We start from the raw sequence: 57,671 nt of genomic DNA, 5'->3' as shown, positions 1-57,671 counted from the left end.
AGCCCGAGTATCTCGCCGTCTCACTCGTCTTCCTCCTCATCAACGTAGCCGGCATCATCGTCCCGTTCTTCGCAAGCTCGCTCAACACCAGCCGGCTCTACCACATCACCCTGATCTTCCTTGCCCCGTTCGCGGTCATCGGCGGCATAGCGCTCTACGAGGCAGTAGTCCAAAGGATCCATGCGGTAAGGACCTTCCCATTCATGGGAACGGCTTACCAGGCGTTATCGGTATTCTTCGTCGTGTTCCTCCTCTTCAACACCGGCCTCATCTACCAGATTGTGGATGACAGTCCGACATCGATGGCGCTCGAAACCGCCGGGGATAAGCCGGTCTTCAACGGCAAAGAGGTGCAAGGAGCAAAATGGCTCTTTTCTGAAGCGAGCGGACGCCCCATCTACGTTGACGGCACACGCTGGTGGCTCCTGCTGGGGTTCGACCCGGACCATCAGCGGTACCTCCCGGCAAATGCGTCACTGGTGGAGCCGAACTCCTACCTCTACTTCGGTACATACAACGTCGTAAAAGAGAGTGTCCGGATCGAGGTGCAGGAGCATGCGGTCACTGCGGCGGCCTACACCGATGCCGGACGATTCATCCGGGACCAGAATAGGATCTACGATAATGCCGGTTCCGTCGTCTACTACCGGTGAAGAGCCCGCGGGAAATTCCCACCCGGATAGGTAGGGGAAGGCTGACTCCTGTGAACAGGAGCCATTCCGACAACAGAGAGGAGACTTGTCCGGGCCAGCACCGGTGAGCCAGTTGAGTTATATCCATCCTTTCCTCTTCAGGATCACGCCAACGAGGAGTGTGCCCGCCACATACGTGCCGAGCCACGCATACCCCATACCGATGAGGCCAAACCGGTGCATCAGGGTGTAGCCGAACCCGAGCAGGGCGACACTGACGAATCCGCTGAGGATCATAAGGCTCCGAATGTCGTTCCTGACCTTTGCAATGGATATGAAGGTCTGGCAGACGGAGACGAATATGGCGGATAGCGCGAGCACCTGGAGCAGGGCTATCCCTTCGACGTAGTCTTTGCCGATCAGGTTGAGGATCTGCTCCCCGAAGAGAGAGAGCCCGATGATTGCGGGTATGAGCAGGGCGAACATGCTCGCGAGCGTCCGGAGCACGCTCTTCTTCATCTCCCCCCCGTGGCTTCCCTCGACAAAGAGTGAGGTCGTGAACGCGTATGGGATCATGAAGAGTATCGAGACGATCGCGTAGGTGATGTAGTAGTTGGCGGTACTCTCGGCCCCGAGCACGTGGAGCACCATGATCGGGATGACCATGTTCGGAGCGGACATCAGTATCCCGGCGATGTATGCGCCGGCGGAGAACTGCCATGCTTCCCGCAGGAAGACGCGGTCCACACCCAGTGCAGGCCGTACCGAACATCGGGCAAGCAGGACGAGGGCGAGGATGAGACCGAGGACGAACGAGAGACCGAAGGCACTGAAGATGCCCATCGCTCCAAGGAAGACCAGGGGGACGAGGAAAAGGATCCTCGACCCGTAGAGCAGGTTCAGGATGAAATAGTGCTCCGACTTCCGCATGGCGTTGAACGCACCCTCGATGACCCAGGTGACGGAGTAGGCTCCGAGGAAGATGAGATAGAGCGGCGCGACCGTTCTGACGATCGTGAGCTCGGGGGATACGACATCGACCACGGCGATGAAGACCAGCCCCGCACCGAGCGCCACTGCTGTCGGCACGAGGATGGCAGTTCCAAGCACCCTGTTCTTGTCGCGCAGGGGAAAGAACCGGATCACCGATTGGTCCAGGCCGAGCCGGGAGATGAGGATGAGGAGCCCCATGGACGACATCAGAGCGGTTGCGATGCCCACGTCTGCCTGCGAATAGAACCGGGCTGCAATCATCCAGAAGAAGAATCCAAACCCCGCTGCGGCGAACGATGACGCCATGATGAAGAACGAGTTCCTGATAAGCGGCTCCTGTAAGTGCTGCCTGACCTCGCTGAAGTTTTTGGGGAGTGCTACTGCCATCGGCCGCCACTATCTGGTGACACCTATATAGATGTATCCACCGCTCCGGCCCCTCCGGGGTTGCAGGGCTAGCGGGAGAAACTCTTCCGGGCCGTGCTGCCCGGCACGGCCTCAGGCGGTGTTCACCAAAACAGGAGAGAATTTTCAGGTAGAAGATCTCCACGGGCCGCACCGGCGGAATGTGAGGTGGCGGCCGTGGTAAAGAAAGGTGGGAAGGGGTTATCCCCGTGCTCCCGGTACAGACGTTAGAGAGAAGAAGTTCTGCCGAAGAAGAAGTCGGCAAGCAGAGCAACATCCTTCCAGTCCACGGTGCCGTTTCCATCGAAATCAGCAACGGCATTGGATTTAGTAGTTCCCTGCGCCATCTCGGCAACGATCGTCACGTCGGCCCAGTCAACGCTGCCATCTCCGTTGAGGTCTCCCCTGACGGGAGCCGGCCGGGTTCCGACGACGATCTCCTTACTCATAACGTTGTTGTTCTCATCGCTCTCTGCAATCCGGTTGACATCGTCCACGTTGGCCTTCACGGTGTGGGTGCCCTCAATTGCCTTCCAGGTTGCACCGGCCGAGCCGCCGCTCGCGGTCAGGGTGACCGATGCACCCGCGGCGATAGCCGCGGTGTGGGTGTCGGACCAGACACCGGGACCGGCGGCGCCGTCATCGAACGTGAAGAGGACGCCGTGCTTCACGCCAGCAGGCGTGGGAGCAGTACCCTGGTTCTTGATGGTGGCCCGGAGCGTCACCGCACTCCCGGGAGCCGGGGTTGCCGGGTCCCAGGAGATGTCGGTCACCACAAGATCCGGTTTCCCGGAGGGAGCCGGTGTTGTGGGGGTGGGCGTCGGGGTCGGCGCCGGAGTGGACACAGCCTTCGAGACCGTGATCTGCTCACTCTTGACGTTGTTTGCCTCGTCGCTCTCGGCGATCCGGTTGAGATCGTCCACGTTGGCCTTCACGGTGTGGGTGCCCTCAATCGCCTTCCAGGTTGCACCGGTCGAGCCGCCGTTCGCGGTCAGCGTAACCCATGCACCCGGAGCGATGGACGCTGTATGGGTGTCGGACCAGACACCGGGACCGGCGGCACCGTCATCGAACGTGAAGAGGACGCCGTGCCTCACACCCGCAGGCGTGGGGGCATCCCCCTGGTTCTTGATCGTGGCCCGGAGCGTCACCGCACTCCCGGGAGCCGGGCTTGCCGGGTCCCAGGAGATGTCGGTCACCACAAGGTCCGGCTTTCCGGAGGGAGCCGGCGTTGTGGGGGTCGGAACGGGAGCCGGAACGGTCGGGGTCGGCACCGGCGAGCCGGTGGAGACCACCTTCACGTTCTGGAGAGTCGCCTGACCGGCCGGAACCGTGCCCACGATGGTCACACCGGCGGAACCGGCAGGAAGTGTGCTGGAGACGATCTCCATATCCTTCACAAGGACATTCTTGGTTCTGTAGCCCTCAACAACGAACGGCTTTGCGGCATCGGAGACGATCTGTCCGGAGAAGACGGTGTTCACGTTCTCCTTCGCCCATACGAGCGTCTCCACGCGGTTGCCCGATGCATAGATGCTCACCTCGGAGTTGTCAAACTGGCCGTTCGTGCCGCCGAGGCTGGAACCCTTACCCTTGTACCCGACCGGGTCGATCAGGTGGAAGTTCCGGATCTTCACGTTGTTCGCGAGATCGACCTGGAGGCCGTAGGCGCGCGAGGTGATGCTCGTGCAGTTCTCCATCACTGTGGAGGGGTTGACCGAGCGGGTCGGGACGCTGTAGTAGCCGGCCGGCACCCGATAGGAGAAATCGGTCCTCCCGATGCCGGTGTCCTTCTCGACGCAGTTGTAGAGTTTGCCGCCGTTCGTCGTGTAGAACCCGTTCATGGAGTTCCCTTCTGCCGTGCAGTTGATGAACGTCACGTCAGCGTTCGGGGCGTAGTAGCCGCACCCGAAGTAGTGCGTCGACATGTCGTTCGGGTTGTAGGCCCTTGCCGGGAAGGCTTTCTGCCCGTTGTTCCGGCTCACGCAGTTCTCAAGGACGGCGTTCGTCACTTTGGGATCGAACTCGAAGTGGAACCCGGACTCCAGGGTGCCTTCAGCAAGGCAGTTCTTCACGCGGAGGCCATCCATGTCGTTCAACTCCGCAAAGTCAAACCCGGTGATCCAGGGGTTGAACGCCCCGTACTTGCCGCAGTTGATCGCCGCACAGTTCTCATAGCGAACGTCCTTGATCACCTTGTTCGTCGTTCCCCAGGCGTTGTGGAGGAATCCATACGTCCCGGTATCCACGGCCCTGCAGTTGATGAACTCGATACCCTGGAGCGTCGGCGCATAGACGGTCGGATCATGGACCAGGAGGTAGACCGCCTGAATGCTTGCATCCGCGGTTCCCGTGATGTTATGGAGCTTCGCATGGCTTGCCCGGATGGTCATCACACCGAGCCACTTGACGCCGCTGCTGTAGCCGCTCCCCTGGACGTGGAACCCGTCCAGCGTGATGTACTCGCGGTCGACGTTGATGCGTCCATCGCGGGTGAATTTCAGGAATGTCTCCGATTCACCTTCCCCCTTGAGAGTCGAGCCTGCTTTGGGAGCAATGATCCCTGCACAGTTGTATGTGCCGCTGGTCAGGAGGACAACACCGCCGGATGATGGCAGGGCATTCAGTGCTGCCTGAATCTCCACATGATCATTGACCCCGTCACAGACGTAGGCAGCCGCTGCTTTATCGGCCGCACTACTGTCGCTTGCCGCGACAATCGTGGTGGGGGTCGTCTCGAGTGCCCCGACGATCGGGACGAGCCCGACGATCAGGAACACTGCGATTAGAAGCTTCGTTGTCCGTTTATCTCGCATTATCTCACCTCTCGGGAGATACTGCATTATCTGAAACCTATAATTTAAAATGTTTTGCAAATAGATTGGACAACGCAATTATTTGGAAATAGTAAAATAATAAGTATTAATGCCCAAAATCATTAATTTTTGCTATTTATGAAATCAAAATTAAAATAGAACAACATATATAATATGGCCAATTTTAGCGCATAAACCTCAGGAAATACTTGCTCTGACCAGTGCTCCCAGGATATATTCCAGGCAAGTGAACAGTGACCGAATACGGAATTTCATCCAGTTATTTTTATAAAACTCGCTGGAATTCAACGGTATCCACGCCTGATCGGCCAGGACGGCAGCCACCCCCTGCCGCACCCGGGGGAGGAACGCCTGCGGTACTGCACCATGTGACACCCCGACCGCAACAGATCCGCCAGCAGATAACCTCGACCACCGGTATTTTGCCGAACCCCGGCGCCGGTATCCGGCAGAATGCTAGTGCAACGATTCCCAATTACCGGCACTCTCACCGGAGGAGTGTATTGACCTTTTTTCACACTATCCGGAGGGTTGCCTCCCGGGAGACGGCTTGTCCCCGGTATCCCCACGTACTGCCCCACCCCCCATGGCGATAGCCACCACGGTCCAGTGCACGGGGAGATCCCGGAGAAGAACCGGATTGGGGCCCACTCTCCCCTTCTCCCGGGAAACCGGCTTCGACACCGCTCCCGGGGCACGGCTTCCCACGGGATATCGCCATGACTGCCCTCGCCCCCGGGAGGGGGTTGCCGGAGAGGAACTGTTGGGTGACATTTTGCCCGGGAAGAGGGGTTCCCCCTCCCTGGTCCCCGCCCCCCGTGGCGATATTCCCACGGTCCACTCCAGGGGGAGATTCCGGAGAAGAACCAGACGCGGCTCATCCCCGAATATCAGCCCGGGCACTGCCCCCGCCCCTACCAGAGTAGGGGGACGGAGGGGAGCGCTCCGTGGGGGAGGGGACGATGGCCAGATATGGTCTGTTATTTTGGAATCGATGTACTAGGACCCGCACGAGGAGAAGAGACCGTGCTTCACGCCCGCGGGCGCGAGGCCCCCGATAGACCCACGGAGTATCACCACACTCCCGATGTGACTGCCACATTCTCAAACGTCACTGCTCCGGCAGGTACCGTATTCGTGAGGACCACGCCGTTGGTGAATGGAGCAAGGTTTGCGGAGACGATCTCCATATCCTTGATCCGAACCTTTTTGGTGCGGTCGCCCTCAATCACAAACGGCTTTGCGGTGTTTGAGACAATCTGGCCCGAGTACTCGACGTTCTCGTTATTCCGGGCCCATATCAGCGTTTCAGCCCGGTCACCCGACGCATAGATGTTAACTACTGAATTGGCCAGCGGTCCTCCCTGCGACCCCCCAAGATTTGTCGCCTTCCCGTCGATCCCGGCCGGGTTCTCCAGGTGGAAGTTCTTAATCCAGACATCGCTTGCGAGGTCGATATGGAGACCGTAGCCGTTTGAATCGATGCTCGAACAGTTTTCAAGCACCAGGGACGGAGTTATCGAACGGGTCGGGGCAGCGTAGAACGATGCCGGCTGGATGATCCGGTAATCAGTCTTCCCGGCGCCGACGCTTTCGTCGACACAACTGTAGAGCTTGCCGCCGTTGGTGGCGTAGAACCCGTGCCGGCTGTTCCCCCCGGAGTAGCAACTGATGAAGGTGATGTCACCCCGGGGGGCGTAGTAACCACACCCGAAGTAGTGCGTGGACATATCGTCCTCCCGGTAGGGCTTCGTCGGGTAGGGCTTCTGTCCGTTATCCGTGCTGATACAATTCTCGAGTATGCAATCCCGCTTCTCGGGGTCCCACTCGAAGTGGAACCCGGACTCCAGGTTGCCGTCAGCGAGACAGTTCTTCACGCGGAGGCCCTCGATGTCGTTTAACTCCGCAAAATCGAACCCGGTCACCCAGGGGTTGAACGCGCCGTACCTGCCGCAGTTGATCGCCTGACAATTCTCGTAGCGGACGTCCCGGATCACCCTGTTCGTCGTCCCCCAGGCGTTGTGGAGGAAGCCATAGGTCCCGGTGTCTACAGCCTTGCAGTTGATGAACTCGACGTCCTGGAGCGTTGGCGCATAGACCTCCGGGTCGTGGAGCAGGAGGAAGACCGCCTGAGTGCTCGCATCGGCGGTCCCTTCGACGGCCAGAACCTTCGTGTGGCTCGCGTAGATGGTGATCACGCCGAGCCAGCGATCGTTCCCGACATCTGGATAGCCGGTGCCCCTGATGTGAAAGTTGTAGAGCGTGACAGTTTCCCGGGAGATGATGAGCCGTCCATTCTTGCTGAATTCAAGAAACGTCGCATCCGGCCCCTCCCCACAAAGCATGGTGTTTACGCGCGGGTAGATGCTCCCGGCACAATTGAACGTGCCCTCCGTCAGAGCGACCGTACCCCCCGACGACAGAGCATCAAATGCGGCCTGGATGTCACGCTGGTCGTCGATGCCGTCGCACCGGATATCGGCCCGGGCTTTCGACGCGGGACTGCTGTCGCTTGCCGCGATGACGATCGTCGAACCGGGCACTATCGGGGGCACTACCGGCGTTGTGGGCAGCGGGGCGATAGGAGGGGGGGGAGGAGGCGGAGGCACCGGCACCGGCAGATAGAAGTGCAGGACCAGTGCAGCGGCACCGAGCACGGCAATTAAGATTGCGATGGCAATGAGGAGGCGTCTGCCTCTGGCTCCCAGGTGTGGTCTCGCTGACATGGGACAATGACCTGCCCGTTACTTCCTTCGTGCTGTCGTGACATCCTACAATACCGCCCCTGGCGATCCTGCTGGAGATCTCCCCATTCGCCATCCCGGGTTGAATCGTACCGCCCGGGAACGGCCGCCCGGATTGGGGATCGCAATAACCCATGGGCCCTTCCGCCCGGTTAACACCCCTATAATGCAGAGGTACCATTTAAGGATTTAGTCGGCCCGCTCCTGCTGAAGGGTTGGGCTCAGAGGTCCGGGGGGCTAACAGCAGTATTTCCAGTCCCGGAGAGGTTGAAAGCGCCAGACGAGATGCTCCCCGGGGCAGGGCACCGGGGACTACCTCTGATCCCGATGCAGCCGTCCTGAATCCTATGTCGTGTTGTTGACCGGCAGCACCTCGAGGCCCGACAGGTCTACGTCCCCCGCCATGGTCCCCTCAATCAGAACCGGCTGAGCGGCATCGGAGAAGATCCTGCCGGAATACGTGACATTCCTGTTATTCACGATATAGACCAACGTCTGTGGTCGGTCTCCTGATGCAGCAAGATCAATGACCGAGTTGGAGATGCCCACCTTGATCGTCGAGTTCACCGGGAGTTCCCCCTCGGGGCACCCCAGCACCGCTCCAATACCGTCTATGCCTGCGGGATCGGTCATGGTGAAGTTCCTGATGAGCACATTCGCTGCGCCGCAGACGAAGAGGCCCCACCCGTTCGCGTCAAGACTGCTACAGTGGTCCATGACGACAGAAGGGTTTGTCGAGACCGGCATCGACTGGAGTATGCAGTAGGCGATGGGTCGTGCTGAGGGCTCGATGGTCGGGACACGCCCGGTTTCGCTCTCGGTACAGTTGTACAGGAGCATCCCGTCCGGGTTGATGATAAAGAACCCGAACGCACTGTTCCCCTCGGCCCGGCAGTTTATCAGGGATATCCGCCCCCCGGGGAGATAGAAACCGGACCCGAAGTAGTCCGGGTCACCCACCAGGTAGGTATCGGGACAGGGCTTCTGTCCGTTGTTCCGGCTCGAACAGTTGATGAAGACGCAGTCCCGCTTTCCGGGGTCCCACTCGAAGTGGAACCCAGATTCAAGGCTCCCCTCGGCAGAAGAGTTGCTTACCCGGAGGCCCTCGATGTCGTTTAACTCCGCAAAGTCAAACCCGGTCACCCAGGGGTTGAACGCGCCGTACCTGCCGCAGTTGAGTGCAGCGCAGTTCTCATAACGGACGTCGCGAATTGTTGTATTCTCCGATCCCCAGGCGTTATGGAGGAACCCATAGGTCCCGGTATCCACGGCTCTGCAGTTTGTGAACTCAACATCTTCGAGGATGGGGGCATAGACGTTTGGGTTGTGGAGCAGGAGGAAGACCGCCTGGGTGCTCGCATCGGCGGTGCCCGTGACGTTGTGGACCTTCGCGTGGCTCGCGTAGATAGTGAGGACGCCAAGCCACCGGCCAAGGTCGAGAGTCGTGTTCGTGCTCATGTTTGTATAGTCGGCCCCAGCGATGTGAAACCCGGCCAGGGTGACACGCTCTTCCGAGACGTTGAGCCTCCCGTTCTGGCTGAACTCAAGAAACGTTGCATCAGGGCCCTGGCCGAGGAGCGTCGTGCCCGCTGCCGGGGCAATGCTCCCGGAGCAGTTGAACGTGCCCCGGGAGAGGGCGACCGTACCGCCGTCCGGCAATGCGGCGAGCGCCGCCTGGATCTCCACCTGGTCGTCGAGGCCGTCACAGACGTAGTTTGCCTGCGTCCTCGCTACAGGGCTGCTGTCGCCTGCCGACACAATGAGCGGCGCCACCGGTGCTGCAGCAACACCCTGGACGAGCAGGAGGCCGATAAGCCCGCCGACCAGAAAAACGATCGACCGGCATGGGCTGGCGGGATGCATCCCGGGGCGGTCTGTCAGCCATTTAAGCAGGCGGATCGTCATAACACTCCTCGGATTATCGTACAGGCTGCTCAGCACACCGCATCGAGAACTTCACCAGCCCATCACGGAACTACCGGTTCAGCCACCCCCGGTCCATCGGAAGCCCGGTCCAGGCACCCCCATGACGCCGACCTCACCGCCAAACGGGACGGCCCCCCGGCAGACCCGGGTATCGCCCCGGCATCGAGAACGGCACGGCACGACAGGGCGCGGCCTATTATAATCTTAAAGTTATAAAAATTGATGGGTGAGGGAACAGCCATACCACCCCCGAAATTCGGGTTTCAGGCCGCACGGGAGAACTACCCAACATGGGGTTTGCCTGCACGCCGGACTTTCGAGGCAGTGATGGGCCCGGATGCCGGGGAGAACCCCCAGTTCCTGCAGATTGATGATCTGCGGCCCGGATCGTTGCCGGATGCAGGAGGCGGAGGAGAGGGGCCGGACTGACCGAGTAGCGCGGTGATGCGGGTCGCCGGTGGAATTGTATATATTGGAATACAATATTTATTAGCATATGTCCGGAAAGAAGGAAGTCACCATCGGGATCACCATCAACCTCGAGAACTACGAAAACCTCCGCCTCGAGGTCGAGGGCGACGTAGAGACCCGTGAGGATGTAGACGACCTTATCACGTTCCTCGACGGGATGCTTGCCCGGCTCGGGCGCGGTGATCCGGCGACTGCCGAGCGGGTGGATGCATACCGCCGGCGCGTCCTGAAAGCCAGGCCTGCAGGGCCGCAGGCACCGGCCGCGAGACCGGTACCGGAGGCGGAAATTGCCGTCCCGGCAGCTGCACCGGCGACCCCGGGGACAGAACCGGCACACGGAGGGGAGGAGAGAACCTGCCCCCCTCCCAGCATCATCGAGACGGCAATCCCACCGGCACCGGAGCACCCAAAGCCGCCCCGGGTTCCCGAACCTCCCGCAAAACCGGAGGAGAAGGCCCCGGTGCAGCCGGAGGCGGCCCCGGAACAGGCACCGCCCGTGCAGGTGCAGCCACAACAGGAACCAGTCGCAGCAAAGCCACTCGCAGCTCCGGCAGAGGATGTCTGCGAGATGTGCGGAGCAGAAGTGACGAAATCGCAGGCAAAACTCTCACAGCTCTTCATGAGTAAGAAACTCTGCAAGAAGTGCATGGAACAGCCGTAAGGCCTGCTAGGCCCGCGCGATGAGGAAATAGCAACCTGGAGGTTATATATACTACAATCCCCGAGGATAGTATAATGAAGAAGAACCTGCTCATGTGGGACGAGACGCTTTTTCGGGATCCCGAGGTCTTCGAGATCGATTACGTCCCTGAGCAGTTCAATCATCGTGATGCCCAGATCCAGGAACTCGCTTTCCAGGTCCGGCCGGGCCTGCGGGGTGTCCGGCCCCAGAACACCATCTGCCGAGGCCTCCCGGGGACCGGGAAGACGACAAGCGTCAAGAAAGTCTTCGCTGAGATCGAGGAGACCACAAAGAAACTGGTCCCCGTCTACATCAACTGCCAGATCGACAACACCAAGTTCGCCGTCTTCTCACAGATCTACCGGCGGGTCACCAGACGCCCGCCGCCGGCGTCAGGCACATCATTCAAACAGGTCTTTGACGCCATAGCCCGGGCCCTCCTGCGGGAGGAGCAGGTGCTCCTGGTGGCGCTGGACGACGCAAACTACCTCCTCTATGAGAACGAGATTAACCAGGTGCTCTATCCTCTGCTCCGCTCTCACGAGGCCTATCCGGGTGTCCGAATCGGTGTCGTCGCTATCGTCAGCGATATGTCCGTCAGCCTGCAGACCGAGGTGGACGCCCGGGTGGCATCGGTCTTCCGGCCCACCGAGATATACTTCCCCCCCTACTCGGGAGAGGAGATCCACGGCATCCTCGAGGAGCGGATCCTGCAAGGGCTCTACCCAAACGTCCTCCGACCCGAGATGCTGGATCTCGTGGTGGAGCAGACGATGAAGAGCGGCGACCTCCGCGTCGGCATCGACCTTCTCAAGCGGGCGACCCTGAATGCCGAGAAAGCAGCCCGCCGCTCGGTCGAGCGGGAGGACATCTGCAAGGCCTACGAGGTTTCCCGGTACCTGCACCTTGCATTCTCGCTCAGAGCGCTCAGGGCCGAGGAACGAGAGGTGCTCGGCAGAATCGCGGAGATGTCGGTTCGTGATGACCGGGAGATGAACGCCGGCGATGTCTACCGTTTTGTCAAAGAGAGAGTGAAGGTCAGTTACACCAAGTATTACGAGATGCTCCAAAAGTTCGACGCGATGCGGCTCTTAAACCTCCAGTACCGCCAGGGAAGAGGTCAGGGGAGGGGACGGACCCGGCTGATCGGTCTCCGTTACGATCCCAGACGTGTATTGGAGCACCTGGGGCAGGAGCAATCGTTTTCATAATCCTTATCTATTTCCCCACCGTTTGTACTCTGATGAGGTTTTCCACATGCTCAGCGTAAACGAATTGGCACTGGATATTTTTGAGGAACTCTTCGAATACGCCGAGGAGTTCCATGCCGTCCCGCACGAGCTCGACAACGGAGCACGCATCGTTGACTGCGGCGTCAGCACCACCGGCGGGTATCTGGCAGGAAGACGGTTTACCGAGATCTGCATGGGCGGGCTCGGTGAGGTCGACGTCACGATGGGCCGGATCAGGGATATCCCGATACCGTTCATCGAGGTCAGCACCGACTTCCCGGCCATCGCGTGCCTCGGCGCCCAGAAGGCAGGCTGGACGGTCAACGTCAACAAGTACTTCGCCATGGGCAGCGGCCCCGCACGGGCGCTCTCCCTGAAGCCCAAGCACACCTACGAGGTCATCGACTACGAAGATGAGTTTGACTACGCAGTCATCTGCCTCGAGAGCGACCACCTCCCGAACGCTGGCGTGATGGAGAATATCGCCGACGCCTGCAACGTTGATGTCGCCAACACCTGCGCGGTCGTCGCCCCCACGGCATCGATCGTCGGCTCGGTCCAGGTCGCCGGCCGCTGCGTCGAGACCGCGGTCTACAAGTTGAACGAGCTCGGCTTTGACACGAAGAAGATCACCGCCGGTATCGGCCATGCCCCGATCGCCCCCGTCAAGAAAGACGGCACGAAGGCGATGGGCAGCACCAACGACGCCACGATCTACCACGGCAGCATCATGCTGACGATGAACGCCCCCGAGATCAAGGACTACCTTGACAAGATCCCGAGCAACAAGTCCAAGGGCTACGGAAAACCGTTCTACGAACTCTTCAAGGAGGCCAACTTTGACTTCTACCAGATCGACACCTCGCTCTTCTCTCCGGCCGAGGTGGTCATCAACGAGCTCTCCGAGGGTGTCGTCTACCACGTGGGAGCCGTCAACCCCGACGTGACGCTTAAGTCCTTCGGGTTCATCTGAACCCGATCAATCCATCTCTTTTTGTCCTGGCCGGGGCGATAAGCCCGATGAGAATGCAACGCAGAGGAGTGCGACTGGACCGGTTCACGGGCAGCGGAGCCGGAGCCCGGCCGGTGAGATCCGGCGATCTTCGCCGGCCCCCTTTTCGAGGAGTGCCCCGGGCCCGGAGCCTCCGGCAGGCAACAACGTTTATCCCTCACGGTGCGAAACACTGTAAGACATCCGCGGGCTTGTGGTCTAGCTGGTCATGACGTTGCCCTTACACGGCGAAGATCGCCGGTTCGAATCCGGCCAGGCCCATCGTCTTTTTCATTTTGATGGTTCCTTAATGTTCTTTTGTTATTCCAGTCCTTTGAGATCCTGCATCCGGTCGATGTGGCCCTCTCCCCTGCCCGGAGCGAGCCCGGAGAACAGGCTGTTTTTCATCCGTGCAGCATGAGGCTACGCCTCATGAGCGTTTCGCGGTATGGAAACGCAGCAGGCGGCGCTCGAACACCCATTCAGTCACAGCCATCGTTAGCCCGGGCATCCCAACCGCAGCAAAAGCGGCATCGGGGCCGGTATTGCCGGCATCCACTTCTGTTGCCGGTTTTCCTGTTTGCACAAGGGAGATCCGGTTTTGCGGCATACAACAGTATGGAGGTTTCAAAAATAGAAACTTATATCATTCGGACCATAATTAGCACCATGGTGCACCATGAAGTTAAGCGCAAGAAACCAACTCCCGGGGAAAGTAAAGAAGATCGATATTGGAGTGATCAACGCTGAGGTTGTCATCGCACTGGACAGCGGCGGTGAGATCACCTCAGTCATCACCAAAAAAGCCGTGGAGAACCTCGGGCTTACCGTCGGCAAGAAGGTCTACGCTGTGGTCAAGTCAACAGAGGTCATGGTCGCCATCGACTGAGAAAAACTCACCCTTCTTCCCCGGCCGGGGGTGGGCCACCCCGGCTCGCATAGGGCTATCAAGAAGCCCCGCCCTCCGCAGGCAGCCGCAGATGGCCTGAAACCCCAGGAATGGCGGGGCGGCAACGCATAAATACGCCGGCAACCGTTCTGCCAGCATACCCTTCCCGGGAGCGTTGAGGTACGGCACTATGATACGTGAATACCCCTCCTTGCCGATCGCAGTCCTCATCTGCGTCATACTCACCGGGGCCGTCATCGTTTACGTTCTCCTCATGAATGAAGGCGCACCCCCTCCCGAACAGCCCGGCCCGCCTTCGACTCCGACTGGAACGCCAGGAACGCCGGTCACGACGGGAGCCCCGGCGTCAGTCGCTTCCCGCTCGTTCTCCATCAACGTCACGCCCGCAGCCGCCACGGCCCGGCCCGGCGATATAGTCAGGTTCACGCTCACGGTACACCCTGAAGGCGGCTTTGCCGCACCCGTGCAGATCAAGGTCTCCGCTACGGCGCTCGGGGGTGCATTCCGCAATAACCGTGACCTCGGGACAGTCTCCCCACCCTACCCGCCACTAACGTACAATATCACAACGCCCGACCTCCCACCGCTGGTCTCCACAGCGACCGTGGACGCCACAGTGACAGCAAGTGGGGGAGGTATTGTGCGGACGGAGCAGGTGCAGTTAGTCATCCGCCAATAGATCTCCACCACAACATACCCGGGCAACTGCCGGAGCAGCTCAGGCGGACGAACACCCGGGACGTTCAGATCACGTCCATGTCCCTGCACCCCCGGGTAGCCCACAGGGATCTCTCGAAATTGTTCCCGGATCCGCAAAAATTCCCGGAGCCGGAGAAGACGTTTGAACAACCCGCACGGCCGGTGGGGCAACCAGAGGAGCCGGACGACAGTATAAGAAATATAGAGATTCTTGAGTATCATGGGAGGCAATCATAACCCCCTCATTTCCACTGGAGGCTCAGGAAAAACCTCTGTAGAGCCCCGGAGCGCCCGGGAGACCGCCTTTACCGGCAACTCCCGATACCGGCAAATATCCTCCCTTCCCCCGAATAAACCGCAATTGAGCGATGCCGGGGGGACGAACCGCCACGGCTCAGGACGTTACGGGAATGAGAACAGGGAGCCTACCACAAAAACGCTGCAGGATACCGATTCTGGCGCCAATGACGAAAAGCGGGGCGAGTGAGAGGAAATTTACAGCCAGGGAGAGGCGTTATCCCTCTCCCTCTCCCTCCACCACATCGAACCAGACAGGGTCGGGGCAGTCGGGCCGGCCGCCGTAGTTGATGGTGATCTCCTCACCCCTCCGAATGGCACGGTGGGCATAGATGCGGATCTCGCCCCGGAGAACGTCGCAGACATGGTCCGCATTCGCGTGGTAGGAGTGGTTGTAGAGCGACCCGTAGCCCAGCGCCACGGCGGCCAGTTCCCGGCACCCTCCCCACGCAAAGTAGTAGTTGAAGAGGCGCGTCCGATCGAGGAGTCCCTGCTCATCCGCTCCGCCAAGCACGATCACCGGGCAGACCTCGATCAACTCACCGGCCGCAATCCCCCTATGGGCGAATACTCCCCGGCCGCGATTATCCGTCGAACTGACGTATACGGTATCGGAAGGGTAGATGGCCCTGCTCGCCATCATGCCCCTCTCTTCAGCACTGTCTATCATGGTATCGCTGCATCTTCACACCTCTCGGTGCTCGACGCCGTCCCGGCGCACCGGGCCGCAGAGAGACGGCGAGGGGTATGCACTCCGGGACTGCAACGATGGGTGAATCATAATAGTGGTCTCTGGCCGGGCAAAAAGAATGCGGGGCCAGGGCCAGAGGCAGACAGAATTTCAGCCCAATCTTCCGGGAAAAACAGGCACACAGCAGCCGGAGACTACCGCGCGGCGAGGGAGGTCACAGCCTCACTCCGGGAGTCGGTAGAGCGGGGAATGGACAAGCGAAAGAATGTTGTATTCGCACGACTCCACTGACTCATCAGGAGGAACAAACAATCGGAGACGTCATCGTAGCACACGACCTGGAGAAGCGGTTTGAGGATCTCATCGCGGTCGACCGCATCACCTTCCAGGTCAGGGAAGGGGAAGTCTTCGGGTTTCTCGGGCCGAACGGGGCGGGAAAGACGACGACCATGAAGATGATCCAGTGCGTCTCCCCAAAGACCGGCGGCACCCTCGAGGTCCTCGACATGGATGTGGACACCCATCAGCGGGAGATTAAGGGCCGCCTCGGTGTGGTGCCGCAGGAGAACAACCTCGACCCGGATTTTTCAGCCTATCGAAACCTGTTGATCTATGCCCGCTACTTCGGCATCCCGAGACGGGAGGCAGAACAGCGGGCGGAAGAACTCCTCGCGTTCATGCAGCTCGAGGAGAAACGGGACGTGTTGATCGACAAACTCTCGGGCGGTATGAAACGGCGGCTGATCATCGCCCGGGCCCTGATCAACGCACCGGAACTGCTTATCCTCGACGAGCCCACCATCGGGCTCGACCCGCAGGCGCGGCACCTGATCTGGGAGAAACTCCGGAGTCTCCAGGCGGGAGGAAACACCCTCGTCCTCACCACGCACTACCTGGACGAAGCGGAACGCCTCTGCGACCGGCTGGTGATTATGGATCACGGGAAGATCCTCGTCGAGGGTGCGCCGGCGGATCTCATCCGGGAGCATGCCGGGAGTGATGTCGTCGAGGTTGAGCGGACACCTGAGGCGATCGCCCGCCTGACCGGGCTTGGTGTGACGTATGATGTCGCCGGTGATGCGCTCCAGGTCTTCACGAACCGTCCCCATGATGTGGCACGCGAACTGTTCGAGGTCTGCCGGCACGAGGCGGTGACGGTCCGCCCGGCGACCCTCGAGGACGTCTTTCTGCGGCTGACCGGCCGTAGACTGCGGGAGTGAGGAGAGGATGATCGATATCACCGGCAGGGTGCAAAGCGTCTGGCGAAGAAACTGGGACGCCTTCCTCAGGACCTACCGGGTAAACTTCATCCCGCCCTTCGTCGAGCCGGTCCTCTACCTTCTGGCCCTTGGGTTCGGCCTCGGAACATATATTGAGGCGGTCGACGGGATACCCTACCCCGTCTTCATCGCCCCGGCTCTCGTCTCTATATCGGTGATGTACTCGTCCTTCTTTGAGTGCACCTACTCGTCGTTTGTCCGTATGTACTACCAGAAGACGTTTGATGCCATCATCGCAACGCCGGTCAGCATCGATGAGGTGATCGCCGGGGAGATGCTCTGGGGCGCCACCCGGGGGATGATCTACGCGACGCTGATGCTCCCGGTGCTCCTCCTCTTCGGCGTCGTGACTATGCCGTCGTCCCTGCTCCTCATCCCCTTCGCGTACCTCGCCGGCCTGCTTTTTGCAGGTATCGGTATGTGCTTCACGGCGATCACGCCGAGCATCGACGCGCTGAACTACCCTGCGTTCCTCTTCATCACCCCAATGTTCCTCTTCTCGGGGACATTCTTCCCCCTCGACCTGCTTCCGCAACCGATCCAATACTTCGCCCTCGCCGCCCTCCCGCTCACGCACGTCGTCAGCATCAACCGGGCAATCACGCTCTCAGCCTTCTCGCCAGCGAACCTCTTCAGCCTCGCCTGGATCGCGGTGGCGACCGTGTTCTTCTTAGTCCTCGCCATCAGGCTGATGAAAAGGCGACTTATCGCGTGACCGACAGGAATACATCCCACAAGACAGGCCTTCCGGGAGCAACGTCTGCCCCCCACTGTGTGGCCGGCTCAGGAACAGAAGGCGCGTACAGGGGGCGCTACGGGGCGGGGGATCCAGGGAACACACCTCACAGCGGGCGCATTACATACGCACAAAAAAGGGGGTTAGAATCGGGGTTTTCTATACTTTGGGAGGCAGTCACGGCAGTAGACAGGCCTGCCCTCAGTCGGCTTGAAAGGAACTTCGCACGCTTTGCCGCAGTCGGAACAGACTGCCTTATGGAACTCGCGGGGGCGGTCCTGGAACGAACGGGGACCCCTGCTTGGGTATCTCTCTTCCATGTGTTTCAACCATGCAGATAGTCTGCATATATACAATTACCTGCCCGCATATATAGATGCGCTTCACGGGACCCGGGCAGGTTCCGCTGCCCGGGTATACCCTGCTCACCCGTTTCCACCATCCCGGTGCGTGGCAAGGTTCCCCCGGGGAGAAAATCCCCGGTAATGCGACCGTTTACTTCGACAGAAAGAACTGTGACACAACGCTTTTATCGATACCATCCTACCGAATGATCATCCAACTATGGCACACGATAACCAATCTCTTTTGCAATCCGACAAAACACCGGTTCTCCACCGGAGTTGGGACTAGGGGGAGCGGCTCAGCATGACCGACGAGATCCACACAGACGAACCCCCTGATAGCAGACGCAAAGGAAAACACCGGGACAGGCGGACGATCGGTCCGGTCCCGAACCTCGAAGAGCATGTAAAATCCGACTGGTGGCGGGGCATTTTCAATCGTCTTTACCTGAAGACCGACGGCGATGTCGTCGACGACCAGCAGATCACCGAAAGAGAGATCGACCGGATTGCTCAGGTCCTGCACCTCCAGGCCGACGAGAAGATCCTCGACCTCTGCTGCGGCCAGGGTAGACACACCCTCGAACTCGTGCGCAGAGGCTATGATGCTGAAGGCCTTGACCAGTCACACTACCTGATCCAGCGGGCCCGGTCGACCGCGAAGAAGGAGGGGCTTCAAGTCAGGTTCCGGGAGGGAGACGCGCGCCGGCTGCCGTATCGTACCGACACCTACGATGCCGTCCTCGTCCTCGGGAACAGCTTCGGCTACTTTGACTCAGTCGAGGAAGACCTGCAGATCCTCATGGAACTCCGGCGCATTCTCAAACCCTGGGGGCGGGTGCTCCTGGATGTGGCCGACGGCGAGTACCTGAAAGAACACTTTCAGGCGAGGTCATGGGAGTGGATCGACAATGCGATGTTCGTCTGCCGGGAACGGTCCCTCTCGCTTGATTCGCAGCGCCTGATATCCCGGGAGGTGATCACCGACGTCGATAAGGGCGTCGTGGCCGACCAGTTCTACGCCGAACGCCTCTATACTCCCGAGGCGCTCCGGCAGCTCCTGGAACGGGCAGGTTTCTCCGGCATCACCTTCCACGATATCACCACGGAGTCACAGCGGAATCAGGACCTCGGCATGATGGAACGCCGCCACATCGTCACCGCGGTCCTCAAGAAGGAGTGGTCGACGGCAAAGGTGAGAGGGCAGGAGAGGGCAAAACACGTCGCGGTGATGCTCGGCGATCCGGCCAAGGCCGACGCCCTGAAGCCCTCCTGCGTCTTCGACGATGACGACTTCTACACCATAGACCAGATGAAGGCGGCACTCCGGGAACTCCCGGGTTACCGGTTCACCTTCCTGTGCAAGCATGATACGATGATCCAGGACCTCACAAAACTGAAGGGGAAGGTGGACTACATCTTCAACCTCTGCGACGAGGGGTTCAATAACGATCCGAGAAAAGAACTCCATGTGCCGGCGCTAATGGATATACTCGATATACCATACACGGGTTCCGCGCCGCAATCGCTTGCGTTCTGCTACGACAAGTCGCTCGTGCGCGGCGCCGCGAAGGAGATGGGGATCCCGGTGCCGGACGCCTGCTTCATCACCCCCGGCGACCGCACCTATGACGTCGGGATGAAGCTCCCGGCAATCGTCAAGCCGAACACTGGTGACTCCTCGTACGGCATCACGGCAAAGAGCATCGCCCACACCATCGAAGAACTCTCCAACGTCATCAGTTCCCTGCGGACGACGCTCGGATACGATCGCTCGCTCCTTGTCGAGGAGTTTCTTCCCGGGAAAGATATCAGTGTCGGCATCATCGGGAACCCGTCGGGATACTGCACGGTGCTCCCCATCATTGAGGAGGACTACTCCGCACTGCCTCCTGAACTCCCCCGGCTCTGCGGCTATGAGGCGAAGTGGCTCCCGGACTCGCCGTACTGGAAGATCGTATCACGGCCGGCAGATCTCCCCGAGGAGACCGAGAAGGTGGTCGTGCGGTGCTGCCTCGCCCTCTTTGAGCGCCTGGAGTGCCGCGACTACTGCCGGTTCGACTGGCGCCTGGACGAGCACGGGAACCCGAAGCTCCTTGAGGTCAACCCGAACCCCGGATGGTGCTGGGACGGCCACCTTGCGAAGATGGCGAGATATGCGGGCCTCTCATACCCCGAGATGCTCGGGCGGATCCTGAAGGCGGCGGAAGAGCGGTTCGGTATGGAACAGGAGACAGGTGCGCGCGAGGCCGGAAAGGAGTCTCTCCCGGCCGACTTCACCCGGCAGACGGCCTGACCCATCACCTTTTCAGTGGAGCAGGAGCGGTCCTGCTCTGGCGAATGCACGTATTCCCAGGAGATTACTATCTCCCGCAGGTGATGTCACTGGAGAGGGACGTTGCCTTTGCGATGTACACCCGGGAGGCCAAAGCACTCGCAGGGGACGTGTAGGGTGAGACCGCACGCGAAGAGCAGCGGCAATTATCCTCCTCCCCTGCGACGAACGGCTCCACGCCACCGGGCCCTTTATCCTCTATACGGCGAACCCCTTCATCCTGGCGATCCCAACGAGGAGCGGCACACAGAACCGACCGATCAAACCATGGGATACAGATGCCGCCAGCCCGCCGGTAACCATCAGTATATAATATCCTCTGGCGCATAGATCATAAATTATGGCCGATGAATCGTATCGAACCGCGACGGTCCAGGGTAGAGAGGTCCCCTACGATCCGGAGCAGCTACGCAAGATCAGCGAGCACCCCTGCTACTCCGATAAAGCGTGCCACGCCTTTGGACGGTGTCACCTCCCCGTCGCCCCGAAGTGCAACATCCAGTGCAACTACTGCGTGCGGGACTTTGACTGCGTGAACGAGAGCAGGCCGGGTGTGACGAGCAGGGTCCTCCCGCCGGAGGAGGCGCTCGCTCTTGTCAGGAACGTCATCAAGGAGTACCCGTATGTGAAGGTGATCGGCATAGCAGGGCCTGGCGAGCCGCTCGCAAACCCCGAGACGTTTGAGGCGCTCAGGCTGGTCCATGAGGAGTTCCCGCACCTGATCATGTGCCTCAGCACGAACGGCCTCATGCTCCCGGAATCGATCGAGAGACTTGCAGAGTACGACGTCGGGAACGTCACGGTCACGCTCAACGCCATCGACCCTGCGATCGGGGAGAAGATCTACTCCAGGGTCGAGTACAACGGGAAGAAGTATCACGGGCGCGAGGCGGCGGAACTTCTTCTCTCCCAGCAGCTCCGCGGGATCGAGATGGCGGTTGCAAAGAAGATGTTCGTCAAGGTGAACACCGTCTATATCCCGGGGATCAACGACGAGCATATCCCCGAGATTGCAAAGAAGGTCGGTGAGATGGGAGCATTCACCTTCAACGTCATCCCGCTCATCCCGCAGTATAAGTTCGCCGGGGTGACCCCCCCCACCCAGAAGGATAAGCGGGAGATGCAGGACCGGTGCGCCCCGTACATCAAGCAGATGCGCCACTGCGCACGATGCCGGGCGGACGCGATCGGGAAGTTAGGCCAGGATGTTCAGTCCTGCGTCTACCAGCAGATGAAGAATGAGAAGGCAGAGTAATCAACTCTTTTCTCTCTGCCGGTGCCACCGGCCATGACGACGATCACGCTCCGGCACGACCAGTCGTTTGACCTCGATGGGACGCTCTCCTGTGGGCAGGCCTTCCGCTGGGAGAAGTTGGAGGGGTGGTGGCAGGGCGTCGTCGACGACCGGGCTATCCGGATACGGCAGGATGCAAACCGTCTCACGTTTGCCGGGGCGGACGCGGAGTTCGTCTGCAACTACTTCCAGCTCGACCAGGACCTTCCCGCCATCCTCACGTCCATCGACCGTGACCCGGCTATCGGCGCCGCCATCCGGGAGTGCCGGGGTCTCCGTCTCGTCAGGCAACAGCCGTGGGAGTGCCTGGCCTCGTACATATGCGCTACGAATACGAACATCCCGGCGGTGAAGCGGCGGGTCACGCTCATGGCGGAGCGTTACGGTAAAGCGATAAATGGGCCGTTCGGCACGGCGTATGCGTTCCCGGAGCCGGAAGCACTCGCGGCTGCCTGCTGCGCGGACCTCCGGGACTGCAAACTCGGCTATCGGGCAGATTATGTCCGTGAAGCCGCCGCATTCGCAAGCGAGCACCCCGACTGGGCGGAGCGGGTCGCCGCCCTTCCCTTTGAGGAGGCGCGGCAGGCGCTGATGCAGTTTCGGGGGGTCGGGCCGAAGGCGGCGGACTGCGTGCTGCTCTTTGCATTCGGGTTCTTCGAGGCGTTCCCGGTCGATGTCTGGATACACCGGATCGTGGCAGAGACTTATCTGCCCGATCTCACCGGGAAGAACTGCACTCCTGCGCAGTATGAGCGGATCCGGCGGTTTGCCAGGGATTACTTCGGGCAGTATGCCGGGTACGCGCAGGAGTACCTCTACTGCGCGCGTGGTCCGGCACGCCGCCCGCAGTGAGGCTCACTCCTTCCGGTTGCGGACCCGCTGCAGGATGAGCCAGGCTACCGCCAGCAGGGTGAGTATCCCGATACCAACGAGGATCAGGGTTCCGAGCCCCGCACGGGCAACAGACCATGCCTCTCCAGAGCCGCTGGGGGAGGCGATGCCAATTGCGCTCTGTTTCCCGGGAGGCCCACAGGCCCCGTCAGCGCCGCACTCCCGGTGCGGGGGCATCGTCGTGTTGTGAACAACCCCACCCTTCCGGATGGGGCTTCCTGCTTCATCCCCCTCCCCAGCGGGAGCGAGTCCACAGGCTCGACGGCACGTTCCGTACCTGCGAGTGCAAACTGTTTGATGTTGATTGCGGCGTTCTGGTCCCGGTCGTGGCGCGTCCCGCAGGTCGGGCAGGTCCATTCCCGGTCCTTGAGCGTCAGGTCGGTCTTCCGGTAACCGCAGACCGAACAGGTCTTCGAGGAGGGCTCAAACATCCCGATCCGGAGCAGGGGTTTCCCTGCTTCCTGACACTTGTATGCCAGCATCGAAACGAACGTTCCCCACCCGGCGTCGCTGATCGCTTGTGCCAGACCGTGATTCTTCACCATGCTGTCCACGTTCAGGGTTTCCACCGCTAACGCTTGGTTTTCGCGAACCAGTCGAGAAGAGATAATGCGTGAGCCCCAGGTCGATCCCGACCGTCTGCTCCGGGATCGGAACGGCTACCTGCGGGGGCTTCCGGCCGTCCTCGACCAGAATGCTGATGAAGTACCGGCCAGCCGAGGTTCGAGTGACCGTCGCGGACTTCGTCTTCCCTGCAAACCTGCGGTGGAAGACCGTCTTGACCGCCCCGATCTTGGGGAGTTTCATGGTACCTCGCTCGAAGTCTACGGTGTACGACTGCGGTACCGTGAACGACTGCTCCGGGCTGTGCTTCTTCTTGAAGACCGGTTTCTCCGCACGACCTTCGAAGAAGTTCGTGAACGCACGAGCAAGGTGGGTGATCGACTGCTGCAGGGGCTGGGCGTTGACCTCCTTGAGCCTGGGATGCTCCACCTTGAGAGCCGGGAGACGTTTGTGGAGATCGTACGCGGAGAGACTCACCCCGTCGTTCTGGTAAGCCTCGTTCTTGAGGTTCAACCCCCAGTTGTACACGAACCGGCAACACCCAAGGTGCTTGCTGATCAGGACTCCCTGATCCTTCGACGGATACAACCGGTACCCTCGCATCATACGATACTACTCGGTGGAACCTCCTCTGACATAAAGAAAAGCCGTGCAGGGTGAAAGTGTGCGATCCTGAAGAAGGGGCGCCGTGATTCACCTCCCCCCTTGCGGAGGGAGCCCTCTCGCTCTGCCCCTTCGACCCCGCACCGGTAGAAAGGAGGCGCTCCCGCCGGGAGTGCCTTCCTTCACAAACGTTCACCTCCCGGCAAAACTCGCTATAAACCCGTTCTCCTGCATCCCGAGTACCTCCTCCGGCGTTCCCACGGCAGCCACTCTCCCCTCCTCGATGAGACAGAGGCGGTCCCCGAGTTCAAGGGCGTCGCGAAGGGTGTGAGTAACGACGATGCAGGGAATGCCGGCATTCCGGATATGCTCGCGGAGTTCCTTCCGCATCGCCCCCTGGGCCCGCATATCGACGGCGGCGAGCGGTTCGTCGAGGAGGAGAAGTTCCGGATCGAGCACCAGCGCCCGGGCAAGGGCCACCCGCTGCCGCTGGCCTCCAGAGAGCCTGCCGACGTTGACGCCCGCGAGGCCGGAGAGGTGCATCGCCGCGAGCTGCTCCGCCACAGACCCGGCTATCTCTGATTTTGGGATCTTCCGGCACCAGAGGCCGAACGCCACGTTCTCGGAGACGGTCATGTGCGGGAAGAGGGCGTAAGACTGGAAGAGATGGCCGATGTTCCGGCTCTCGGCAGGGATATTGATCCGCTTCTCGTCCGAGAAGATCAGCCTGCCTCCAAGGGTGATCTCCCCACGGTCGGGCGTGAGGATGCCGGAGATCAGGTTCAGCACCGTGGATTTGCCCGACCCGTTCTCCCCGATAAGGACGAGCGTCTCACCCTCTCCAACCGAGAATGTGACGTCGAGGACGAAATCCCGCAATCGCCGGACGGCATGGATGGAAAGCATCAGACGTTCCTCCGGGTGACGAACTTCACCGCAGCGATCACCGCAAAGGATATCACGACGAGGATGATTGCGAGGCTGATCGCGGCGTCAAGGTCGCCCTGCATCGTCGTATAGATCGCAAGCGGCATCGTCTGGGTCCGGCCCTGGAAGTTTCCGGCGAACATGATCGTAGCGCCGAACTCCCCGAGTGCCCGGGCAAACGAGAGTATCGCCCCGGAGACGAGCCCGCCCCACGCAAGCGGGATGGTGATCCGGAGGGCGACGGTCCAGGGGGATGCTCCGAGGGTCCGTGCCGCATCCTCGTAGAGTCGGTCGACCGCCTCAAAACTCGCCTTCGCCTGCCTGATGTAGAACGGCGAGGCCACAAAGACCTGGGCGAGGACCACCGCGAGGGTGGTGAAGGCGATATGGACGCCGAAGACGTCGAGGTACTGTCCGATCACGCCCCGGCGGCCGAAAGCCATCAGCAGCGCGATGCCCGCCACCGCCGGCGGCAGGACGATAGGAAGGTCGGTGAGGGTGTCGACTATCTCCCTGCCGCGGTAGTCATGCCGGGCGTTCACCAGGGCAAGCGGCGTCCCGAAGAGGACGACGAGCACCGTGCTCACCGTCGCAGTGATGAGAGAGAGGGAGAGCGCATCGAGGACCACCGGTTCGGCGAGCGAACTGAAGAACGCCTCCGGCGATATGCGCATGAAGAGCGAGGCTACCGGTATCGTGACGAAGAGAAGGAAGAGCGAGAGAAGGGCGGCAACGAGGAGGGTGAGTGCCGCCCTCCCAAACAGCGTCCGGCCGCCGTGCCCGAGTACCCTACTTTCCTGCCGGAATCGGGTCAAATCCATAATCAGTCAGGATGGCGCTGCCGTCCGGACCCCGGACGAATGCTATGAACGACTCCGCCTCAGCCTTGTGCGCTGATTCCGCAAGGATGCCGAGCGGGTATGTGGCCACGACGTTGTACTCGGACGGGACATCGATCCGCGTCAGTTTATCCCGGTCGTCCTTTGAGACATCCGATTTGTAGACGATCGCCGCATCCGCCTCGCCGAGCATAAGTTTAGGCACCACGGAGTTCACCGCCGTCTCCTCGGAGATGACGTTGGCCATGAAGGCGGTCTTGTACGTCTCGCCGTATGCAGGATCAGCGGCCAGCTTGTCGAGCATCTGCCGGGTATAGTCGCCGAAGGGGACATCCTTGGTGCCGATGACGAGTTTCGCGCCCGGTTTTGCCAGGTCGGCGAGGCCGGTGATCTTTGCCGGGTTATCGACCGGAACGATCAGGGCCAGGCTGTTCCCGAGGAACGGGGTCACGGTGCCATTGTCCATGAACCCGCCGCCCTGGAGCGCTTTCATGTGCTTTGTGCTCGCGGAGACGAAGATATCCGGGTTCGCTCCCTGCTCGACCTGAGTGCGGAGGGTCTGCGAACCGTCGAAGACGAAGTCGACCTTGACGTTTGCGTTCTGTGCCTCGTAGGCTTTGCCGATATCCGTGAAGGCTCCCGTGAGCGACGCTGCCGTAAAGACGGTCAGGGTTGTCTCTCCAGGGGCCGGCTGGGTGGTCGTGCATCCCGCAACCAGGAGACCGGCAATGATCAGAAGACTTACGGCAACGAGAGTTGCCGGAGTTGACGTTTTCATAACAACACCATTCTCATAAGGGATTACAGCTCCGCGTATTTAATTTGGTGTACTTTGCGCACAGGTTAAGCAAAATACGCCTACCCTCGCAGGAAGTATTAAAAGGGCGTGGTGTTGTCGGGCAGGATCAGGAGGATGAACCTGCCAGCCGGAGATCGGTGCCCGAGTGAAAACGAGAACAAAGAGGCCTGGAAAACACCTTTCCTCCACCGAACCCGGCGTGTGGGGCAGCCCGCAAAGCTGTCCTGGAACCCTCCGAACGAAAGAGGTAGGCCGTCGTACCCGGGATCGCTCCAGCTCCTGAGCATCCGCTGGAATAGTTATCGGCGACGATGCTTCTGCCCCACCCACGTCACGGGTGCGCACAGGTCGGGCGGCGATGAGCCCGGATCAGGCCCGCCGCTTCACTTCATCCAGGAGCTCGCGACGGACGCCCTCGATGCGCTCATTCACCATCCGGGCGAGGGGTTCGTCCTCGCAGTGACCATAAAATGGGGTCTCCCGGCGCCGTACCTCCTCGAGCGTTCTGGCCTTTGTCAGTTCCCCGATGACGGACTGGGCCATATTCGAGTACTCACCGCAGTCAACCTTCTCCTTAAGCCACCGGTAGAGGTGGCCCGGCAGCCGCACACCCACCTGCTTGCTTGAGACGTTATCGGGAGACTCCATCTTTCCTTATTCAGATATCCCGGCAGAACAATTATATTGCACGGTTATTATTTTTCCAGGGAGATACCAATGGATACCCATAGGTATCATTAAGCAGCTGGGGCCCTCATAGAGGTGTATGAGACAGAGCAGGCCAGTCGGCCTGTGCCTGCCGGAAAGCGTTCGACAGGCGCGAAAGGCACGGGATAGCACCATCCCGAAGAGGAGCAACCTCACCGAAGACAGGGGGATTGGTGCGTGCGCGCGTTAGATAGGATCCGGAAGACAGCGCACCCGCCGGATGACGCCGGGGAGGACGCATCTACCCCCTGTCCCTTCTGCGGGTGCCGGCACCACACCGAAGACATCGTCGCTGCCGGCCCGGGGGCGCATGACGTCCATCAGTGCCTCAGGTGCGGCCGCCGGTTCAATGACCGGAGAGTGGTATGCCAACTGTGCGGATCCCCGGGAGAACTTCTCGGGGATGTCATTGCCCCGGGCCGGGGCCTGTACGCACAGTACCGGTGCTGCGGGTGCGGTCACGGGTTTATGGTGCGAATGAATGGCGATGAAGACGCCCACCAGACCTGACAACGTAGTGGGCCCGGGACCATCCACCCAATCTACCCCGGGTCTTGTGCCGGGGCTCCCGCAACGATAAAAAAAGGAGGGGCCGCTTTACGTCCCGATCGTCCAGCTGCTCATATATGTTTCCTGCTCGGGTGTCAAGCGATCGATCGAGAGGCCGAGCGAGGCGAGTTTCAACCGTGCCACCCCCTCATCGATGACGGACGGGACGTCGTGCACGCCGGGCGCGAGATCGGGGCCGTGCTTTGCGATGAACTCGGCAGAGAGCGCCTGGACGGCGAAACTCAGGTCCATCACCTCGATCGGGTGGCCCATACCTTTCGGCGTTGCGAGGTTGACAAGCCTTCCTTCGGCGAGGACATGGATGGCCTTCCCATCGAGCATGTAGGTGTCGATGCCGTCCCGGTGGACAATGGAGCCCGCGTGTGATGCGAGCCATTCGACGTCGATCTCCACGTTGAAGTGGCCGGCGTTGGCAAGGATCGCTCCGTCCTGCAGGTTCGGGAAATGCCGCTCGGTGATGATGCTTGTGTTCCCCGTGGTGGTGACGAAGATGTCGCCGAGGGGTGCCGCCTGATCCATCGTCATGACGTCAAACCCGTCCATGTGCGCCTGCAGCGCCCGGCGGGGGTCGACCTCGGTCACGATGACGCGGGCGCCGAGGCTCCGGGCCTTCTGTGCCAGCCCCCGGCCGCAATAGCCGTAGCCTGCGACAACGAACCGTTTGCCGGCGATGAGGACGTTTGTCGTTATCATGATCGATGCAAGCGAACTCTCCCCGGTGCCGTGGACGTTGTCGAAGAAGTGCTTCATCGGAGTATCATTGACGGCGAGGACCGGGAATTTGAGCGCTCCGTCCCGGGCCATAGCGCGGAGCCGGTGAATGCCGGTCGTGGTCTCCTCGCACCCGCCGATGACCGAGTCCAGCACCTCCTGTCGCTCGGTGTGGATGCGGAAGATCAGGTCCATGCCGTCGTCGATGGTGATTGCAGGCCTGGCGTCGAGCACCCGGTCGATGGCCCCATAATATTCCTCGACACCGGCTCCCCGTCGGGCATACGAGTGAATCCTCTCACGGGTATTGAGCGCCGCCGAGACGTCGTCCTGGGTCGAGAGGGGGTTGCACCCCGTGATGTACACCTCTGCACCGCCTGCCGCCAGAGTCTCGACCAGCACCGCAGTCTTTGCCTCGACGTGCAGGGCCATGCCGATAGTCATGCCGGCAAAAGGCTTCTCCTCGACGAACCGCTTCCGAATGGACGAGAGGACCGGCATGTACTGCCGCGCCCACGCAATTTTAAGATCTCCTGACTCCATAAAACCACCAGACCGGTTTCCTGCCCGGATATCCTTCCGGTTTGTCTGTAAAAGTAGCCTCCGTGATTACTTAAACGTGAGGGGAGTGTGACAGACCAAAGGGTCAACAGTTCGTGAGAACCGGGATCCGATACGTTATCAGGCTGCCGGGACACGAGACTGCGGAACCGGGGTAGATGCCGGCAGTTCTCTTCGCGGCCTTCGCGTGGGGCCTGCATCGCTGTGCTTATACCAGCGCTCAGGCTCCTGTCGATCCAACCGTCGCGGTCGAACCGGCCTTCGTCGGGCGGGAGCAAAACGACGCGCTGATCGACCAGGAACCTCCCAATCTTGAGGAGATTGTCGGGATGCTTTGTCGGGATGCTTCGCGATATCCGCAGCAGTTTTGCTGCAGTCTCCGAGATAGGGAAGCAGTCCTCTGCCGTTGATCGCCGTCCCGACGGTATCGGCCTGGGAAATCACGTAGAGGAGATCGCGGACGTCGCTGTATACGGCACTACCTGAAGATCCCACCAGGCCGGAGCGCGACCTCCGGGCGAAGCCGTTCGAGTACAAGGTCGCTGGCAGGGTCGGCGGAGACGAGGGATTGGTCGTCCTTTCCGTCTAACATGCCGTCGTCGTCTGTGTCGACCGTATCCGGGTCGAGGATGTGCCAGTTGCCGAACCCGTCGCGATACCCGTTCTCGAAGCCGTCCGGCAGGCCGTCTCCATCCAGGTCGTCGTTGCTCAGGGTCGCGGTCACCGGCGCGGTCTGATCCTTGACAACCGTCACCGTCGTGGTATACGGCCCGTAGCCGTCCTTCAGGACGTCGAGGCGGTGCGCGCCGACGGGGTACCTGGGAGGGTCAGCTGCCCGGAGGCCGCCGGGGTGGTGCCCCGGGAGGTGTTGTCGAGGGGAGACCTCTGCGCCGCCCCTCAAAACTGCACATTACCCGGGAGCAAGGGAGCCCTGCAGCCAGAGAATCCCCATGACATCGTCGCCCACACGAGGAGCATAGCCGCCGGTCACGTGCTCGGCGGCATACAGCGTGATATCGACGTCACGGTACCCGCCGCTCTCGTCCGGCAGCCGGAAGAACGGAACCGTGAGGCGGTAGACAGTCTTTCCACAGAACGAAACAGTTTCGACACTCTTTACCGGCGACTGATACACGAAGTCATCGACATCCCCCTGTGGAAACGGGCGATATGCAGCCATGTTTCGGGTCGAATGCTCCTTCCCTTCAGCGTCCGTGATCGTGCGGGGTTCGGCCTTATGCAGCACGTAGGCAAAGGCGGCGAGGGCGAAGAGATGTCTGCCTCCCTCCCGGTAACGACCAAGGTTCCGGTAATATCGGGTGTCGAAGAACGCCAGGGCAGCGTCGCCGACCGAGCCGATCACCTGCCCTTCAAGCCCGTTTGACCATGCTTCGATGCGATCCACCGTCATTTCATGGACAACACCGTCCACGGCCATCGGATAGCCGGTAGAGACCGATCGGTCGAGGGTTATGGCGCACGTCGTGAGAGAACGGGACTCCGGGACGTACGCGGCGACCTCCCGACCATTCCATTCTCGGATGTCGGGGTTTTTCGCCTCTTTCAGCGCCCATTCCACCGACCGGATGATCTCGTCCGTGGACTGCGTGACGCATCCCCAGTGATCCCCGTGATTTCCTGTTTTTTTGCTGGCGCCGGATGGAGTTCGGCGCTCTGGTGCATTCGGTTTCATGCGATGCCTATCCTTGGAGGTTTGTTATTCGTTTACAGGGAGGGAATTGAACCGTTCCCATACTCCTTTCTGCTGTCCGCTCGATCCGGGTCATGCCGGACAGATGTAAAATTTCTATCCCTCCTTCAGGTATCCCGCTTCCCGAAGCACTTTCTCGGTGGTATGATATTTCTCGATGATTGATGAAACCGGCACGAGTTTATAGTATTTCCCCGGAAAATCCTGCATCTCCTGAATCAGGTCGAGAGTTACCTGCTGTACCGCCCTGAACCATTCTTCCATGGGGGCCGTAAACTCGTTCCTGGGCTCAAACCATTCCGTAACTTCGGACTCGAGGATGATAGTGACCATATCCCCTTTGGGGACAAAAAACAGGACATGCGGATCGTCAAGGAGCATGATCCTGCAGGTTTCTCCGCGAAGGAGGAGCGGAATGCAGTCATCGTGGATTGCCTCCATCAGATAGTCACAAAAATCCATGATCCTATCGCTTCCACTTTTATTCCACGTGAGAGATACTTCTCCATATGAGAGGTGGAAACGTCCCTGCTTGATCCAAAAATCAATTTTTTCGGTCTCCATAGGAATCACACCGTTGGCAGTTTTTTGACCATGTATGCCGATAGGATCCTCCCGTCGGGATTTGTTACAACCCTGATATACTGACCGTTTGGTGGAACCATCTCATGATAATACAGGATGTTTCCTTTACTTAATTCAGACGTTATTGGATTTTCGAATGTTTCGAATATAAGGTTTTTCACGTCAGTTTCGGTCATCGAACTCGGGAACAACGTACCCGGATCACCCGGCAATTCACCGGTAATATGTTTTTTCACGATTTTGATCCAACCCTCAGCGTCATCTCCTTCATCCAGCCACGCCATGTTTCCATCCGCGCGCTTGACACCACGAAGGACTTTGGAGAGATCGGTGCCGCAGCCCATCATCTTCACGAGGTCGTCCACATCGAGGTCATATTCCGTGATCAGATAGGTCCCGGCCTTCATGCCGTCCGCCCGCACGGGGAAGAAGTCGTCGATGATCTTCAGCCGGTCACTCTCGCTGAAAAACTCAATGATTCGCTGTTCGACCAATAACTTCGCCAGAGGCCGTATGCCTTCTGGATACTTTCCGATCCATTTTGCGATATCGGCAGCAGCCTTTTCGCAATCGCCAAAGTACGGAACAATACCCAGGCCGGTGAGTGTGGCACCAAGGGTATCGGCTTGCGATACGGCATACAGGAAATCACGGACGTCTCCAATCCCTGCGAGGCCTGAGATGATCCAGCCGGTAGCGTACGCCGGCGTGGACGCAAAAACGTCTCCGCCAATCAATTCGTTAGAGACTTCACCCTTCAGGCCGGCCTCCCCGATGACAGCACCAAGTCGGAGCGCAATCTCGTCACGAATCCGATCCGTTGCATACTGGAAGTACATAGGGACAAGAGGATCGTCGTCGTCCTCCATCTCTGATGAGATCGTGGTCGGTATCGGGGTCGTTGGGGTCCGTCCTCAAGTAATCCTCCATGTAATCGTCTAACTCGTCGTCGTCGGTGTCCACCTTGGTCGGGTCGCTCCGCGATTTGTGGTAGGTCTTGCCGCCCACTGTGAAGGAGAAACCTGACTCGTAGCCGTCCGAGAGCCCGTCCCCATCGGTGTCAACCGCGTTCGGGTCGGAATAATGCCACCTGCCATACCCGTCGCGATACCCGCCCGTCTCTTTGATGTCCGGCAGACCGTCCTCGTCCAGATCCTCCGGCACCAGCACCGCGTTCACGGTGCTGGTCTGGCCCGAGACGATGGTGACATCTTCCGAGTAGGGGGCGAAGCCCTCTTTCGTGACGGTAACGTTGCGGGCGCCGGAGGGGACATCGGCCCTCGTGAGTACCCGGGACGCCGGGATGACGCCGACGCCAAAGCCGTCGATGGAGACCGCGGCGCCGGGCTCCGAACAGATCACACGGACATTGCCGCAACCGGACGTGGGGGGCAAATTTATGTGCTTCAGAGTATGCTGGTTGCGGGTAATCCAGACCTTCTCAATTGCCGTCCCATAGTATGTACTCGGTGTTGTCAATACGAGGGTATGCTCACCCTCAAGCAGTTTCACATTCGAAACCCCGGAACCACCGTAGTAGATGTTGTCGATATAGTAGACAACCCCCGCACTGGGGGTCGACGTCACCGTCAGGGAGCCGGTGGGTGCGTTGACCGAGTTGATCTCCGAGATCGTGGTAACAGAGGTAGAGTCGCCTTCAAAGCAGATCATGCCATAATGGTCGTCATACCCGTTTTTTTCAACCAGATACGGATGGGCTCCACCTGTAGGGTACAGGGCGCACGTAAGCGTTAAGCCCTTCGTATCGCCCGTCAGTGTGGTATTGGTCACCAGATCCTGTCCGCCGGATTCCACACTGAAGAAGGTAACCTTGGCATCTCCGACACCCTCGCCGGTCTGAGAATCCCGAACACACAGTCGCGCGCTGTAGGGATAGTCATCCCCTAAAGCCTCAACTACCACCTCCCCCGCAAACAGCGCATCCCACCGCGCTGAATCCAGCACGGCATACTTCGCCGAGCCCGCCGCCGCGCAGGAGACCACGCCGTTCGCGGCATCGACGGTCGAGGATACGTTGACGAACGTCCCGAGGTCCTCGTCGAAGCGGTAGATCGCGAGCCGGGAGGCGTTCTCGACGTGAGTCGGGTCATAGGCGATCTCAATCGTTCCGGACTCGATATCGTCGCCGAACCCGATGTTGCAGACTTTGCTGACGAGAACTTCATCGCTGATCAGGTGCGTGTAGTTCACCGCGGCGACGCTGACGTTGGCGATGGCATACCCGCGGCCGAAGACCGTCAGGTTCAGGGTCTCGTCGAGGAACCGATCGCTGCTCCAGTAGTCCTCGACGCCGTCCGGGTTGTTAGGGTCGGTCCCGAGGGCCACCTCGGCACCATCGGTCAGGCCGTCATCGTCGGAATCGGCGTCGCAGGGGTCAGTGGTCCATATCAAAACCTCGTCGGCATCGGAGAGGCCGTCGTCGTCGCTATCGGCCGAGAGCGGATCGGTCCCGTTGTTCTGCTCGTCAAGGTTCGAGAGGCCGTCCCCGTCCGGGTCGTCGTCCGTCCCGACAGCAACAGCGACGGAGTAGTCGCCCTCCGTTGAGTGAATTATTACCTGGATCGGATCATCTTCCTCCGGGAACGTCCCGAGCTTCAACAGCTCGAATGAATCAGTCAGGCCGTCGCCGTCGGTATCCACCGCGAACGGGTCGGCGCCGATTCGGTACTTCGCAAAGACCGGGAGATCGCCGGCGAAGACCTCGTAACTGTCGATGACTCCGTTCCCGGATTGGTCCCCGGCCAAGTCCTCGGGCGACGAGCAGTCGGAGTCGGCATCGAGGGGGTCAAACCCGATCGCCTGCTCGTAGGTGCCCGGCAGCATGTCCCCGTCGAGGAGGAGCGTCACCGAAAAGGTGTTCCCGAACGAATCGGTGCCATTGATTGTGATTGTATTCGCATCCGCAAGGGTCACCTCCGCCGAGAAGATCCCGTCCTGCACCGGAACGATCGACGATGCGGTGTTGTGAGTGAGCGTGAGGCTGGATACGGCGCTACTGGAGATGGTCCCGGCCACGGTGACGTTGCCGCCGGCCCCCACCGTATCGTCGCCGGGAGAGGTAATCGTGACAATAGGGCATGTCTGCGGCGTGCCGTAGGTGAGCGCCGGTTCGGTCTCAACGTACTTCCGCACCCGGATCCAGTCCATCCTCATGCTTCGGCCGGCCACAGAATTGTCACCCCCGAAAAGCCACATCCGATGATAGGAGATCCCGGTGGTCCCCTGGAAGACGTCGCTGTATGAGACGCTCCCGCCGACAGTGTGTGTCTGGCTGGAGGGCGTGATGATCCAGGTATTGAGGTAGATGGCTCCCGGCACGAGGCCGCGATATAGTCCTGGCTGCCATGACGTAACACCTCCTTTGACGACCTGCCGCTGGTTGCCAGGGTACCAGAGCAGGCCGTTATGAGAGTTCTCGATGAACTGGGGGAAATACCCACATGCAGTGTATCTGGACACATTAATTACAAAGATACGCATCTCCACGATCACCGACTCACCTTCGATGATCACAGGGTTGTTGGAGACCAGCACACCCGGCCTGCGAGACAGTTCACGAGACTGTTCATCCCTGATCCAGCCGCCCTGAACGTAGAGGGAGTCAGATTGGCTGCGTGTCCAAAGGGCTCTGTTGAAGCCGTTAAAATCATCGTAGAGAATGTAGGCATTATCCCGGCTGCCGATGTCGGTGGCGGCCGCATTCCCGTAGTACATCCAGATCGAAGTCGTACCCGTGGGGAGGTTGACCCAGATAACAGCTGAATTTCCGGTCGTGTAACCCTCTTTCCAGTAGTCAAGGACGACACCGCCGTCGGTAACGAACCGGACGTCGTCAAAGTCCCTCTGCATCCCGGGCAGGTACGAGACGACCTCGCGGTGGGGATACCCGTCGATCGAGGGCGGGTTGGTGACGGTTACCGGAACCCGGTATGCCCAGGTAGTGCTCCACCAGGTCATCTCCGGGCACGCGACGCCCCGGAAGACCGGGGCGGTGTTGATATCGACCTGCCCGAGTTCGGCGGGCTTGGTGTAGACGACCTTGAAGAGCCGGGTCTCCCCGGCGTTGAGCGTCTGCCCATCGGGAACAAACGGCACCCACTCCGGCCAGGACTGCTCTACCGTCTCGGTACCGGCGATATAGGGCTCCCTGACGATGAAGGTTTCGAAAGCGGCGTCCTCCGGGTTACCATCCTCTTGAGTGAAATTTTCTTCGGGGATTACGTCCTCCTGGATAACACTTTCCAGGGTAACGTCTTCAGGGGAGACGGTCTCAAGGATAACACTTACAGGGGTTGTGCTCTCGGGATTAACACTCTCGAGGGTAATGTCTATGGGGGTTGCGCCGTCAAGGGTAACTCCTTCGAGGGTAGTGTCTTCAGGAGTAACATTCTCAAGGGTAACTTCCCGGTACTCGATGATGGGAATCTCGATACTATGCGATCGCTCCTCCCAGACGAACCACTCGACCTGAGTGGCATTCTCGTTCCCGTTACAGAGCGCCCACGTGGCCAGGAAGTCCTCCGATCCGTCGAGGGCGATCGTCCGGTGGGCGGTGATCTCAAAAAACTCAGTAAAAGTACCAAGATCCGGGGTGGCGTTCACCAGCCGGATCTCGAGTTCATCATCGCCGCCGGTAGCGGCAGATCTGCTGTCATCCTTGATCCGAATAGTTCTGGACTCACGATCATAGATCTTGATCTTGGTCTTGCCGGAACCGGTGACCACGTGCTTGGTGCCAGATGCCGGCGAGACACCCGACCCAGGCCCCCGGGTCTGTTCGATATCTGCGGGAGTATTTGTCCAGGATGGGGGTTGAGACCGGCTATCCCCGGAAGACAACAATAGATCCTTCTCTGTCCTGGTATTACCATTGCCATATGACGCCGTGCCAAGTGACGCTCCAGACGTGTCTGAGGCGGACGTTGTCGTGCCGGAGAACAAGTCCGTGGCAGTGTTCACGCTCGATGCGGCTCGATGCGGCTCTGTAGCACTCACGGCAGGAATGAATGCCGTAGTGACCATCAGCACCGCTATGAGAAGCGAAAAAGCTCTCTCCAAACGTTCCATACTCATTGACCATCACCCATCTTGCCGGAGGCAGAACGGGCAAACTCCTAAGTACGAAGAGAGTTAACGCATTTTGCCTACGGGCTGTTGGGATGTTCATCCGGCTGTCGAGAGTGGGATGAACATCACTCACTTTTCCTTGCGTTGATCAAACATCAGACCGCCTGTGAACCTCCACGAGGCAATCCAACATATAGGTAGCGTTCTCTGGGTAAACATATAGCCCAATTGCATTGTAGAGATCCAGAGGTGCTGGATAGAAACAGTACAACTGAAACCAAGCGCATTCATGGCATAGCCTTCCTGAAGCTGCAGAAAACGGAATCAGAACTATTGGATATCGCAATTCGCCAGCCCTCCTGAGAGGGAAACAGTTCTGGAACACAAGGCTAACGGCACGAACCCTGCATATCCATGGTGCGACCGGCTCTGGATCCCCGTCGGGAAGGGGAGACTCACGACCATCTCGTGCCCCGTTCATCCCCCTAAATGTCTTCAGAATCCCAGGGATCTCACGTTCCGTTCCCGTGGAACGTCGACGCCGCAGCCTCGCGGGATCCTGCTCCCCTCCTTCAGGGTGTCACACTGCGCACCTTCGGTGTTCGAGCTCCTGTCGTTCCGACGGTCGCACCTCGAAACCCTCATCACCTCCTGCCCCAAAACCATTACCCATGGTTCTGACCAAGCGGATCATCCCCTGCCTCGACCTCAAGGACGGGCGGGTAGTCAAAGGGACGCACTTCGTCGGGCTGCGCGACGCGGGCGATCCCGTCGCGCTGGCCCAGCGCTACAACGAGCAGGGTGCGGATGAGGTGGTATTCCTCGATATCGCTGCCTCGACGGAACAGCGGCGCACGATCATCGACGTCGTGCAGCGGGCGGCGGACGAACTCTTCCTCCCGCTCACCGTCGGCGGCGGCATCCGGACAATCGACGACATGACGCAGATCCTTCGGGCGGGCGCGGATAAGGTGAGCATCAACTCAAGCGCCGTCCAGGACCCGGAACTGATCTCGCGGGGCGCAGAGCGGTTCGGCACCCAATGTATCGTCGTCGCCGCGGACGTCCGGCGAAACTACGACATGAAGCCGGAGAAGACCCCCATCACCCTCGCCGGCGGGCGGGAGTGCTGGTACGAGGTCGTGACCCACGGTGGGAGCCGGGCCACGGGACTTGACGCTATCGCCTGGGCAGCAGAGGTCGAGGAGCGCGGGGCTGGCGAGATCCTCCTCACCAGCATGGAGACCGATGGGACGAAGGAAGGGTTTGACATCCCCGTCACCGCGGCGGTCTCAGCGGCGGTCGGCATCCCCGTGATCGCGAGTGGCGGCGTGGGCACGCTCGAGCACTTCTACGAAGGGTTTACAAGAGGGAAGGCTGACGCCTGCCTCGCGGCAAGCGTCTTCCACTACGGGGAGTTCACTGTCCGCCAGGTGAAGGAGTACCTGGCGGGACGGGGTATCCCGGTACGGCTGTAAGGTCGAGCGCGAGCGCCGCCACCGGGTGCTCGAGGTCGAACGCGTTCAGGACCGCCGGGTGGATCTCCCCGAACACCCCGACTCTTCTTCCACCGACGATGACATCCCCGCGGCGGCCGTCGAGGAATGCGGGGTCAGCCGACTCGACAACCGTGTACGGGAGCGAGAGTTCCCGGCAGAGAACATCCGCCGCCGCATACGCCTCGGAGAAGTCAGCCGCGGGGTGGATGCTGACCGCGGCGACCTTCTGATACGTTACGCAGGCCTCGACCACATCGCCCACCGCAAAGAGCCGTTGCGGGAGCTCACGGTGCTTGTTCGCCAGGAGCATCTCCAGGAGCAGCCCGAGGAGGTCGGTCCGGACCACCGTCTGCTCTTCGCTGATCGGGTGGAGCAGCCGCAGGGTTCCGGGGGAGGGTTCTCGCTGCATATTCTCGTAGAGCACCCGCTCGTTCGTAAGGGTGAATGGCATCATCTCAAGGTAGCCGAGGCCGACCATCACCGATCGGACGGCCCTCGCTATAGCGGTGATCGGGTGCTCCTCTGCGACGGTAGAGGTTGCCGGGAGGGCGGCATCGAAGTTCTCGATGCCATAGGCGATCGCCACGTCCTCAAAGATGTCCCAGTCATGGAGGATGTCTGAGCGGTAGCAGGGGACGAGGACCCTGACCCGCGAGTCCCCGTCGGGCTCGGCACCGAACCGCATCCTGCCGAGGAGCCGCGTCATATCCTGCACCGAGAGGGGGAGGCCGAGGAGGGAGGCGCATTCCTCGACCGATACAACCCGTTCTGCCGGCGCGAGCGTGGGCATCTCCCGTCCGTCGACGGTGACCATCTCTATCGTCGCCCCGGCCTCGGCGAGCGCTGTGCATATGATGTTCACCGCCGTCATCACCGCTTTTTTGTCGGTGCCGGTGCAGTCGAGCAGGATATTTCTGGTCGCCGTCGTGACCCTCGTCAGTTCGCCGTTGATGATGGGGGGGAAGGAGAGCACCCGGTCACCGGCATCGACGATCAGCGGGAACCGGGAGAAGCCCTCTACCAGGTGGGCGTAATCCCGGCCCTTCGGATGGTCGGTGAGGATCTCCTCAAGGGTCATCTCCCGCTCGAAGTCCAGCGGAACGAAGGACCGGTCGCGAGGGGAGGCGATGTAGCGGAAGGGCGGCGTGACCGCGTCGAGGTCATGGACGCCAATCGCCACCTTGCCCCGACCGCGACCGACCGCCCAGTGGAGGGCCTCCTGGAGGCTCATCAGGCTCTCGATCGCCTCTTCGTCGAGGTCGACGTTCCGGATCACCGCTGAGGCGAGGCACGGCCTGATATCGGCGAGGCCGGGATCGACAGAAAACGTTATGCCGGAAGGGCGGACGGTGTAGACCGGGAGCCCCTCCTCGATACCGAGGAACCCGCGCATCGCCCGGGCGACACCCTCGGCGGAGTAGAGGTCCGGCCGATCCGGGAAGAACTCGACGTCCACATGATCCTCCTCGATCCGCTCGATGTCGGCGCCGATCATCGGAACACGGTCGATGATCGTTTGCCGGTCTGTCCCGGTCAGCCGTTCCATGTACCGGTAGGGTAACGTGATTATCGCCATATCACCGCCTCCCGCCGTAGGTGGGCGTCTCCCGGACCCACTCGACGTCGCTCCGATAGAGTTGCCTGAGATCGCGGAGCCCGAGCCTCAGCATCGCCACCCGGCTGATCCCGAGGCCCCACGCGAGCACCGGGTGCTCGATCCCGAACGGTGCCGTCACTTCCTGCCGGAATATGCCCGCTCCGCCGAGTTCCACCCAGCCGAGGCCGTCGACATAGACTTCAGGCTCCACGGAGGGCTCGGTGTAGGGGAAGTAGCCGGGGCGGAACCGGACCTTCTCAAAGCCCATCTTCCCGTAGAACTCTTTTAAGTATCCAAGGAGGTGGCGGAAGTTGACCCCTTCGTCCATCACGATGCCTTCGAGCTGCTCGAACTCCGCGAGGTGGGTGGGGTCGATAGCCTCCCGCCGATAGACCCTGCCGATACAGAACGCCTTCACCGGGGGCTTTTGGTGCTCCGCCAGGTGCTGGATGGAGAGGCCCGTCGTGTGGGTCCGAAGCACACACTGCTCCGCCTTTGCGGCGCTCCAGGTGCCTCCCCACCCGGCTGACGAGGTCTCGCCGCCATGCTCGTGCATATCGCGGATATGCTCATACCCTGGCGGGAGCGGCCAGCGTTCGCCGAGGAAGAAGGTGTCCTGCATCTCACGCGCCGGGTGATCCTGCGGCTGGAAGAGAGCGTCGAAGTTCCAGAACGAACTCTGCACGATCCCACCCGCCATCTCTGTAAACCCCATATCGAGGAGGACGCGGCGCATCTCGTCGAGGAGGCGCTGGTAGGGATGGGTCTTCCCGGGGTAGGCGCGCTTCGGGAGTTTATCCACGTTGTAGCGCCGGAGGGGGAGGTCCTTCCACGCACCGGAGAGGATCTGGTCGCGGGTGAGCGTGCCCACTTCCTCCTGCAGGTCAAGCCCTTTAGCGAGGAGTTCCCGGCCCGAGGGCGTTATCAAGACGGTGTAAGTGACGGTCTCCTCCTCCTGCACGAGCCCGCGTCTTGCGAGGTCGGTGACACCCTCGCCGTCCTCGACGGCGCCGTTCTCGCTCACCCGGGCAAACGCGGCTTCATCGGGCCCCGGGAAGGCGTTACCGGTCTTCTGCACGACCCCGTCCCGGATGACGACCCAGCCCTTCTTCCGCATCCAGCCGATCCCGATCTTTGCAAGCGGGTGCGCTTGAAGATCCCGCATCGGGATCGTCTCCCCGAAACTCTCGAGCACCTGCCGCTCGGGGAGGCCCTTCCCGACGTAGGCCCGGCCCTCCGCAGTCGGGGTATACCGCCGGGAGACGTGCTTCTCCACATCAACAAGCCCCCGCTCGCCGGCGAGGTTCGCATACTGCACCACCGCCTCCCGGCGGGTATCCATCAGGTCCGCAAGGGTGGCCACGTCGGCCGACCCGACCGGGCCCAGGGCGACCAGAAGTTTCTTCTCATTCAGCGTCAGTTCCACCGTTCCACCTCCTCTGCAAGGTGTTCGACTGCATCCATCTTATCCCGCAAATCCACGAGAAACGCCTGCACACGCTCCAGCGTCTCTTTCTTGCACTGCCCGCAGGTGAGTTCGCCGCTCTCGCACCGGCGGCGCAGGTCAGCGAGTTCCACGTCGTCCTCGAGCATGTGGAAGAGATTTAAGAGGTAGACCGAGCAGCGGTCAGGCTCGCCCCCAAGACGCCTCTGCTCCTCAAGCGTCATCCGCCCGCCGGTCAGCGCCGCCATAACCTTCTTCTTGACCGACCTGTCGGACTCGTAGAACCCGAACAAACTCTCAGGCACGCTGCTCGACATCTTTCCGCCCTGGAGTCCGGGCATGAAGATGTGGTAGGTCGATGAGGGCAGGTAGAACCCGAACCCCCCATGGGCGATCTCGATCTCCCGGACAGCATTCTCCACCCGGGCCGGCGGCAGGCCCCTGACGTCTACGTGGCCCGCGTACTTCTTCGAGCCCGGGAACGCACGGCACACGGCCTCAAGGGCCTCTGCCGGTGCGTTCTTCGACCGGACACTGATGTGGTCACCACGGTCCTCGACCGTGAACATTCTAAGTTTATAGGCCACGTCCCGGGTGAGCCGGATGTGTGGGTCCTGGTCGAGGCCGACCGGGACGACTGTTGGAGCAGGCCCCGCATCGAGCTGCGGGAAGAGGATGTCGGCCACCTGGGTGACGACGCTCATGGCGTGGGAGAGTGAGGTCTCGGGCCCAAACCCGTATATAGCCGCCAGTTCCGAGAAGTTCACCTTCGTGGAGGCCTCAAACGCGAGATCTTTTAAGCGCTCATTCTTGCTCTGGTAGTAGGTCGTGCCCTCAAACCCGAGGGCAAAGAGGGCCTTGAGGTACTCGCGGCCGAACTCGCGGCACTTCTCCCAGGAGATGCCGCGAACTGCGTGCGCCTCCCGATCCGCGATGGCGACGTAGCCGTTCCCCCCCTGCTGGACGTGCCAGACCACTTCCTTCATCACCATCAGGTGCCCGAGGTGCGGGAGACCCGACGGCATGAAGCCGGTCAGAACATGAAACGGGGTGCGGTTCCGGATGGCATCGACGACCAGCTGGTAGTCCCGGTGTCCGACGACAACACCCCTGCGCATAAACGGCGGTACCTCGGGAAGCCTTCGCGCGACCTCACCGATCGGCCCGATGCCGAACTCGGCAAAGAGTCGATCCACATCGATGGTCTGGTTACTCGACCACGGATTCATTCCGGACTGCATGATCTGACGCTCACAGTTTTATTCGGGCGAATTCGACGTATCTGATATCGGTATTGTATATGCAGGCAAACAACATCTTCTTTTTGACGCTGTGAGCAAGCCTGACCGAGCGGGAGACGGCGCTCATCGGCGTGGAGGTCCCGGACGGAATGGCGTGGACAAGCATCTCGGAGTGAGTCTTCTTCCCGGAGTAGACACGGAAGTGGTGGCCGAACTTGTATCCGGTCCGGGGGATGTAGCCCTTCTCCCGGAGGTCGGAGAAGACCCGTTCTTTCTCCCGGATCTCGACATCCTTCTCCGCCACCGCATCGAGGAACTGCTCTGCGGTCATCGGCTCTTCATCCCGCGTGATCGAGAGACACTGCTGGCGCATGAGAAAGATCGATTCGACCGGGCGGAGCAGCAACCTCTCGGTGTCGAGCCGTTTGCCGTACCAGTCCTCTTCGAGCGGGGTTCCCGGGGGTAGGTGAGCCAGCGCATAGGTCCCGAAGAGGGAGGCCTCGACCGGTCTGCTGCACCCGGCCGGCTCCCCGAGCCCCGGAAGGTCCTGCACCCGCACCTCATAGTAGGTCTGTTCGTCCTCGTCGTCCACGACCGCGAGGAGGTACTGTTTTCTCATGTTGACCGCAGTGAGCACGTCCTGGCTCACCTGCTCGAAGTCTATGAGGTCCCGTTCGGAGAGGACCCGGATCAGGTACTGGGACTTTCCGACCCCGGGCTTATGGCCGCGACGAAAGACACGGAAGTCGTGCGGGCCGGGCTGAACCACGTAGCCCCGCTCGCGGATGTCGCGGTAGACGAGATACCTGCGGACAAAGTTCGGCTGGCCGGCGAAGAGACCGAGCAGGGTGTCAAAGCCGAAATCTTTCACATCGATCTTGTTGCGCTCCATGAGGTAGAGCGCCTCTTCCGGAGAGAGCCGGAGACCGGTTCCCTCCAGTCTGCCATAGCCGCCCTGCTCGTAGAGTGTGCGTCCTTCGCTACCGAGGCGCACCCAGGTTCCGTCAAATGTCGCCAACACGTGCTAGAACTATTGGGAGTTCACGTTCATTAATGGATTGCCGCACGCCGGTACACGGGCAAGGGCACCCGACACACAGGAGGAGGAACCACTATGTTTTTTGCGTGCTGCACCGCACCAATGATCGATTCCATGACACAACGATACCGATACTTCCGGCAGCCGGGGATGATCATGGCGGCACTGCTCATCGCAGTGATGCTGACGACCGTGGTTGCCTCTGCGGCAGAGACCGCCCCACCGGTCGCCTGGAATGTGACATTCTCACCGGAGGAGAACAATAAATTCGATGCCGTTGCAAGCACCGCGGACGGCGGCTACATCGCTCTCGGCTCTGCCCTTACGGAGCTCTTCGGGGGCAGGGAAGACCTGCTGCTCGCAAAGACCGATAGCCGGGGGAACGAGGTATGGATGCAGAGGCTGCCCGCCATGGCGGCAGTCTCTGTTGCAGAGAGCGCCGATGGGAGTTACATTGTCGCTGGCTACAACGCCACGACCGGGTCGGAGCAGAACTTCACCCACCAGGGCAGTTCGCTCCTGATCAGGACCGACGCCGCCGGGAAGGAGGAGTGGCGACAGGTTCTGCCGTGGGAGAAGGTCTCGGCTGTCCAGCCGACCGCTGACGGCGGATACGTCGTCACCGGATGGCTCTGGAACCCCCAAGGGTCGGCCGATGACACGACCGCGGTCATAACGAAGACCGACAGCAACGGCACGCCTATCTGGAACCGGACATTCCCCGGCGCAGCCGCGAACACAGGCATAATGACCGCCGATGGAGGGTACATCATCGGGGGCACAAAGTCACCCTTCAACAACGACAGAGGGGACGCCTTCCTCGTCCGTCTCGACGCCGACGGCAACATACTCTGGAAGAAGAATTACGCGGCGCCAGTCATCTTCGATGTCAAGGAGACCGGCGACGGCGGGTTCGTCTACTCCGGGAACTACTGGTATGGTCTCGTTGACGCGCAGGGTGAGGAGATCTGGATCCGGAACATAGAGGGCCTCGCCGGCTACGCCGTCGCCCTGCGACCCGCCGGGGGATACATGGTCGCAGGCACTGATATCAGAAGCGGGGAGGGCTTCGCCCTCGGAACCGATGCGGACGGGGCAGTCCAGTGGAACACGACGTTCCCGGGCGCCAGAGTCTACGCGGCCTGTAGCGCTCCCGGCGGCTACACCCTTGCAGGCATCCGGTTCCTAGCACCCGACACCAGCGCCGCCTGGATGGTCAATCTCGAGGAGACAGCAGGACCCACCCCGGCGGCACCGGGATTCGGTGCGGCGGCGGCCGGGGCGGCGCTCCTCCTCCTGCTCGCGGGAAGGAAGCGGAGAGGATAACCCTCCATCCCTCATTCACGTTTTTGCTGCTTCAAAGATGTTTCAGGAGTTTCCCTTCCGGTAGTAGAGGTACGCCCCCGCCCCCACGATGATGAGGGCAAGAAGGCCCGGGACAAGGTGCGCATACCCGGGATCCGGGCCGGTCTCCGGTTGCGGGAGGTTGCCGGCCGCGACCACCTGCGCCGCGCCGCCACCGGGAACTTCGACAAAGAGCGCATACAGGCTGAAATGTGACACTTCGGCCGCGATGCTCCGCGTCTCCGGATAGATGGTGGTGGGGACCTCCTCCCAGGTCTCCGTCGACCGGTTGTACCACTGCGCCACGAGCCTGTTCTGCCCGCCGGAGACTGTATCCCACTCTCCCTCCGTGAAGTTGAATGCCAGGGTCACCGGCGGTGAAAAGGCGGCCCCCTCCGGCCCAAGGAGGCAGGCATACCCGGCAAACGCATACGCCCCCACGCCGGGAACCGGGGGTACGTCAGCCGAATCGAGATGCTCGATGGTCACCGCGCGAAGCGGGTTCCCGGCGGCGTCAACCGCCCTGACGCCCTCCACAATGGCGAGGCTCACAACACCGTCAGGCGAGCTGACCCGGACGAACCGTTCCACGAGACCGGTCTCCCCGAGGGGCAGCCGGCCGGGCTCAGCCTCTCCGGGAACGGCGGTCGATGTCGTGTTCGCGGTAGGGGTAGGGGTCGGAGCCGGCGTGCTCCAGCCCTGGTTTACCCAGCCATAACTGCCGCCACCGCCGCCACCGCCGCCTGTCGATGTCTGCGTCGAGGTCGGGGTCGGCGTTGCCGGGGCGGGACGGACGATTATGTACCCGGTCTTCACCGTGGTGCTGCTCCCGGCGACGTTCCCTGAGGTCAGGTTGACGGTGTAGTTCCCGGCAGCGGTGTAAGTGTGCGAGGGATGGCGGTCGGTTGACGTTGCACCGTCGCCAAAGTCCCAGAGCCAGGAGGAAGGTTCCCCGGCAGACGTATCGGTAAACGTAACCGTGAGGGGGGCCGTCCCGTTGAGAGGCACGGCACTGAACCCTGCGGCGGGCGGGCCAAAGGCGCGGATCTGCAGGACTTTCGTGGAGTTGTTACCGCCCTCGGAGATTGTCAGGCTGACGGTATAGGTCCCGGGTTCTTCGAATACATGGACAGGATCAGGTAAGGTAGAAGTCTTTTTGTCGCCGAAGTCCCAGAACCAAGACGCAGGCTTCCCGACCGACGCATCCGCAAACCCGACCGCGAGCGGGGCGGCCCCCCGGGTCACGTTGGCAGTGAAGTCTGCGGTCAGCGGTTCGAGGACCGTGATGTAGCCTGCCCGAACCGTCGTGTTCTCTCCCGCATCGTTTGCAACGGTCAGGGAGACGGTATAGGTCCCGGGCGCCTGGTACTCGTGAACGGGGTTCCGGTCGGCAGACGATCCCCCGTCACCGAAGACCCACGACCATGATGCCGGGTCCCCCGCTGATGCATCCGCAAACCCGACTGCGAGCGGGGCGGTCCCAACCGTCGCGTTCACGGTGAATGCCGCGAGCGGCCGCCCGATCAAGGTGATGTAGCCGCTCTTCGTCTCGGTATCGCTCCCGGCCGGGTTCTCGACCTCAAGCGAGACGGTGTAGGTGCCGGCGGCGAGGTAGGTGTGCTCCGGGTTCTGCGCGGAGGAAGTCCCGCCGTCACCGAAACGCCATGACCAGGCTTTAACATCGCCGGTCGAGGTGTCCGAGAACCTGACGGTGAACGGTGCGGTCCCGTTCAGGGTATCGGCCTGGAACGAGGCTATCGGAGGCTCGACAACAGTGATGTAGGCAGGTTTCGTGATGTTCGCGCTGCCTGCCGCGTTGCCGGCGGTCAGGCTGACGCTGTAGGTCCCGACTGCCGCGTAGGTATGCTCCGGGTTCCGGTCGTTCGATGTTGCGCCGTCCCCGAAGTCCCAGAGCCAGGTGGCAGGGCTGTTCGCCGATTTGTCCGTGAACTGCACGACGAGAGGCGTACCCCCCGATACCGGCGCGGCGGAGAAACCGGCGGCCGGGGGTCTCGGCAATTTTGCACGGACAAGACCGGTCTTTGTGACAGTGTCGGACCCGAACCGGCCGCTCACCCTGAGCGAGACCGAATACTCACCGGGGCTCTTGTAGGTGTGCACCGGGTTTCTTTCCGTCGACGAACCCCCGTCACCGAACTCCCACTTCCAGTCCTCCGGGCTGCCGGTGGACCGATCGATAAACCGGACGGTGAGCGGGATCGTGCCAGCGGCCGGGTCTGCCGAAAACTCCGCCTCCGGGGGTGCTCCGCCGGTGTAGGTGAAGATATAGACCTTCCATTCTCCGCTCCGTTTATCCTGCCAGACTATCCTGTCCCCGGAGACCGACGGAAAGAGTTGTTCGTTCCTGGCGGTGCAGACCGACATTTCGACCCCGATACTAAGGTCGTACAGGTAAATATCCCAGAGTCCGCCCCGCTTATCCTCCCAGGCGATGAGGTCCCCGCCGATCGCCGGAGAGACCTGGGCGGCAGGATCGTCGGTGATGCGATATTCCTGGCCATCATCGAGATCGTACATATAGATATCAGGCAGTCCGTTCCGGTAGTCTTCCCAGACGATCCGGGTCCCGGAGATCGCCGGGTATGCCTGCCGCGCATCGTTCCGGGTGATCCGTTGCTTCTTTCCGGTCAGGATATCGTACGTCCAGATGTCGCCGCCCCCGGTGATCTCCTCCCAGACGACGTACTCATCCGAGAGCGCGGGCTTCCATTCGGTCACCGGCGAGCAATCAAGATAGGTTTCCCGGCCTGTCTCGATGTTGTAGAGGCAGATATCGACACCCCCCTCTCGCGTATCGTACCAGACGGCGTGGTCCCCGTGGACGACGGGCATCCTCTGGTTGGTCGTGCTGTTGGTGATCCGCCTCTCCCCGCCGGAGGGCGAGAAGAGGTAGATCTCCCAATTCCCGTGTCGCCGATCCTCCCAGACAATAAAATTCCCCGAGACGGACGGGTACCGCTGCTCGGCGTAGCCACCGGTAATCCTCCGGCCTCCGCTGCCGGGAGCGGTGGAGTAGTAGATATATTTCCCGTCCCGGCCGTCTTCCCAGACGACCATATGCCCGTCTATATCAGGATGCTCCTGCGATCCCCGGGCAGTGCAGAAAAGTACCGTATCCCCCGGGGCCGCCTCCACCGCCAGAACGGGCGGCGCCAGCAGTCCGATGACGATGACGGCACAGACTAATATCAGCGTTTTACATTCAGCCATTCTCTGATCACCACGATGAGAACGCCCCCTTTCGTCCCATGCGATGGTGTCTGCAGGCGGGGTGGAGAGGTAGCCCTCCTCCACCGGCATGCAAACGGAGATCCTGCGGAGTGCCGGAGAATTGCCGGTATCCCGCCGGATTAAAGGGTTCGTGAGTTGCAGGATAGTGACATAAATATATATCCCTTGCGGCGGGCGGCTTTAACGCAGATATCGGGCATTATTATAATAGTTTGAAAATAAAAACGGAGGCAGGTTTCGCTCCACACAATTGGACACAGTACCCCCGGTGGCGAGCGGCCTGGGGGCGCTCATGCGCCCGCGAGTTCCCGGACCTTCGCGATATTCCCGGCATCGTCCCGCCGCTCGTCCACCGGCGTCTCGCAGATGAGGGGGAGGCTCCGGACGCCTGGGTGGCGGAGGATGCGCCGGAACCCCTCCTCCCCGATGGACCCAAGCCCGACATGCTCGTGCCGGTCAAGCCCGCCTCCGAGATCGCCCTTGCAGTCGTTGAGGTGGACGACCCGGAGGCGAGCAAGCCCGATCCGATCATCGACCTCCCCGAACGCCACCTCGATCCCCTCCGCAGTCCGGAGGTCGTAGCCGGCGGCGAACGCATGGCAGGTGTCAAAACAGATCCCGATTCGTTCAGCCGCATCGACCCCCTCCAGGATCCGGGAGAGGTCAGCGAAGGTCGACCCCACGCTGTTCTTCTCCCCGGCGGTATTCTCGAGGAGCAGCATCACATCGCCCTCCCCGGCATCGGTGAGTGCCCGGTTGATGGCGGCGACAACCCGTTCCTGCCCTGCTTCGGTCCCGGCGCCGCGGTGGTGCCCGAGATGGGTCACGAGGTAAGGTATACCGAGCAGATCGCATCGCCGGAGTTCTCCGGTGAGCGCTGCGACCGATTTATCATAGATTTCGTCGTCGGGCGAGGCCGGGTTCGGGAGGTAGGGCATGTGGTCGACGACCGGGCCAAGGCCAGATGCACTCACCGCCGTCCTGAACGCATCAGCCGTCCCCTGGTCGAGGTCCTTCGCCTTCCAGCCCCGGGGATTCCGGGAGAAGATCTGAAACATGTCGCAACCCCGCTCGCGGGCCCTCTCGACCGCGAGATCGATCGAGCCGGCGATGGAGACGTGGCATCCTACCAGCACCATAGCGTAGTCCTCGACGCAGAAGTGTTTAGGTCTTCCTCCGTCCGACCTCGCGGAGCACCGCTGCCCCGAACTCCCGGGTGCCGGCGGCACCGCCGAGGTCGCGGGTGCGGATGCCTGCCCCGAGCACCCGCGAGACCGCTTCCTCGACGGCTGCTCCGGATACAGGGTCGCCGAGGTGGGAGAGCAGCATCGCGGCGCTCCGGATCGCCGCAATGGGGTTCGCCACGTTTTTTCCCGCGATATCAGGGGCGCTCCCGTGCACGGGCTCAAAGAGAGCATGCCGCTCTCCTATGTTGGCGCTCGGAAGCATGCCGAGCCCTCCCACCAGGTAGGCGGCGGCGTCGGAGAGGATGTCCCCGAACATATTGGTCGTCACGATCACATCGTAACGGTCCGGGTGCATCAGGAGGTCGAGGCAGAGGGCGTCGATGTAGGTGGCCCTGCAGGGAACCCCGGCCCGGAGAGCCTCCGCCGTGCAGATCTCGACGAAGAGGCAGTCCGATTTCAGCACGTTCGCCTTGTTGCCGACGGTGAGGTGGCGGCGGGGTTTCGCGAGGGTGCAGGCATACCGGGCGATCCGCTCGCTCCCCCGGCGGGAGACGACCCGGACCGTGCAGGCCCGGTCCGGCTCCGTCCACTCAATGCCGGAGTAGAGCCCCTCGGTGTTCTCCCGCACGATGATGATATCGACCCCCTCGCCCTGAATCGGGCGGACGTTCGCGTATAGGTCGAGATCGTGGCGGATCTGGAGGAGAACGCTCCGGTAGCCGGGATCAGGCGGCGTCGTGACGGCCCCAAAGAGGATGGCGTCCGCCGACCGGAGATCGGCCATCGTCTCCTCCCCGCAGGCGCTCCCGGTCCGCTCCCACCGCCCGTACCCCACCTCAACCTCGAAGAACTCGATGTCCGGGCGCACGGCCGCGAGGATATCGCAGGCGACGGGGACGACCTCGTGCCCGATGCCGTCGCCTTCAACGACCGCTACCTTCACCATCAGACTCCCTCCATGCGGTAACGACGTCAACGACCGCCTCTGCGATTGTCCGGGGTGACGCGCCCCAGTGGACCACCACGCCGAGTCGACCGCTCCGAAGCCCGAGACCCCCCCGTTCGCTCCGGCAGCATCGGGCGATGAAAGGCTCGGCCGTCACCGCTTCGACCGGGCAGATGTTCTCCACCGTTACCCCTTCGCCGTAACATTCCCGTACCAGGTCTCTCCCCGTCAGGCACCCCGCGACCCGGTCGCCGGGGCGAAGCGGATCCGCATCAAGGGTGCGGGGGAAACCGGCCGCACGGCAGGGATAGACGTCGGCCCCGATCTCCCGGATATCCCGGACGTGGTGCTCGAAGATGACCTCAAGGTCGCCGAAGAGCCCGGTCTCCTCCAGGTCGCGAAGCGTGGCCGAGAGGTGGGGGCGGGGCGGGGTGATGTCGTAGACGTGGATACGGAGGAACCCCGAGAGGTCCGGGTCGAGCACGAATGTGGTCTGCTCGTCGTGGCCGGTGAATACGGTGCAGCGGTGCCCGGAACGCATCGCCGCCAGTATTAAGAATGCTCGATCATGGATGTTCACGTGATCCGGGTAGCGGTAGACATCATCGCCGGCGGCGAGCACCCGGGCTGAGAGCACGCTCCGCATCAACCCGGCCTCGTCCGGGTCGGTCTTCACCTCAAGCACCTCCGTGCCGCCGGCAGTCTCCCTGACCAGGTAACGCGAGAGGAAGTAGGCCCGGTCCCCGTATGGGGTGTCGGTCGCAGACCCGACATACTTGCAGTGCAAAGGAAATATCACCGGCACGACCTCCAGTAGGGGGCCAGCCCTCCGGCCCGGAGGATCGCGACCATCTTCTCCGAGAGAGGGCGGGCGGGGTAGCGCTCCCCATCCACCTCTACCCATCCTGCATCGAGGTCGAAGGCGACGTGAGCGCCATCGGTGCAGACGACCTCGGCCTCGATCGCCGGCAGGCCGACATTGATGGCGTTCCGGAAGAATATGCGGGCGAAGGAGGGGGCAACGACCCCGACCACCCCGGCCTCCCGGAGGGCGACCACCGCCTGCTCCCGGGACGACCCGCACCCCATGTTCTTCCCGGCGACGATGATTGCGCCTGAAAGACGGCCGGCGAGCGTGGGATCCAGGTCCTCGAAGGCGTGCTCCGCCCAGACTGAGCGGTCCTTCGTCCGGAGGTAGCGCCCGGCGATGATGACGTCGGTGTCGATGTCGTTTCCGAGGCAGACCGCCGGCCCAACTCCTTGCATTATACCGCCTCCGGCACGGCGATCTCGCCCGCGAGAGCGCTCGCGGCGGCGGTAGCAGCCGACGAGAGGTAGATATCGCCACCCACGCCCATCCGGTTCTTAAAGTTCCGGTTGGCGGTGGAGAGGCAGACCTCACCCTCTCCGAGCACGCCGGCGTGCGCCCCGAGGCACGGCCCGCACCCGGGCGGCATCACCATGCACCCTGCATCAACGATATCGGCAAGGACGCCGGAGGCGATTGCCCGGGCAAGCACCGCCCGCGAGGCGGGGACGACCAGGGTGCGGACTGCTACCCGCTTACCCCGGACGACCCGGGCGAACTGGGCAAGATCGTCGTAGCGGCCGTTTGTGCAGGTCCCGACGAGGACCTGGTCGAGGTGCGTACCCGCGACCTCCTCCGCCTCTCGGACGGTATCCACCCGGGGCGGGACCGCAACAAGGGGCACGATGCCGGAAAGGTCGATATCGACCTCCCGCTCGTAACGGCAGTCCTCCGGTGTCTGGGGGGATGCCGTAACGCCGTACTCCGCGAGGTAGCGGACGGTGACCCCGTCGGCGTAGAAGATCCCCGCCTTCGCCCCCGTCTCGACAGCCATGTTGGAGAGGGTCAGCCGTCCGTCCATGGAGATTCCTGCCGCTCCGTCACCCACAAACTCCAGTGCACGGTAGGTCGCTCCCTCCATACCGAGTTTTGCAACGTAAGCGAGGGCGACATCTTTTGGCTCCGCCGCACCGTCGAGCCTGCCGGAGAGCCTGACCGCGATCGTCTCCGGAACCCGGAACCACGTGGCTCCCGACGCCCAGATCGCCGCCATATCGGTCGCCCCCATTCCGGTGGCAAACGCGCCCAGGGCGCCGAGGGTGCAGGTGTGAGAGTCGGCGCCCACGGCGATCATGCCGGGCCGGACGACCCCTTCGCTCATCACCTGGTGGCAGATCCCCCCTCCGGCGTCCGAGAGTTCTATCCCCGAGGACCGGGCATACTCGCGGAGCTCCGCCTGAAGAGTCGCCGTCATCCCGGTATTCGCCGGGACGATGTGGTCAAAGATCAGGCGCAGGCGCTCAGGGTGGGGGAGCCGCTCCACTTCCATCTCCCGGAGCGCCTCCCGGGTGAGGAGACCGGTCCCGTCATGGGCAAAGGCGATATCGACCTCGCGGTCCACGTATGCCCCTGCCGGCGCACCGAGGATCCGTTCTGAGAGCGTGCTCACTGGAGAACTCCCTCCTTTGCCTGCCTGAGGAACCCGCAGAGCACCTCCGGGGTGACACTGCACTTCCCCTCGCTCCGGAGTTTGATCTGCTCAAGCACCCACCGTGCCTCCCGGTCGGAGAGGTCAAAACCGTAAGCATTCGCGATATGCTCAAGCGCCCGCTTCCCGGTATGCTTCCCGAGGACGAACCGCCGCTCGCCGCCCACCAGCTCAGGGGGGATGGACTCATAGGTTGAGGGGTCTTCAAGGATGGCGGCGATGTGGATCCCGCTCTCGTGGGCAAAGGCATTCTCGCCGACGATCGGCCGGGTACGCTCCGGGGCCACGCCCGAGCACCGGGCGACCAGCCGTGAGATCTCCTGCAGCCGTGAGAGGTCGTAACGGTCGACGCCGCCCTTCATCCGCAGGGCAACCAGCACCTGTTCGAGTGCCGCGTTCCCGGCACGCTCTCCGATGCCGTTGACGGTAGTGTGGAGCTGAAACGCCCCGGCGGCTGCGGCAGTGATGGTATTTGCCGCCGCAAACCCGAGGTCGTTGTGACAGTGGATGCAGAGCGGGTGAGGGGCCGCATCGAGAATCCGGGAGACGACCGCGTGGATCTCCAGCGGGGTGAGACACCCGACCGTATCCGCAAAACTGACGAGATCAGCGCCGCACTCGACGCCCCTGGTATACATCTCGACGAGGAACGCAGGGTCGGTTCGTGAGGCGTCTTCGGCCGCGAACCGCACCTGTACGCCGTGGTCGGCGGCGAACTCCACCATATCGAGGGCGTCCTCGAGCACCTCCTCACGGGACTTCCGGTACTTGTGCCGGATGTGGAGGTCGGAGGTGGCGATGAAGATGCTGACCATGTCAACGTCGCAGTCGAGGGCCGCCTCGATATCGGGCTTGAGCGCCCGTGCGAGGCAGCAGACCCGCGCGTCAAGGCCACTCCCGGCAATGGCCGCGACACACTCCTTCTCCGCCGCCGATACAACCGGAAACCCGGCCTCGATCACCTCCACGCCGATCTCATCGAGCGCTACGGCGATCGCCATCTTCTCATCACGGGTAAACGAGACGCCGGGAGTCTGCTCCCCGTCTCGCAGTGTTACATCACAGATCTCGATATGCCACGGTTTCATGGTGTGCACCCTCAGGGCAGGTTCCTTCGATCACCACCATCCGGGGTCCCTGCGGGGGGACCAGGGCCCCGCGAAGTTTCCTGACGTCGTCTGCGGCGCAGACAACCGGGTCCGCCCAGGTGATGTAACGAAGAATATTAGGGACGGGGTGACCGCCGGTCATGCCCATCCGGTTGTTCGCGAGGACGATACAGAGGAGCGGAAGTCGACGCTCGTAAACGTCGATGAGGGCGTTTAGCCCTGAGTGCAGGAGCGCGTAGTCGCCGGTGAGCGCTACCCCGGTGCTGGTCGCCGCCACGGCAACCGATGACCCCAGCCCGTAGGTGGCGATCCCTACCCGGTAGGGTGGGTTCATCGCAAGAATCGCGCACCCGGCATCACAGACGGCCTGCATCTTGCGCTCGGAGAGGATGGCAAACGCCGGGTGGAACGGGCAGTCCCGACAGAACGTCCGGCAGTAGCCCCGGGAGGAGTACCGTTCCGGCTCCCCGGCGGGGTCAGGGGGGACGAGCAGCCGGTGCTCTCTGAGGAAGGGGCGACCGAGTTCCCGGGTCAGGGCGAGCGCATCCGGGTCAGCCGGAGGCGGGTAGATGCTGACCGCACGGGACGCTCCGCCCGCGGGGCCTGCACCGACGGTGCCACCGGCAAACCGGTTGAGGGGCGAGGACCGCGACCAGGCAAACATGGCTGCCGTCCGCCGGTCGCTCGCCAGCGCCCGTCCGGCCATCGTGAGCGTGGGGTCCGCAAGGCTTCCCTCCCGGTTGTTGCGGAGAGGGGACGGTTCCGGCACATCCGCGTCCAGGAGGTCAGGCGTGACCCTGACGATGGCAACCCGGGAGAAGGTCTCCGAAGCCTCAAAAGCCGCCTCGACCGCCGGGCCGAGGGTCTCGCCGTCGGGTTCCAGCACTGGAACCCGGGCTACCTCGCCGTAGTAGCGGGAGTCCTGCGTGACGTCCGATGCGACTGCGCGCACGTCGTCGCCGACGACGACCACGACGCCCGCCCGGAGACCCTGCGCGGTGGCGTGCACCAGCGGGTCCGCGCAGGCGTTGAGGCCGACGTGCTTGACGACCACGGCGGCCCGGCGACCGGAGAGCGAGTCGCCGAGGGCGTACTCGAGTGCCACCTTCTCGTTCACGGTTATTGCGGCCCCCGCCCGCTCCGCGAGCCCTGAGACCGGGTAGCCGGGGACGGCGTAGCAGCGGTCGGAAGACAGCCGGAGCGCGAGCGCAAGCGCCTCCGTGCCCTTCATGTGTCCCTCCCGGGTACAAGGTCACACCCGGTGCATGCCGGACACATCGTCAGCGCCCGGCGGGGATCAAGCCCCGCCTCCCGGAGGATCTGCTCGTGGACCCTGCAGAGCGCGAGCAGCCGGTCGGCGGATGGCCGGGGCTGGCCGGTGAGAGACGCCGCCGGGTTGAGCGGACGGAGGACCGGGATTACCCCGGTAGCGGCGAGTTCCTCCATCACCCGCTTCAGGTCTTCGTCGGTCTCCCCGAGGCCGACGAGTACGTTCGAGAAGACCCTGCCCCTCCCGAAGAGCGGTACTGAGCACCGGAGTGCCTCCCAGACCGCCTCCCAGGAGAGATCGGGGCACATCTCGCGAAAGAGTGCCGCAGTCGCCGCCTCGATGTTGAACTTCACCTCGACAACGCCGAGAGCATGGAGCCGGGCCGGGGTCTCTAGGCCCGGGTAGATCGAGACACCGATGGGAAGGCCGAACGACGCGAGCGCCGCCACGACGTCGAGGACGTATGCCTCTTCTTCCTCGATCGAGGAGGCGACGCCGCTCGTGATCGCGATGGCATCGATCCGGTCGGCCACACTCCCGACCATCTCCACGATCTCTCCGACCTCCTTCCTCCGCCCGGGAAGATCCGGCACCGGACAGTAGCGGCAGTGGAAGATGCACGTCCCGCTGACCGTGATGTAGGCCTGGCGGGGGCAGTGAAGAGCGGCGGGTTCGAGCCGGCCGCCAACCCGCTCACCGTCGATGAAGAGGTCCGCCTCACCTCCCCCCCGGTGGACGACCTCGATGGGACTCGCCACGTCGATACCGACCCGGGCCCGCCGGCCACCACCTGTGGAGAAGAAGAGCGAGCCGGACGTCCCAGCCGAGGGGCCGGCGGTCGAACGGGATACATACTGGTCCGCAGGTTCGCCGGAGAGGCGAACCGAACCTGCCTCAAGCAGCCGGGCTTTCAGCCGTCTCCATTCCATAACGCCAACGCCTCCTCATACCTTGTGGCGAACGGGATCGCCGCCGCCGCCCCGATCGCGCCCCGGCCGCCCATGATGACGGAGAGCCGGGCGTCGTCGAGGGCGGCAAGGTCGTCGGACGAGACCTCGCCCTGCTTTACGCGGCAGCCGAACTCCTCAAGCGGCGACGGGTCGAATCCCCGCCAGACCGCCATCCCGGTCTCCTCCGAGAGCGTGTACTCCTCAAGGTAATCGCGGTAGCACCGGACCAGCCCGTCAGGGTCTGAGGTGGCGAACTCACAGGCGATGGCGACGCAGTTCTTGGTCCGGTAAGGGACAGGAAAGAGCTGGACGATCGTATGGGAGAGATAGCGGGAATAGTCGTCCTCGACGGCCCGTGCGATATTGTGCGCGAGCGTCCAGGTGGCGCCCTCCTCAGGGGTATCGGTGTCGTCGACCCCGATGATCACCCGCTCGCGGTGGGGAAGCCAGATCGTCGAGCCTGCGAGTCGTCCCCCGCCGGCAGGGTCGCTTCTATAGCGGACGACGCCCGGTGCCGAGGCACGGCAGATGGATGCCCCCACACCGCCGCCGCCGAGGCCCCGGTAGGTGACGGCGATCTCGTCGCCTTCAACAGCGACGGCGGCGATCCCCGCCGGGAAGACCGAGCCTTCGAGCGCGAGGTCAGCATTGCCGGTCCGGAGGAGGTAGCGGTTGGTCGCCCCCACGGTGCGGACGGATCGGACGAGCGGGCTCTGCGCATAGTGGCGCTTCACCCACATCGCGCCGCCGGTGCAGTCGAAGAACTCGATGAGTTCTACCTGCTCGGCGCTCTCGTCGGCCACAGCCACAATCTGTGGATACCGTATCGTGTAGGGATCAGAGAGTCTCACCATAGAGTCCTGCCGCTTCAACGCCCTTGTTCCCCCAGAGAACGGCGCCCAGTGCTCCTATCCTGCCTTTACGTGCGTTTGAGTCGATGAACCGGACGCCCATCCGTGCGGCCTCCGCCTCCGCGTCATCGACCGTCAGGAGTTCGGTCTTGACCCTTTTAAGGTAGGGAGACTCCTCGGCAAACGCAATCCCCCGGTAAACGGCGATGCCGGTGTCGTTACTGACCGCCTGAGATTCGACGAAGTCGCGGACGTACTCAAGGAGCGCGTCCACCCTCCCGGGACGGACCGCGAAGTTCAGGGCGGACCCGACACAGTTGGTGGTCTTCTTCGGGACCGCAGGGTTCAGCTGCACGAGGCGCATGTCCAGGTACTCGACCCCATCAAGGGTGCAAGCCTCAGCGCACTTGAGCGCGAGCACCCATGTGGCACCTTCCTCGCGGGTATCGGTGTCGTCGATCCCGATCGTCACCTTCTCGTAGAGCGGCGATACGATCCGCACCCGGCAGACCCGGGCGCCGCCGATCCGGAGGTCATCATCCGTTGGGTACTCCGCCCGGGTCACGCCCGGTGCCTGGGCCAGGCAGGCGGCGACGCCGACCCCTGCTCCGGCGATCCCGGACCAGGTCGTCACCACTTCGTCCCCGCTGACCTCGACACCCTCGAGCGCCTGCCCACCGATCTCCCGACCGGCCGCCCCGAACTTCGCCGGGGATACCCCCAGCCGGGCGAGCATCGTCATCGTCGTGCCCTCGACGTGGCAGGATTGGATAGCCCCCCCCGCCCGTATCCGGTTCGCCGCATCCCACTCAATGGTCCCCCGGGCCCGGCAATGCTCGTGGATCTCCGCAAGACCGGATTTCTGGTCGACCATGGCGAGGTACTTCATCGAGAATAACGGCCCGAACCGGGCCCTGACGTCGTTGGGTGTGAGCGTAATCATGATGTCACCGAAATTATCGTTAACAAGATTATCGTTGATAACGATATTTAAGAGGATCGATCGGGAGGGGCAGGACGGCGGGGAACGAACTCAGGAGGGGGTAGCGGGTGAAAGAGGCTCTTATGTGCATGGGTCCCTCGCCGCAGGCGCAGGGGGTGATGTTGCATGAGAGAGGGGGCCGGTTCCTTCACGGCGGGATCGAGCGGGTGGGGCGCGTTCGAATACCTCAGAGGTTCTCAACCTCACTTTAGTCACATGAAACATCCCTAAGCCTAAAGCCTAAGTCCGCCCCTTCAGAAATGTTGCGTTGCAAACCCGTAACACGGATTTCGAGGGGATATCGCCATAGGGGGCGGGGCTGACGGGGAGGGGGGTCTCCCCCCTCCCCTGTCTCCACCTCATAGAACGTATCTGTAGCCCCCCCCCC

The 57,671-nt window shown here is 61.8% G+C and carries 47 protein-coding genes, 1 tRNA gene and 1 pseudogene (1 of these 49 running past the window's edge); 14 read left to right on the top strand and 35 right to left on the bottom strand.

Annotation, left to right across the window (positions count from 1 at the left end; genetic code table 11):
- A protein-coding gene (locus tag BP846_RS08970) for a DUF2206 domain-containing protein (RefSeq protein WP_292394563.1) crosses the window boundary here: on the top strand, positions 1 to 653 show its 3' end. Its footprint begins 1,558 nt before the window's first position; the window shows 653 of its 2,211 coding nt (coding positions 1,559-2,211); the start codon falls outside the window, past its left edge; the stop codon is at positions 651 to 653.
- Positions 654 to 770: 117 nt separating this feature from the next.
- On the opposite strand, the gene BP846_RS08965 is transcribed toward BP846_RS08970, so the two are convergent.
- The 4 genes from BP846_RS08965 to BP846_RS08950 form a co-directional block, all read right to left on the bottom strand.
- The gene (locus BP846_RS08965; RefSeq protein WP_292394561.1) at positions 771 to 2,012 is read right to left on the bottom strand and encodes a lipopolysaccharide biosynthesis protein; all 1,242 of its coding nucleotides are present in this window, start codon (positions 2,010 to 2,012) and stop codon (positions 771 to 773) included.
- A 245-nt stretch (positions 2,013 to 2,257) separates the two neighbouring features.
- A complete protein-coding gene (locus tag BP846_RS08960) occupies positions 2,258 to 4,846 on the bottom strand; it encodes a CARDB domain-containing protein (protein WP_292394559.1) in 2,589 nt (862 codons plus the stop codon).
- Positions 4,847 to 5,940: 1,094 nt separating this feature from the next.
- Complete coding sequence (locus tag BP846_RS08955; RefSeq protein WP_292394557.1) at positions 5,941 to 7,593, bottom strand: hypothetical protein; 1,653 nt, start codon at positions 7,591 to 7,593, stop codon at positions 5,941 to 5,943.
- Positions 7,594 to 7,956: 363 nt separating this feature from the next.
- Entirely contained in the window at positions 7,957 to 9,516 is a 1,560-nt protein-coding gene (locus tag BP846_RS08950) for a right-handed parallel beta-helix repeat-containing protein (RefSeq protein WP_292394555.1), read from the bottom strand.
- A 517-nt stretch (positions 9,517 to 10,033) separates the two neighbouring features.
- Between BP846_RS08950 and BP846_RS08945 the strand changes: the two genes are divergently transcribed.
- The 4 genes from BP846_RS08945 to BP846_RS08930 all read left to right on the top strand — a co-directional run bounded on the left by BP846_RS08945 (position 10,034) and on the right by BP846_RS08930 (position 13,195).
- Complete coding sequence (locus BP846_RS08945; protein WP_292394553.1) at positions 10,034 to 10,669, top strand: hypothetical protein; 636 nt, start codon at positions 10,034 to 10,036, stop codon at positions 10,667 to 10,669.
- Between the two features lie 74 nt (positions 10,670 to 10,743).
- Positions 10,744 to 11,901 carry an ORC1-type DNA replication protein gene (locus BP846_RS08940; protein ID WP_292394551.1) on the top strand — a complete coding sequence of 386 codons (1,158 nt, stop codon included), beginning with the start codon at positions 10,744 to 10,746 and terminating at the stop codon, positions 11,899 to 11,901.
- 46 nt (positions 11,902 to 11,947) lie between these two features.
- On the top strand, positions 11,948 to 12,895 hold the full coding sequence (gene mch / locus BP846_RS08935) for a methenyltetrahydromethanopterin cyclohydrolase (protein ID WP_292394593.1): 948 nt from the start codon (positions 11,948 to 11,950) through the stop codon (positions 12,893 to 12,895).
- Between the two features lie 226 nt (positions 12,896 to 13,121).
- Positions 13,122 to 13,195, top strand: a tRNA-Val gene (locus tag BP846_RS08930).
- 148 nt (positions 13,196 to 13,343) lie between these two features.
- Here the strand turns inward: BP846_RS08930 and BP846_RS08925 are convergent.
- A complete protein-coding gene (locus tag BP846_RS08925) occupies positions 13,344 to 13,523 on the bottom strand; it encodes a hypothetical protein (RefSeq protein ID WP_292394549.1) in 180 nt (59 codons plus the stop codon).
- Between the two features lie 69 nt (positions 13,524 to 13,592).
- Here BP846_RS08925 and BP846_RS08920 point away from each other — a divergent pair, with 69 nt between their 5' ends.
- Together BP846_RS08920 and BP846_RS08915 are read left to right on the top strand one after the other, a co-directional pair.
- Positions 13,593 to 13,802 carry a TOBE domain-containing protein gene (locus BP846_RS08920; protein WP_292394547.1) on the top strand — a complete coding sequence of 70 codons (210 nt, stop codon included), beginning with the start codon at positions 13,593 to 13,595 and terminating at the stop codon, positions 13,800 to 13,802.
- Positions 13,803 to 13,992: 190 nt separating this feature from the next.
- Complete coding sequence (locus BP846_RS08915) at positions 13,993 to 14,502, top strand: hypothetical protein (RefSeq protein WP_292394545.1); 510 nt, start codon at positions 13,993 to 13,995, stop codon at positions 14,500 to 14,502.
- A 534-nt stretch (positions 14,503 to 15,036) separates the two neighbouring features.
- Here the strand turns inward: BP846_RS08915 and BP846_RS08910 are convergent.
- Positions 15,037 to 15,489, bottom strand: coding sequence for an SET domain-containing protein (locus BP846_RS08910; RefSeq protein ID WP_292394544.1), 453 nt, complete (start codon positions 15,487 to 15,489; stop codon positions 15,037 to 15,039).
- A gap of 332 nt (positions 15,490 to 15,821) precedes the next feature.
- Here BP846_RS08910 and BP846_RS08905 point away from each other — a divergent pair, with 332 nt between their 5' ends.
- Together BP846_RS08905 and BP846_RS08900 are read left to right on the top strand one after the other, a co-directional pair.
- The gene (locus tag BP846_RS08905; protein WP_292394591.1) at positions 15,822 to 16,730 is read left to right on the top strand and encodes an ABC transporter ATP-binding protein; all 909 of its coding nucleotides are present in this window, start codon (positions 15,822 to 15,824) and stop codon (positions 16,728 to 16,730) included.
- 7 nt (positions 16,731 to 16,737) lie between these two features.
- Positions 16,738 to 17,505 carry an ABC transporter permease gene (locus BP846_RS08900; protein WP_292394542.1) on the top strand — a complete coding sequence of 256 codons (768 nt, stop codon included), beginning with the start codon at positions 16,738 to 16,740 and terminating at the stop codon, positions 17,503 to 17,505.
- A gap of 164 nt (positions 17,506 to 17,669) precedes the next feature.
- Here the strand turns inward: BP846_RS08900 and BP846_RS08895 are convergent, their stop codons facing one another.
- A complete protein-coding gene (locus tag BP846_RS08895) occupies positions 17,670 to 17,846 on the bottom strand; it encodes a CxxC-x17-CxxC domain-containing protein (RefSeq protein ID WP_292394540.1) in 177 nt (58 codons plus the stop codon).
- Between the two features lie 328 nt (positions 17,847 to 18,174).
- Here BP846_RS08895 and BP846_RS08890 point away from each other — a divergent pair, with 328 nt between their 5' ends.
- From BP846_RS08890 to BP846_RS08880, 3 genes are all read left to right on the top strand, one after another.
- Positions 18,175 to 20,166: a methyltransferase domain-containing protein gene (locus tag BP846_RS08890; protein ID WP_292394537.1), complete on the top strand. Its 1,992-nt coding sequence runs from the start codon at positions 18,175 to 18,177 to the stop codon at positions 20,164 to 20,166.
- Between the two features lie 379 nt (positions 20,167 to 20,545).
- Positions 20,546 to 21,460 carry a nitrogenase cofactor biosynthesis protein NifB gene (gene nifB, locus BP846_RS08885; protein WP_292394536.1) on the top strand — a complete coding sequence of 305 codons (915 nt, stop codon included), beginning with the start codon at positions 20,546 to 20,548 and terminating at the stop codon, positions 21,458 to 21,460.
- Between the two features lie 33 nt (positions 21,461 to 21,493).
- Positions 21,494 to 22,351, top strand: a complete 858-nt coding sequence (locus BP846_RS08880; RefSeq protein WP_292394534.1) for a DNA-3-methyladenine glycosylase family protein — start codon at positions 21,494 to 21,496, stop codon at positions 22,349 to 22,351.
- 83 nt (positions 22,352 to 22,434) lie between these two features.
- Here the strand turns inward: BP846_RS08880 and BP846_RS08875 are convergent, their stop codons facing one another.
- From BP846_RS08875 to BP846_RS08815, 13 genes and pseudogenes are all read right to left on the bottom strand, one after another.
- A complete protein-coding gene (locus BP846_RS08875) occupies positions 22,435 to 22,944 on the bottom strand; it encodes an RNA-guided endonuclease TnpB family protein (protein ID WP_292394532.1) in 510 nt (169 codons plus the stop codon).
- A 114-nt stretch (positions 22,945 to 23,058) separates the two neighbouring features.
- Positions 23,059 to 23,557, bottom strand: a pseudogene (locus tag BP846_RS08870) (RNA-guided endonuclease TnpB family protein); the annotation flags it as partial.
- A gap of 192 nt (positions 23,558 to 23,749) precedes the next feature.
- The gene (locus tag BP846_RS08865) at positions 23,750 to 24,463 is read right to left on the bottom strand and encodes an ABC transporter ATP-binding protein (protein WP_292394530.1); all 714 of its coding nucleotides are present in this window, start codon (positions 24,461 to 24,463) and stop codon (positions 23,750 to 23,752) included.
- The gene (locus BP846_RS08860; RefSeq protein ID WP_292394528.1) at positions 24,463 to 25,305 is read right to left on the bottom strand and encodes an ABC transporter permease; all 843 of its coding nucleotides are present in this window, start codon (positions 25,303 to 25,305) and stop codon (positions 24,463 to 24,465) included. Before BP846_RS08860 ends, BP846_RS08865 begins: the two co-directional genes overlap by 1 nt.
- Positions 25,274 to 26,101 carry a molybdate ABC transporter substrate-binding protein gene (gene modA / locus BP846_RS08855; RefSeq protein ID WP_292394526.1) on the bottom strand — a complete coding sequence of 276 codons (828 nt, stop codon included), beginning with the start codon at positions 26,099 to 26,101 and terminating at the stop codon, positions 25,274 to 25,276. The genes BP846_RS08860 and modA overlap by 32 nt, the downstream gene beginning before the upstream one ends.
- A 390-nt stretch (positions 26,102 to 26,491) precedes the next feature.
- Entirely contained in the window at positions 26,492 to 26,770 is a 279-nt protein-coding gene (locus BP846_RS08850; RefSeq protein WP_292394524.1) for a hypothetical protein, read from the bottom strand.
- Between the two features lie 246 nt (positions 26,771 to 27,016).
- Positions 27,017 to 27,202 (bottom strand): hypothetical protein, encoded by a 186-nt coding sequence (locus BP846_RS08845; protein ID WP_292394522.1) that lies wholly within the window; start codon positions 27,200 to 27,202, stop codon positions 27,017 to 27,019.
- Positions 27,203 to 27,427: 225 nt separating this feature from the next.
- The gene (locus BP846_RS08840; RefSeq protein ID WP_292394521.1) at positions 27,428 to 28,654 is read right to left on the bottom strand and encodes an adenosylhomocysteinase; all 1,227 of its coding nucleotides are present in this window, start codon (positions 28,652 to 28,654) and stop codon (positions 27,428 to 27,430) included.
- Positions 28,655 to 29,150: 496 nt separating this feature from the next.
- Positions 29,151 to 29,573: a PEGA domain-containing protein gene (locus BP846_RS08835; RefSeq protein WP_292394519.1), complete on the bottom strand. Its 423-nt coding sequence runs from the start codon at positions 29,571 to 29,573 to the stop codon at positions 29,151 to 29,153.
- A gap of 9 nt (positions 29,574 to 29,582) precedes the next feature.
- Complete coding sequence (locus BP846_RS08830; protein WP_292394517.1) at positions 29,583 to 30,365, bottom strand: hypothetical protein; 783 nt, start codon at positions 30,363 to 30,365, stop codon at positions 29,583 to 29,585.
- 114 nt (positions 30,366 to 30,479) lie between these two features.
- On the bottom strand, positions 30,480 to 30,947 hold the full coding sequence (locus BP846_RS08825; RefSeq protein ID WP_292394515.1) for a hypothetical protein: 468 nt from the start codon (positions 30,945 to 30,947) through the stop codon (positions 30,480 to 30,482).
- 5 nt (positions 30,948 to 30,952) lie between these two features.
- Entirely contained in the window at positions 30,953 to 31,807 is an 855-nt protein-coding gene (locus BP846_RS08820; RefSeq protein ID WP_292394513.1) for a hypothetical protein, read from the bottom strand.
- Positions 31,773 to 35,714, bottom strand: coding sequence for a DUF2341 domain-containing protein (locus BP846_RS08815; RefSeq protein WP_292394512.1), 3,942 nt, complete (start codon positions 35,712 to 35,714; stop codon positions 31,773 to 31,775). Before BP846_RS08815 ends, BP846_RS08820 begins: the two co-directional genes overlap by 35 nt.
- Positions 35,715 to 36,727: 1,013 nt before the next feature.
- On the opposite strand from BP846_RS08815, the gene hisF reads away from it, so the two are divergent.
- Positions 36,728 to 37,534: an imidazole glycerol phosphate synthase subunit HisF gene (gene hisF / locus BP846_RS08810; RefSeq protein ID WP_292394510.1), complete on the top strand. Its 807-nt coding sequence runs from the start codon at positions 36,728 to 36,730 to the stop codon at positions 37,532 to 37,534.
- On the opposite strand, the gene pheT is transcribed toward hisF, so the two are convergent.
- The 4 genes from pheT to endA are packed head-to-tail and all read right to left on the bottom strand — an operon-like array spanning position 37,476 to position 42,858.
- Positions 37,476 to 39,131 (bottom strand): phenylalanine--tRNA ligase subunit beta, encoded by a 1,656-nt coding sequence (pheT, locus tag BP846_RS08805; RefSeq protein ID WP_292394508.1) that lies wholly within the window; start codon positions 39,129 to 39,131, stop codon positions 37,476 to 37,478. The two genes, hisF and pheT, sit on opposite strands and share 59 nt — an antisense overlap.
- A 1-nt stretch (position 39,132) precedes the next feature.
- Positions 39,133 to 40,578: a phenylalanine--tRNA ligase subunit alpha gene (locus BP846_RS08800; RefSeq protein ID WP_292394506.1), complete on the bottom strand. Its 1,446-nt coding sequence runs from the start codon at positions 40,576 to 40,578 to the stop codon at positions 39,133 to 39,135.
- Positions 40,569 to 41,837 (bottom strand): tryptophan--tRNA ligase, encoded by a 1,269-nt coding sequence (locus BP846_RS08795; protein ID WP_292394504.1) that lies wholly within the window; start codon positions 41,835 to 41,837, stop codon positions 40,569 to 40,571. Before BP846_RS08795 ends, BP846_RS08800 begins: the two co-directional genes overlap by 10 nt.
- Positions 41,838 to 41,847: 10 nt before the next feature.
- The gene (endA, locus tag BP846_RS08790; protein WP_292394502.1) at positions 41,848 to 42,858 is read right to left on the bottom strand and encodes a tRNA-intron lyase; all 1,011 of its coding nucleotides are present in this window, start codon (positions 42,856 to 42,858) and stop codon (positions 41,848 to 41,850) included.
- 120 nt (positions 42,859 to 42,978) lie between these two features.
- Between endA and BP846_RS08785 the strand changes: the two genes are divergently transcribed.
- Positions 42,979 to 44,202, top strand: coding sequence for a hypothetical protein (locus BP846_RS08785; RefSeq protein ID WP_292394500.1), 1,224 nt, complete (start codon positions 42,979 to 42,981; stop codon positions 44,200 to 44,202).
- Positions 44,203 to 44,244: 42 nt separating this feature from the next.
- On the opposite strand, the gene BP846_RS08780 is transcribed toward BP846_RS08785, so the two are convergent.
- The 11 genes from BP846_RS08780 to BP846_RS08730 form a co-directional block, all read right to left on the bottom strand.
- Positions 44,245 to 47,451 (bottom strand): PKD domain-containing protein, encoded by a 3,207-nt coding sequence (locus tag BP846_RS08780; protein WP_292394498.1) that lies wholly within the window; start codon positions 47,449 to 47,451, stop codon positions 44,245 to 44,247.
- A 311-nt stretch (positions 47,452 to 47,762) separates the two neighbouring features.
- Complete coding sequence (locus BP846_RS08775; RefSeq protein ID WP_292394496.1) at positions 47,763 to 48,611, bottom strand: deoxyribonuclease IV; 849 nt, start codon at positions 48,609 to 48,611, stop codon at positions 47,763 to 47,765.
- Between the two features lie 25 nt (positions 48,612 to 48,636).
- A complete protein-coding gene (locus BP846_RS08770; RefSeq protein ID WP_292394494.1) occupies positions 48,637 to 49,605 on the bottom strand; it encodes an isocitrate/isopropylmalate dehydrogenase family protein in 969 nt (322 codons plus the stop codon).
- Positions 49,583 to 50,404, bottom strand: a complete 822-nt coding sequence (locus BP846_RS08765; RefSeq protein ID WP_292394493.1) for a DUF7714 family protein — start codon at positions 50,402 to 50,404, stop codon at positions 49,583 to 49,585. The genes BP846_RS08770 and BP846_RS08765 overlap by 23 nt, the downstream gene beginning before the upstream one ends.
- Positions 50,401 to 50,871 (bottom strand): 3-isopropylmalate dehydratase, encoded by a 471-nt coding sequence (locus BP846_RS08760; protein WP_292394491.1) that lies wholly within the window; start codon positions 50,869 to 50,871, stop codon positions 50,401 to 50,403. The genes BP846_RS08765 and BP846_RS08760 overlap by 4 nt, the downstream gene beginning before the upstream one ends.
- The gene (locus BP846_RS08755) at positions 50,871 to 52,082 is read right to left on the bottom strand and encodes a 3-isopropylmalate dehydratase large subunit (protein WP_292394489.1); all 1,212 of its coding nucleotides are present in this window, start codon (positions 52,080 to 52,082) and stop codon (positions 50,871 to 50,873) included. Before BP846_RS08755 ends, BP846_RS08760 begins: the two co-directional genes overlap by 1 nt.
- On the bottom strand, positions 52,079 to 53,209 hold the full coding sequence (locus BP846_RS08750; protein WP_292394487.1) for a homocitrate synthase family protein: 1,131 nt from the start codon (positions 53,207 to 53,209) through the stop codon (positions 52,079 to 52,081). Before BP846_RS08750 ends, BP846_RS08755 begins: the two co-directional genes overlap by 4 nt.
- On the bottom strand, positions 53,181 to 54,461 hold the full coding sequence (locus BP846_RS08745; protein WP_292394485.1) for a thiamine pyrophosphate-dependent enzyme: 1,281 nt from the start codon (positions 54,459 to 54,461) through the stop codon (positions 53,181 to 53,183). The genes BP846_RS08750 and BP846_RS08745 overlap by 29 nt, the downstream gene beginning before the upstream one ends.
- Positions 54,458 to 55,429: a radical SAM protein gene (locus BP846_RS08740; protein WP_292394483.1), complete on the bottom strand. Its 972-nt coding sequence runs from the start codon at positions 55,427 to 55,429 to the stop codon at positions 54,458 to 54,460. Before BP846_RS08740 ends, BP846_RS08745 begins: the two co-directional genes overlap by 4 nt.
- The gene (gene mmp11 / locus BP846_RS08735) at positions 55,411 to 56,304 is read right to left on the bottom strand and encodes a methanogenesis marker protein 11 (protein ID WP_292394481.1); all 894 of its coding nucleotides are present in this window, start codon (positions 56,302 to 56,304) and stop codon (positions 55,411 to 55,413) included. Before mmp11 ends, BP846_RS08740 begins: the two co-directional genes overlap by 19 nt.
- Complete coding sequence (locus tag BP846_RS08730; RefSeq protein ID WP_292394479.1) at positions 56,288 to 57,244, bottom strand: tRNA(Ile2) 2-agmatinylcytidine synthetase; 957 nt, start codon at positions 57,242 to 57,244, stop codon at positions 56,288 to 56,290. The genes mmp11 and BP846_RS08730 overlap by 17 nt, the downstream gene beginning before the upstream one ends.
- Positions 57,245 to 57,671 lie beyond the last annotated feature (427 nt).

Source organism: Methanoculleus sp. UBA303 (genome assembly GCA_002501655.1).
Taxonomy (GTDB): domain Archaea; phylum Halobacteriota; class Methanomicrobia; order Methanomicrobiales; family Methanoculleaceae; genus Methanoculleus.
This window is presented reverse-complemented; position numbering and strand designations above follow the sequence as displayed.

What these genes read in the sequence shown, in the direction of transcription:
- BP846_RS08965 (WP_292394561.1), bottom strand. Translation starts at nt 2,012, where the DNA reads ATGGCAGTAGCACTCCCCAAAAACTTCAGCGAGGTCAGGCAGCACTTA.
- BP846_RS08960 (WP_292394559.1), bottom strand. Translation starts at nt 4,846, where the DNA reads ATGCGAGATAAACGGACAACGAAGCTTCTAATCGCAGTGTTCCTGATC.
- BP846_RS08955 (WP_292394557.1), bottom strand. Translation starts at nt 7,593, where the DNA reads ATGTCAGCGAGACCACACCTGGGAGCCAGAGGCAGACGCCTCCTCATT.
- BP846_RS08950 (WP_292394555.1), bottom strand. Translation starts at nt 9,516, where the DNA reads ATGACGATCCGCCTGCTTAAATGGCTGACAGACCGCCCCGGGATGCAT.
- BP846_RS08945 (WP_292394553.1), top strand. Translation starts at nt 10,034, where the DNA reads ATGTCCGGAAAGAAGGAAGTCACCATCGGGATCACCATCAACCTCGAG.
- BP846_RS08940 (WP_292394551.1), top strand. Translation starts at nt 10,744, where the DNA reads ATGAAGAAGAACCTGCTCATGTGGGACGAGACGCTTTTTCGGGATCCC.
- mch (WP_292394593.1), top strand. Translation starts at nt 11,948, where the DNA reads ATGCTCAGCGTAAACGAATTGGCACTGGATATTTTTGAGGAACTCTTC.
- BP846_RS08925 (WP_292394549.1), bottom strand. Translation starts at nt 13,523, where the DNA reads ATGCCGCAAAACCGGATCTCCCTTGTGCAAACAGGAAAACCGGCAACA.
- BP846_RS08920 (WP_292394547.1), top strand. Translation starts at nt 13,593, where the DNA reads ATGAAGTTAAGCGCAAGAAACCAACTCCCGGGGAAAGTAAAGAAGATC.
- BP846_RS08915 (WP_292394545.1), top strand. Translation starts at nt 13,993, where the DNA reads ATGATACGTGAATACCCCTCCTTGCCGATCGCAGTCCTCATCTGCGTC.
- BP846_RS08910 (WP_292394544.1), bottom strand. Translation starts at nt 15,489, where the DNA reads ATGATAGACAGTGCTGAAGAGAGGGGCATGATGGCGAGCAGGGCCATC.
- BP846_RS08900 (WP_292394542.1), top strand. Translation starts at nt 16,738, where the DNA reads ATGATCGATATCACCGGCAGGGTGCAAAGCGTCTGGCGAAGAAACTGG.
- BP846_RS08895 (WP_292394540.1), bottom strand. Translation starts at nt 17,846, where the DNA reads ATGGAAGAGAGATACCCAAGCAGGGGTCCCCGTTCGTTCCAGGACCGC.
- BP846_RS08890 (WP_292394537.1), top strand. Translation starts at nt 18,175, where the DNA reads ATGACCGACGAGATCCACACAGACGAACCCCCTGATAGCAGACGCAAA.
- nifB (WP_292394536.1), top strand. Translation starts at nt 20,546, where the DNA reads ATGGCCGATGAATCGTATCGAACCGCGACGGTCCAGGGTAGAGAGGTC.
- BP846_RS08880 (WP_292394534.1), top strand. Translation starts at nt 21,494, where the DNA reads ATGACGACGATCACGCTCCGGCACGACCAGTCGTTTGACCTCGATGGG.
- BP846_RS08865 (WP_292394530.1), bottom strand. Translation starts at nt 24,463, where the DNA reads ATGCTTTCCATCCATGCCGTCCGGCGATTGCGGGATTTCGTCCTCGAC.
- BP846_RS08860 (WP_292394528.1), bottom strand. Translation starts at nt 25,305, where the DNA reads ATGGATTTGACCCGATTCCGGCAGGAAAGTAGGGTACTCGGGCACGGC.
- modA (WP_292394526.1), bottom strand. Translation starts at nt 26,101, where the DNA reads ATGAAAACGTCAACTCCGGCAACTCTCGTTGCCGTAAGTCTTCTGATC.
- BP846_RS08850 (WP_292394524.1), bottom strand. Translation starts at nt 26,770, where the DNA reads ATGGAGTCTCCCGATAACGTCTCAAGCAAGCAGGTGGGTGTGCGGCTG.
- BP846_RS08840 (WP_292394521.1), bottom strand. Translation starts at nt 28,654, where the DNA reads ATGGAGTCAGGAGATCTTAAAATTGCGTGGGCGCGGCAGTACATGCCG.
- BP846_RS08830 (WP_292394517.1), bottom strand. Translation starts at nt 30,365, where the DNA reads ATGAAACCGAATGCACCAGAGCGCCGAACTCCATCCGGCGCCAGCAAA.
- BP846_RS08825 (WP_292394515.1), bottom strand. Translation starts at nt 30,947, where the DNA reads ATGGAGACCGAAAAAATTGATTTTTGGATCAAGCAGGGACGTTTCCAC.
- BP846_RS08820 (WP_292394513.1), bottom strand. Translation starts at nt 31,807, where the DNA reads ATGTACTTCCAGTATGCAACGGATCGGATTCGTGACGAGATTGCGCTC.
- hisF (WP_292394510.1), top strand. Translation starts at nt 36,728, where the DNA reads ATGGTTCTGACCAAGCGGATCATCCCCTGCCTCGACCTCAAGGACGGG.
- pheT (WP_292394508.1), bottom strand. Translation starts at nt 39,131, where the DNA reads ATGGCGATAATCACGTTACCCTACCGGTACATGGAACGGCTGACCGGG.
- BP846_RS08795 (WP_292394504.1), bottom strand. Translation starts at nt 41,837, where the DNA reads ATGCAGTCCGGAATGAATCCGTGGTCGAGTAACCAGACCATCGATGTG.
- BP846_RS08785 (WP_292394500.1), top strand. Translation starts at nt 42,979, where the DNA reads ATGATCGATTCCATGACACAACGATACCGATACTTCCGGCAGCCGGGG.
- BP846_RS08780 (WP_292394498.1), bottom strand. Translation starts at nt 47,451, where the DNA reads ATGGCTGAATGTAAAACGCTGATATTAGTCTGTGCCGTCATCGTCATC.
- BP846_RS08775 (WP_292394496.1), bottom strand. Translation starts at nt 48,611, where the DNA reads ATGGTGCTGGTAGGATGCCACGTCTCCATCGCCGGCTCGATCGATCTC.
- BP846_RS08770 (WP_292394494.1), bottom strand. Translation starts at nt 49,605, where the DNA reads ATGGTGAAGGTAGCGGTCGTTGAAGGCGACGGCATCGGGCACGAGGTC.
- BP846_RS08760 (WP_292394491.1), bottom strand. Translation starts at nt 50,871, where the DNA reads ATGCAAGGAGTTGGGCCGGCGGTCTGCCTCGGAAACGACATCGACACC.
- BP846_RS08750 (WP_292394487.1), bottom strand. Translation starts at nt 53,209, where the DNA reads ATGAAACCGTGGCATATCGAGATCTGTGATGTAACACTGCGAGACGGG.
- BP846_RS08745 (WP_292394485.1), bottom strand. Translation starts at nt 54,461, where the DNA reads ATGAAGGGCACGGAGGCGCTTGCGCTCGCGCTCCGGCTGTCTTCCGAC.
- BP846_RS08740 (WP_292394483.1), bottom strand. Translation starts at nt 55,429, where the DNA reads ATGGAATGGAGACGGCTGAAAGCCCGGCTGCTTGAGGCAGGTTCGGTT.
- mmp11 (WP_292394481.1), bottom strand. Translation starts at nt 56,304, where the DNA reads ATGGTGAGACTCTCTGATCCCTACACGATACGGTATCCACAGATTGTG.
- BP846_RS08730 (WP_292394479.1), bottom strand. Translation starts at nt 57,244, where the DNA reads ATGATTACGCTCACACCCAACGACGTCAGGGCCCGGTTCGGGCCGTTA.